General features: G+C 64.4%; 47 protein-coding genes and 4 pseudogenes (1 of these 51 only partly in view). 26 read left to right on the plus strand and 25 right to left on the minus strand.

Annotation, left to right across the window (positions count from 1 at the left end; translation table 11 throughout):
• Positions 1-304 precede the first annotated feature (304 nt).
• Positions 305-760, plus strand: a complete 456-nt coding sequence (locus BFL43_RS21085; RefSeq protein ID WP_143695449.1) for a DUF5994 family protein — start codon at positions 305-307, stop codon at positions 758-760.
• Positions 761-934: 174 nt separating this feature from the next.
• Here BFL43_RS21085 and BFL43_RS21090 read toward each other — a convergent pair whose 3' ends face one another.
• Entirely contained in the window at positions 935-2,743 is a 1,809-nt protein-coding gene (locus BFL43_RS21090) for an AMP-binding protein (protein ID WP_084894429.1), read from the minus strand.
• Between the two features lie 145 nt (positions 2,744-2,888).
• On the opposite strand from BFL43_RS21090, the gene BFL43_RS21095 reads away from it, so the two are divergent.
• Entirely contained in the window at positions 2,889-3,692 is an 804-nt protein-coding gene (locus BFL43_RS21095) for a LuxR C-terminal-related transcriptional regulator (protein WP_084894549.1), read from the plus strand.
• A gap of 32 nt (positions 3,693-3,724) precedes the next feature.
• Here BFL43_RS21095 and BFL43_RS21100 read toward each other — a convergent pair whose 3' ends face one another.
• The 3 genes from BFL43_RS21100 to BFL43_RS29580 are packed head-to-tail and all read right to left on the minus strand — an operon-like array spanning position 3,725 to position 6,452.
• Positions 3,725-4,648 carry an NAD-dependent epimerase/dehydratase family protein gene (locus tag BFL43_RS21100; RefSeq protein WP_084894431.1) on the minus strand — a complete coding sequence of 308 codons (924 nt, stop codon included), beginning with the start codon at positions 4,646-4,648 and terminating at the stop codon, positions 3,725-3,727.
• Complete coding sequence (locus BFL43_RS21105; protein ID WP_240498396.1) at positions 4,645-6,279, minus strand: ABC transporter ATP-binding protein; 1,635 nt, start codon at positions 6,277-6,279, stop codon at positions 4,645-4,647. The genes BFL43_RS21100 and BFL43_RS21105 overlap by 4 nt, the downstream gene beginning before the upstream one ends.
• Positions 6,222-6,452, minus strand: coding sequence for a hypothetical protein (locus BFL43_RS29580; RefSeq protein ID WP_240498397.1), 231 nt, complete (start codon positions 6,450-6,452; stop codon positions 6,222-6,224). The genes BFL43_RS21105 and BFL43_RS29580 overlap by 58 nt, the downstream gene beginning before the upstream one ends.
• 99 nt (positions 6,453-6,551) lie before the next feature.
• Here BFL43_RS29580 and BFL43_RS21110 point away from each other — a divergent pair, with 99 nt between their 5' ends.
• Positions 6,552-7,118: a TetR/AcrR family transcriptional regulator gene (locus tag BFL43_RS21110; RefSeq protein WP_084894551.1), complete on the plus strand. Its 567-nt coding sequence runs from the start codon at positions 6,552-6,554 to the stop codon at positions 7,116-7,118.
• Positions 7,119-7,169: 51 nt separating this feature from the next.
• Here the strand turns inward: BFL43_RS21110 and BFL43_RS21115 are convergent.
• Positions 7,170-9,403: pseudogene (locus BFL43_RS21115) on the minus strand (bifunctional SulP family inorganic anion transporter/carbonic anhydrase).
• 393 nt (positions 9,404-9,796) lie between these two features.
• Here BFL43_RS21115 and BFL43_RS21120 point away from each other — a divergent pair.
• Complete coding sequence (locus BFL43_RS21120; RefSeq protein WP_084894433.1) at positions 9,797-10,999, plus strand: aminotransferase class I/II-fold pyridoxal phosphate-dependent enzyme; 1,203 nt, start codon at positions 9,797-9,799, stop codon at positions 10,997-10,999.
• Here the strand turns inward: BFL43_RS21120 and BFL43_RS21125 are convergent, their stop codons facing one another.
• The 6 genes from BFL43_RS21125 to BFL43_RS21150 all read right to left on the minus strand — a co-directional run bounded on the left by BFL43_RS21125 (position 11,000) and on the right by BFL43_RS21150 (position 17,102).
• Positions 11,000-12,226 (minus strand): MFS transporter, encoded by a 1,227-nt coding sequence (locus BFL43_RS21125; RefSeq protein WP_084894435.1) that lies wholly within the window; start codon positions 12,224-12,226, stop codon positions 11,000-11,002. It lies immediately after the preceding gene.
• Between the two features lie 145 nt (positions 12,227-12,371).
• Positions 12,372-13,616 carry an amidohydrolase family protein gene (locus BFL43_RS21130; RefSeq protein WP_084894437.1) on the minus strand — a complete coding sequence of 415 codons (1,245 nt, stop codon included), beginning with the start codon at positions 13,614-13,616 and terminating at the stop codon, positions 12,372-12,374.
• A gap of 50 nt (positions 13,617-13,666) precedes the next feature.
• On the minus strand, positions 13,667-14,311 hold the full coding sequence (locus BFL43_RS21135) for a GntR family transcriptional regulator (protein ID WP_084894440.1): 645 nt from the start codon (positions 14,309-14,311) through the stop codon (positions 13,667-13,669).
• 21 nt (positions 14,312-14,332) lie between these two features.
• Positions 14,333-15,388: a 2-oxoglutarate and iron-dependent oxygenase domain-containing protein gene (locus tag BFL43_RS21140; protein WP_084894442.1), complete on the minus strand. Its 1,056-nt coding sequence runs from the start codon at positions 15,386-15,388 to the stop codon at positions 14,333-14,335.
• Positions 15,389-15,414: 26 nt separating this feature from the next.
• A complete protein-coding gene (locus tag BFL43_RS21145) occupies positions 15,415-16,299 on the minus strand; it encodes an ABC transporter permease (RefSeq protein ID WP_084894444.1) in 885 nt (294 codons plus the stop codon).
• Positions 16,296-17,102, minus strand: coding sequence for an ABC transporter ATP-binding protein (locus BFL43_RS21150; protein ID WP_084894552.1), 807 nt, complete (start codon positions 17,100-17,102; stop codon positions 16,296-16,298). Before BFL43_RS21150 ends, BFL43_RS21145 begins: the two co-directional genes overlap by 4 nt.
• Before the next feature lie 215 nt (positions 17,103-17,317).
• Between BFL43_RS21150 and BFL43_RS21155 the strand changes: the two genes are divergently transcribed.
• Positions 17,318-18,517 (plus strand): nitrate ABC transporter substrate-binding protein, encoded by a 1,200-nt coding sequence (locus BFL43_RS21155; RefSeq protein WP_084894553.1) that lies wholly within the window; start codon positions 17,318-17,320, stop codon positions 18,515-18,517.
• Between the two features lie 33 nt (positions 18,518-18,550).
• Positions 18,551-19,519, plus strand: a complete 969-nt coding sequence (locus BFL43_RS21160) for a 2OG-Fe(II) oxygenase family protein (protein WP_084894446.1) — start codon at positions 18,551-18,553, stop codon at positions 19,517-19,519.
• Positions 19,520-19,604: 85 nt separating this feature from the next.
• On the opposite strand, the gene BFL43_RS21165 is transcribed toward BFL43_RS21160, so the two are convergent.
• The 5 genes from BFL43_RS21165 to BFL43_RS29060 are packed head-to-tail and all read right to left on the minus strand — an operon-like array spanning position 19,605 to position 24,425.
• Positions 19,605-19,931, minus strand: a complete 327-nt coding sequence (locus tag BFL43_RS21165) for a multidrug efflux SMR transporter (RefSeq protein WP_084894447.1) — start codon at positions 19,929-19,931, stop codon at positions 19,605-19,607.
• The gene (locus tag BFL43_RS21170; protein ID WP_084894449.1) at positions 19,931-20,347 is read right to left on the minus strand and encodes an SMR family transporter; all 417 of its coding nucleotides are present in this window, start codon (positions 20,345-20,347) and stop codon (positions 19,931-19,933) included. The genes BFL43_RS21165 and BFL43_RS21170 overlap by 1 nt, the downstream gene beginning before the upstream one ends.
• On the minus strand, positions 20,344-21,552 hold the full coding sequence (locus BFL43_RS21175; protein WP_084894451.1) for a lipase family protein: 1,209 nt from the start codon (positions 21,550-21,552) through the stop codon (positions 20,344-20,346). The genes BFL43_RS21170 and BFL43_RS21175 overlap by 4 nt, the downstream gene beginning before the upstream one ends.
• Positions 21,553-21,564: 12 nt before the next feature.
• Positions 21,565-23,055: a bifunctional 3-(3-hydroxy-phenyl)propionate/3-hydroxycinnamic acid hydroxylase gene (locus BFL43_RS21180; protein ID WP_168176691.1), complete on the minus strand. Its 1,491-nt coding sequence runs from the start codon at positions 23,053-23,055 to the stop codon at positions 21,565-21,567.
• Positions 23,040-24,425 (minus strand): nucleotide disphospho-sugar-binding domain-containing protein, encoded by a 1,386-nt coding sequence (locus BFL43_RS29060; RefSeq protein ID WP_168176692.1) that lies wholly within the window; start codon positions 24,423-24,425, stop codon positions 23,040-23,042. The genes BFL43_RS21180 and BFL43_RS29060 overlap by 16 nt, the downstream gene beginning before the upstream one ends.
• Before the next feature lie 251 nt (positions 24,426-24,676).
• On the opposite strand from BFL43_RS29060, the gene BFL43_RS21185 reads away from it, so the two are divergent.
• The gene (locus BFL43_RS21185) at positions 24,677-25,729 is read left to right on the plus strand and encodes a type III polyketide synthase (protein WP_084894454.1); all 1,053 of its coding nucleotides are present in this window, start codon (positions 24,677-24,679) and stop codon (positions 25,727-25,729) included.
• Positions 25,730-25,856: 127 nt separating this feature from the next.
• Here BFL43_RS21185 and BFL43_RS21190 read toward each other — a convergent pair whose 3' ends face one another.
• On the minus strand, positions 25,857-26,399 hold the full coding sequence (locus BFL43_RS21190; protein ID WP_084894456.1) for a CGNR zinc finger domain-containing protein: 543 nt from the start codon (positions 26,397-26,399) through the stop codon (positions 25,857-25,859).
• A gap of 88 nt (positions 26,400-26,487) precedes the next feature.
• On the opposite strand from BFL43_RS21190, the gene BFL43_RS21195 reads away from it, so the two are divergent.
• Positions 26,488-27,573 carry an EamA family transporter gene (locus BFL43_RS21195; protein ID WP_084894457.1) on the plus strand — a complete coding sequence of 362 codons (1,086 nt, stop codon included), beginning with the start codon at positions 26,488-26,490 and terminating at the stop codon, positions 27,571-27,573.
• On the opposite strand, the gene BFL43_RS21200 is transcribed toward BFL43_RS21195, so the two are convergent.
• Positions 27,466-29,739: a pyruvate dehydrogenase gene (locus BFL43_RS21200; protein WP_240498401.1), complete on the minus strand. Its 2,274-nt coding sequence runs from the start codon at positions 29,737-29,739 to the stop codon at positions 27,466-27,468. The genes BFL43_RS21195 and BFL43_RS21200 overlap by 108 nt on opposite strands.
• A 247-nt stretch (positions 29,740-29,986) precedes the next feature.
• Between BFL43_RS21200 and BFL43_RS21205 the strand changes: the two genes are divergently transcribed.
• The 6 genes from BFL43_RS21205 (at position 29,987) to BFL43_RS21230 (ending at position 35,447) form a co-directional block, all read left to right on the plus strand.
• A complete protein-coding gene (locus tag BFL43_RS21205) occupies positions 29,987-30,682 on the plus strand; it encodes a type 1 glutamine amidotransferase domain-containing protein (protein ID WP_084894460.1) in 696 nt (231 codons plus the stop codon).
• A gap of 433 nt (positions 30,683-31,115) precedes the next feature.
• Positions 31,116-31,496 carry a helix-turn-helix domain-containing protein gene (locus BFL43_RS21210; RefSeq protein WP_084894463.1) on the plus strand — a complete coding sequence of 127 codons (381 nt, stop codon included), beginning with the start codon at positions 31,116-31,118 and terminating at the stop codon, positions 31,494-31,496.
• Complete coding sequence (locus BFL43_RS21215; protein ID WP_084894465.1) at positions 31,487-32,458, plus strand: helix-turn-helix domain-containing protein; 972 nt, start codon at positions 31,487-31,489, stop codon at positions 32,456-32,458. Before BFL43_RS21210 ends, BFL43_RS21215 begins: the two co-directional genes overlap by 10 nt.
• A 25-nt stretch (positions 32,459-32,483) precedes the next feature.
• The gene (locus BFL43_RS21220) at positions 32,484-33,374 is read left to right on the plus strand and encodes a helix-turn-helix transcriptional regulator (RefSeq protein WP_084894466.1); all 891 of its coding nucleotides are present in this window, start codon (positions 32,484-32,486) and stop codon (positions 33,372-33,374) included.
• 27 nt (positions 33,375-33,401) lie between these two features.
• Positions 33,402-34,421, plus strand: coding sequence for an LLM class flavin-dependent oxidoreductase (locus BFL43_RS21225; RefSeq protein WP_084894468.1), 1,020 nt, complete (start codon positions 33,402-33,404; stop codon positions 34,419-34,421).
• A gap of 663 nt (positions 34,422-35,084) precedes the next feature.
• Complete coding sequence (locus BFL43_RS21230; protein ID WP_240498398.1) at positions 35,085-35,447, plus strand: Lsr2 family protein; 363 nt, start codon at positions 35,085-35,087, stop codon at positions 35,445-35,447.
• 132 nt (positions 35,448-35,579) lie between these two features.
• Here the strand turns inward: BFL43_RS21230 and BFL43_RS21235 are convergent, their stop codons facing one another.
• Positions 35,580-39,965 (minus strand): non-ribosomal peptide synthetase, encoded by a 4,386-nt coding sequence (locus tag BFL43_RS21235; protein ID WP_084894472.1) that lies wholly within the window; start codon positions 39,963-39,965, stop codon positions 35,580-35,582.
• A 171-nt stretch (positions 39,966-40,136) separates the two neighbouring features.
• Here BFL43_RS21235 and BFL43_RS21240 point away from each other — a divergent pair, with 171 nt between their 5' ends.
• Positions 40,137-40,601 (plus strand): hypothetical protein, encoded by a 465-nt coding sequence (locus tag BFL43_RS21240; protein ID WP_084894473.1) that lies wholly within the window; start codon positions 40,137-40,139, stop codon positions 40,599-40,601.
• Complete coding sequence (locus BFL43_RS21245; RefSeq protein ID WP_084894475.1) at positions 40,516-41,562, plus strand: ATP-binding protein; 1,047 nt, start codon at positions 40,516-40,518, stop codon at positions 41,560-41,562. The genes BFL43_RS21240 and BFL43_RS21245 overlap by 86 nt, the downstream gene beginning before the upstream one ends.
• Here the strand turns inward: BFL43_RS21245 and BFL43_RS21250 are convergent.
• Positions 41,559-42,236, minus strand: coding sequence for a response regulator transcription factor (locus BFL43_RS21250; RefSeq protein WP_084894477.1), 678 nt, complete (start codon positions 42,234-42,236; stop codon positions 41,559-41,561). The genes BFL43_RS21245 and BFL43_RS21250 overlap by 4 nt on opposite strands.
• A gap of 94 nt (positions 42,237-42,330) precedes the next feature.
• Here BFL43_RS21250 and BFL43_RS21255 point away from each other — a divergent pair, with 94 nt between their 5' ends.
• The 3 genes from BFL43_RS21255 (at position 42,331) to BFL43_RS21265 (ending at position 45,713) form a co-directional block, all read left to right on the plus strand.
• The gene (locus BFL43_RS21255; protein WP_143695451.1) at positions 42,331-42,762 is read left to right on the plus strand and encodes a DUF6153 family protein; all 432 of its coding nucleotides are present in this window, start codon (positions 42,331-42,333) and stop codon (positions 42,760-42,762) included.
• A gap of 104 nt (positions 42,763-42,866) precedes the next feature.
• Complete coding sequence (locus BFL43_RS21260; RefSeq protein WP_084894481.1) at positions 42,867-43,514, plus strand: DUF305 domain-containing protein; 648 nt, start codon at positions 42,867-42,869, stop codon at positions 43,512-43,514.
• Positions 43,515-43,649: 135 nt separating this feature from the next.
• On the plus strand, positions 43,650-45,713 hold the full coding sequence (locus BFL43_RS21265) for a heavy metal translocating P-type ATPase (RefSeq protein ID WP_240498402.1): 2,064 nt from the start codon (positions 43,650-43,652) through the stop codon (positions 45,711-45,713).
• On the opposite strand, the pseudogene BFL43_RS21270 reads toward BFL43_RS21265, so the two are convergent.
• Positions 45,714-47,187, minus strand: a pseudogene (locus BFL43_RS21270) (APC family permease).
• A gap of 445 nt (positions 47,188-47,632) precedes the next feature.
• On the opposite strand from BFL43_RS21270, the gene BFL43_RS21275 reads away from it, so the two are divergent.
• The 5 genes and pseudogenes from BFL43_RS21275 to BFL43_RS21295 all read left to right on the plus strand — a co-directional run bounded on the left by BFL43_RS21275 (position 47,633) and on the right by BFL43_RS21295 (position 52,073).
• Entirely contained in the window at positions 47,633-48,349 is a 717-nt protein-coding gene (locus BFL43_RS21275; RefSeq protein ID WP_143695452.1) for a hypothetical protein, read from the plus strand.
• Positions 48,259-48,969: a hypothetical protein gene (locus BFL43_RS21280; protein ID WP_084894486.1), complete on the plus strand. Its 711-nt coding sequence runs from the start codon at positions 48,259-48,261 to the stop codon at positions 48,967-48,969. The genes BFL43_RS21275 and BFL43_RS21280 overlap by 91 nt, the downstream gene beginning before the upstream one ends.
• Positions 48,969-50,702 (plus strand): annotated as a pseudogene (locus BFL43_RS21285) (DUF3556 domain-containing protein). Before BFL43_RS21280 ends, BFL43_RS21285 begins: the two are co-directional and overlap by 1 nt.
• 127 nt (positions 50,703-50,829) lie before the next feature.
• The gene (locus tag BFL43_RS21290) at positions 50,830-51,021 is read left to right on the plus strand and encodes a ferredoxin (protein ID WP_084894488.1); all 192 of its coding nucleotides are present in this window, start codon (positions 50,830-50,832) and stop codon (positions 51,019-51,021) included.
• Between the two features lie 119 nt (positions 51,022-51,140).
• Entirely contained in the window at positions 51,141-52,073 is a 933-nt protein-coding gene (locus tag BFL43_RS21295; protein ID WP_084894490.1) for a pyridoxamine 5'-phosphate oxidase family protein, read from the plus strand.
• Between the two features lie 15 nt (positions 52,074-52,088).
• Here BFL43_RS21295 and BFL43_RS29785 read toward each other — a convergent pair whose 3' ends face one another.
• Positions 52,089-53,129 (minus strand): DUF1214 domain-containing protein, encoded by a 1,041-nt coding sequence (locus BFL43_RS29785; protein WP_276206116.1) that lies wholly within the window; start codon positions 53,127-53,129, stop codon positions 52,089-52,091.
• A gap of 53 nt (positions 53,130-53,182) precedes the next feature.
• Positions 53,183-53,512 (minus strand): annotated as a pseudogene (locus tag BFL43_RS29920) (hypothetical protein); the annotation flags it as partial.
• 234 nt (positions 53,513-53,746) lie between these two features.
• On the opposite strand from BFL43_RS29920, the gene BFL43_RS21305 reads away from it, so the two are divergent.
• Positions 53,747-54,859: a polyprenyl synthetase family protein gene (locus BFL43_RS21305; RefSeq protein ID WP_084894492.1), complete on the plus strand. Its 1,113-nt coding sequence runs from the start codon at positions 53,747-53,749 to the stop codon at positions 54,857-54,859.
• Between the two features lie 55 nt (positions 54,860-54,914).
• Here BFL43_RS21305 and crtI read toward each other — a convergent pair whose 3' ends face one another.
• Positions 54,915-56,498: a phytoene desaturase family protein gene (crtI, locus tag BFL43_RS21310; RefSeq protein ID WP_084894494.1), complete on the minus strand. Its 1,584-nt coding sequence runs from the start codon at positions 56,496-56,498 to the stop codon at positions 54,915-54,917.
• On the minus strand, positions 56,495-57,445 hold the full coding sequence (locus tag BFL43_RS21315; protein ID WP_084894555.1) for a phytoene/squalene synthase family protein: 951 nt from the start codon (positions 57,443-57,445) through the stop codon (positions 56,495-56,497). Before BFL43_RS21315 ends, crtI begins: the two co-directional genes overlap by 4 nt.
• 103 nt (positions 57,446-57,548) lie before the next feature.
• On the opposite strand from BFL43_RS21315, the gene BFL43_RS21320 reads away from it, so the two are divergent.
• On the plus strand, positions 57,549-57,671 hold the start of the coding sequence (locus BFL43_RS21320; RefSeq protein ID WP_084894496.1) for a pseudouridine synthase. It continues 867 nt past the right edge of the window; the window shows 123 of its 990 coding nt (coding positions 1-123); it begins with the start codon at positions 57,549-57,551; the stop codon falls past the right edge of the window.

Genomic DNA, 57,671 nt, shown 5'->3' on the forward strand with positions numbered 1-57,671 from the left:
CTGGTTTCACCCGGCGACACAGATATCTCCCACCCGGCCGTCAGAGCGAGACACCACTCCCTGACCGCCCGGCACATACTTCGAGCGTCACGCGGCGTTCACTGCAGGAAGAAGACAACAACATGCAAGATCGAGATCTTTTCTCTCACCCCGAACGTAGTCACTCCGAAGACCCCCAGAAAGCCGCCGATTCCGGCCGGATACCGCAACCTGTGTTCTCCGACCTGGTGACCGATCCGGCCGCGAAACGGCAAGAAGCTCCGTCGGTATCGGTTTCGGACCGGGTCTGACAATGAGCAAACCGATGTCGGCGCCTATACGCTTCACCCTCGCAACTGAACGGGGCGCCAACATCGACGGAGCCTGGTGGCCGGAGACGGCTCGGGTGGGCAACGAACTGCCTCTGCTGGTCAGCGCCCTCAACCCGCTGCTGGGGGTCGTTCGGGACGTCTCCGTCAACTGGACGCGCTCCGACTCTTTTCCCGATCTCGACGCCGTGGACTACGACGGCATCAGGAACTCCCTGATCCCGGTGGCGCAGCGAATCATTTCGTTGACCGGATTGAAGAGAACTGCCACTCTGCTCGTCATCCCCTACCGCACGTCGTCGGCTCTGGCCGTGGCAATTCTGAGAGAAACCGCCGGAATTGCCTCCGCCGGAAACTCGTCGGCCAAGGCTCGCGTCTCAGCTCGTCGAATCGTGCGTGAGGCGACGAAACAACTATGCGGCACGGTGATCACTGCCAAAACGCCGTCCTGACGTTTTTCGCCCTACCGATGGCATCACAATTTGCTCTCAGTGAGCACGCCGCCGCCTGACACAAGTACGCGCCACGTACGCGCATTCGCGCCAGGTGCAACTGGCGCGAACGTCGGCACGTGGCGCGAATTCGGCCGGGGGACAACGTCGTGCACCTCATAGACCCTGCCGGGTTCACCGTTTTCTGAGCAAGAAGCGCTGCACCTTTCCGCTCGGCGTCTTGGGCAATGCGTCGATGAAATGAACCCTGCGTGGATAGGCGTGGGCAGCGAACTTCTTCTTGACGAGTTGCTGCAACTCCGCCTCGAGTTCAGGTGATCCGCTGCCCGAATTGCGCAGCACGACATGAGCTTCGAGCACCTCCCCGCGCAGTTCGTCGACATTTCCCACGACGGCCGCCTCGACCACATCCTCATGCATGACGAGGACGCTCTCGACGTCGAACGGGCCGATCCGGTATCCCGCCATGATGATCACGTCATCGTCTCGCGAGGAGAAATAGAAGAACTCGTCCGCATCGGCGGCACCGGAATCGCCGGTGAGGTACCAGCGGCCATCCTCGGTGTACCGCTCTGCTGTTTTCTCGGGGGCGTCAACGTATCCCGAGAACCAGAGCAGCTCACTGGCCGAGGTGTCGATGGCCACCCGGCCGACGGCACCCACCGGGGCAAGATCGTTCGAATCCTCCTGCAGTACCGCGGCCGACCACCCCGGTAAAGCTCGCCCCATCGATCCGGCGGGCACGTCGGCACGCAATTCGTCGTGCCAGGCGTTGACGATGAACATGCCGTGCTCGGTCTGACCGTAATGGTCGCGAACCGCCACGCCAAGGGTGTCGACGGACCAGCTGACGACATCTGGCGTCAGCGGTTCACCGGCAGAAGAGGCCCGCCGAAGGCGGATCTCCGGGACAGGACCGTCGCCCGCGCGCAGAGCGCGATACACCGTCGGCGCAGCAGCGAAATTGGTGACACCGAACTCGTCGAGAACCCGCCGGGTCAGGGCGGGTGAGAATCCCGCGTGCAGGAACAACGATCGTGTTCCGGCGGCCATCGGCCCGAGCAAAGCGTAGTAGAGGCCGTAAGCCCAGCCGGGATCGGCGGCGTTCCAGAAGACGTCACCGGGACGGACGTCGAGGCCGAATTCCTGATAGGCGTGGAACGATGCGAGGGCGCGTACCGGCACCGGAACTCCCTTGGGGGTTCCGGTCGTCCCACTGGTGAACAGCTCGACGAGCAGCCCGTCTCCGCCGACGGTGGCCGCGACACCGGCGGGATCGTCGGCCTCGTGGGCGTCGATCAGCGCCGACAGCTCGAGATGGTCTCCGGTCGACGGCCCGGTCGAACTGGTCGAGCTCCGCTCCGCTCCGTCTCCGGTCGAACTGGTCGAGCTCCGCTCCGCTCCGTCTCCGGTCGAACTGGTCGAGCTCCGCTCCGCTCCGTCTCCGGTCGAACTGGTCGAGCTCCGCTCCGCTCCGTCTCCGGTCGAACTGGTCGAGCTCCGCTCCGCTCCGTCTCCGGCCGAGATGACGCGCCACGGTGCGTCCGCAGGCATGTCCTCGCCGGCCGCGAGCTTGGGCAGCTGATCGAGGTCAGAGATCACGACCTTGGCGCCACTGGCCTGCAAGCGAAACGCGATGGCCGGTGGTGCGAACGCCGTGAACAACGGGACGTACACCGCGCCTCGTCGCCAGATCCCCAGTGCGGCGACGACGAGGTCCGCCGACTTGCTCATCAGGGTCGCCACCCGGTCCCCCGGTTCGACGCCGAGTCCCGCGAGCGCCGCGGCGAATCGAGTGGACTGCTCGCGCAGGTGCCCATAGGTCAGATCGAGCGACACCAGGTCACCGGCAGCGTCGGTCTCGATGACGGTGAATGCCACCGCGTCGGCCGGATGACGATCACACAGCAGGTCGGCTGCCGACGCATCCGGGCGGTCGTACTGCGCGAGCAATTCGCCGACACGGTCGGTGGTGGTGGGCATGCGGTCCTCAGTTCTCTCGGCGGTCGGTCTCCTAGGTAGGATCCATGTCACAGTTGACCAACCGCTACCCCCGAAAAGGGGTGAGAACGTGACAGGCCGGAATACGTTGCTCCGACCGCGCGACACCGACGCGCTTCGCGACGAGATGCGCCGCCTGTCGAAGGCGCTGGAGGTTCCGGTCCTGTTCGGTGGCGAGGTCCACGCCGGATCGCTGCTCCTGACAGAATTTGCCGGCACGCGGACCAACGGCCTGCGAGGACTGGCCGTCACTTCGCAGTCCGGCCTGGGCGGACGCGTCATCGACCGACTCCGGCCCGCGTCGGTCTCGGACTACCGCAGCGCCGATGCGATCACCCATCACTACGACCGGCCGGTCCTCGGAGAAGGTCTGCGGTCGGTGCTCGCGGTGCCTGTCGTCGTCGACTCCATACCCCGCGCGGTGCTGTACGCCGCGCGTCGGGACCGGGTACCGATGGGCGGGATGACAGCCGACGCGGTGGTCGCGGCGTGCCGGCGATTGGCCACCGAGATCGCCATCAGAGACGAAGTAGACCGCCGCACCGAGATGCTCTCCATCGCTCGGGCCGGTACCCGCGACGCACCCGACCCGGCGACGCTCGAAGAACTTCGGAGCATCCACGCGGGCCTTCGCCAACTCGCAGGCTCACTCGACTCCGTCGCGAACCGGCAGGCACAGGCACTATCTGATCGTCTCGCTCGAGTGATCGGCGGAGACATCGAGATCGAGGATTCGATCTCTCTGTCTCGCAGGGAGATCGATGTCCTCACCCTGGTCGCCGTTGGTTGCTCCAATGTCGAAGCGTCCGCCAGGCTTTCCCTCGGCGCCGAGACGGTGAAGAGCTACCTCCGCAGTGCCATGCGCAAACTGGGTGCACATTCCCGGGCTGAAGCAGTCGCCAATGCCCGCCGCAGGAACCTGCTCCCCTAGGTTGGCGACACAAGCGCACCGTGTGTTCGGTGTCAGCGGCCGCTGCGAATGTGGATGTCCCAGTGGGTCAGTCCGTGTGTCTCGAGGACATCGGTGGTGAACAGCACCGGATCGATCCGATTCTCGGCCGCTTCGACGGCCGCCACCGTCATGGTCGCCGTTGCCTCGGACTGGTTGTGTCCCGAGGTGTGCAGCCATCGCCCGGTGGTCCGGTTGCGTGCCAGCACCGACCACTCGTCGCTGCCCGGCAGATGTACGCGCCTCAGCAACGGACCACCCACCGCCGGACAGAGATTGGCAATTCGCAGTGACATCGTCGCGGCGCCGGAACCCAGCGCCAAGTAGTTCTCCACGAGCCTGCCGTCATCGCCCGCAACGACATGGTCCGGAAAGTCTGCCCTCAGAAAACGCTTCCGGCTGCCGACCGGGCCCTCGAGGGTTCTCGGCCTGGTCAGATTGCGGACCGACTGACCGGAGCCGTCGACAAAGGTCGACCCGAGCAAGCCGACAGTCCACTCGACCGCGGCCCGGCCATGCTTCTCACCCTCACCGAGGGTCAGCGCCACATCCACGTGATCACCCGCTTCGGCAGCAAGCTCGGAGGCCATCAAGGTGCTGAGTCCCGGTGCCAGGCCGACAAACGCCAGAACACCGCCTGCCGCGGGTGCCGCGGCAATTTTCTCCAGATAACCGGACGTGGCACTGATGTCGACGAACCTGGCGTTTCCGGCCTGCTGAGCCAACGCCACATTCTCGAGACCCGACGCATTGATCACCATGTCGACGTCCGCGACCGCCGCTGCGTAAGCCGACGTGTCGGCCGCACCGAGGTCGACCACCCGATCGCCTCCGGCGCCATTGCGACCGACCCGAACGACGTCGTGACCGCGCTCGTCGAGCTTGGTCACGATCCGTGTCCCCACCGCCCCCTTGGCACCGAGAACCGCGATTCTCACCGCGCGACCTCGTCCAATTGCGCAGCGGGGACGTCAAATCCACCGGCATGCACCATGCGGCGATACAGTTCGTCGTTTTTCATCAGATGCTCGTGATCTCCCGTTGCGCGTACCCGACCGGACTCCATCACCACGATCGTATCGGCGTGCCGGACGGTCGAGAGCCGGTGGGCGATGGTGAGGACGGCACCGGATGTGGCCCGATGTTTGATCGATGCCACGATCGCCGCTTCGGTCAGCGTGTCCACCTGCGATGTCGCCTCGTCGAGTAGCAGGATGGGCGATGGACGGATCATGGCACGTGCCATGGCGATACGTTGCCGTTGCCCCCCGGACAGATCGGTGTCACGAATCGGGGTATCGAGCCCCTTCGCCTGCGCCGCGACCACCTCGTCGAGTTGCAGCAGTGAGAGCACCTCTGCGAGTTCGGCATCGGTGGCGTCCGGATGGATGAAACGGAGGTTATCGCCCACCGTGCCGGGCACCAGTGGGGACTCCTGCTCGACGTAGGCGATCCTGGCCCGGACCTCATCGACACCGAGATCCGGGTAAGGAACGTCGTTCAGGCGAATGACTCCGGCCTCGGGCTCGACGAAGCGCAGAACCGCAGAGAACAGCGAGGTCTTTCCCGCTCCGGACGGTCCTACGATGGCCGTGTGCCCGACGGCCGGGACCCGCAGCGTCACGCGGTCGAGGGCAGCGTCGGAATCCGCGCCGTAGCGGACGGTCACCTCATCGAAATCGATCGAAGAGATCTTGTTTGTCGTCGACAATAGTTGTGAGTCAATGACTTTGACTGTTACGGGTTCGGCCTCCAGCGTCTCGAGTTCGCGGATACGCATGGCCGCGGCGATACCGGACTGCACTGCGGTGATGTTGGTGGTCAACTCCCCCACCGGTCCCATCAGGGTGAACGCATAGAGCAGGAATGCGATGAGCGCCGACACCTCGAGAGTTCCCGAATCCACCCGCCAGGCACCGAGCGCCAAGATCGCGATGATGGCGCCCTGCACCCCCGTCCAGGCCACCGTCCATGCGCCGGCCGAGATGCGCACGCCGGCAACGGCATGCAGACGCGCCTGCATCGCGTTCTTTCCGATGAGGGCTCCGATCCGGTTCTCGGCTCCCGCAGCCTTCACCGTGCGTACCGACCTCAGACTCCCTTCCAGCACACCGCCGAGGTGACCCAGCGACTCCTGGGTCAGGGCCTCTGCCTTGGCGATTCGTGGCATCAGAACGGTGAAGATCGCACCGACGATGATGATCGCGGCAAGTGTGACGCCCAGCAGCATCAGGTCGAGGACACCCATCAGAACCACAGTCCCGATCGTCACGCAGGTCGCGTTCACCACCCCCACAGCGGCAGTGGATGCGGCTTCCCTCAGCAGCACGGTGTCGGAGGTGACGCGCGTGACCAGTTCGCCCACCGGACGCGACTGCACAGAGGGCACGGTCGAGCCGAGCAGACGTTTGACGAGGGAGCCGCGGGCGTCGAAGACGATGTGTTCCGCCGTCGTACCGAGCACCACCCACTGGGCCCAGCCGAGAATCGCACCGACCACCAGCAGTGCGATCAGAACCCATACCGGCCTTGCATCGACGCGCCGGTGCCCAGCGAGTCCAGAATCCACTTGGTGACCATCGGCGTCGCGAGGACGGTGGCCGACCCACACAGCGCCAAGGCCAGACCCAGCAGAATCGAGCGCCGGTGCGGCCGCGCGAAACCGACCAGCACTTTCGCATTTCGCAGTCCACCGGCCTCGGTCATGGGTGTCGGACCGCGCCGATCTATGGAAGTTTCCACCCCCGTAGTGGAACACACATGTTCCACTACGGACAAGTAAAATTCCTTTTCAAACGCCGATGTACCGTTCCGGATCATATGTGCACTAAACTCACGACCATGACTGCGACGCACCCCGCCGCCGAAACCGGCGCCCGCGAACGGACCCGCCGGGCCATCCTCGACGCCGCAGTCGTCGTTCTCGCGAAATCTCCGGCGGCGCCGTTGTCGGAGATCGCCGATCGCGCCCGGGTGGGTCGCACCACGCTGCACCGGTACTTCCCGGAACGCAGTGATCTGCTCTCCGCCGTGGGGCGCTATGGCGAACAGTCGATGGCCGAGGCGGGGGCCAGGGCCGATCTCGCCGCCGGAGATGGTCTCGACGCCGTGCTGCGACTGTGTCAGGAGTATTTCGAACTCAGTGACATGCTGACGGTGCTGTTCTTCGCCGCCGGGGTCAACGACCAGGAGATCTGTTTCTCAGACAGCACCGTCGTCGACGCGGTCGAACGCGGACGTCGCGACGGCTCCATCGACCGCGAACTCGACGCGGCCTGGATCATCAACATGATGTGGGCGTTGCTCTACGCGTCGGTCGACCACGTCAACACCGGCGCCGCCGGCCGATTGAAGGTTCAGTCGATGACCCTGCTGAGTCTGCGTAAAGCCATTGCAGCCCAGCAGTAGTCATCGACCGACCAGACATCGGACAATCAGGTGATCAGGGCAGTCGGGTGATCAGGAACGGAGCACGCCGTCCGGCTCACCCACCTCGACTCCGCTCGTGGTGACGGTCACCATGCGAGCGGTGGTGATGTCGAAGAACAGGCCGGCCACCCGCATGCGCCCGTCGGCGACAGCCCTGCCGACCACGGGGTGGCGCTGCAGGGTCTGCAGCTGCAGGGCGACGTTGACGATGCCGAGCTGATCGACCTCGTCGAACCCTGCCTGCGCGGCGCTGAGCCCTGCGGGATGGCCCGACCGGAACGCCGCCAGTGACGGCGCTGCATTCTGCAGCCAACTGGCCACCGGGCCACCGTCGTCCGAGGCATCGCCGGCGATGAGGGCCTTCATGGCTCCGCACGACGAATGTCCACACACCACAGCGGAACTCTAATCGAGTTCGTCGATCGCGAACTCGATGGCCGCCTCCACCGAGGTGTCGGTCGCCGGAGCGGCCGGAACGAGATTGCCCACGTTGCGAACCGTGAACAGGTCACCGGGACCACTGGAGGTGATCACGTTGGGGACCACCCTGGAGTCGGCGCACGTGATGAACAGTGTGTCCGGGTCTTGTCCGTCTGCCAGATCCGTCAGGTAGCCGAGCAGTTCGTCGGCGCCGTTGCGGTGGTACTCGTCGACGCCATCGGTGATGGGCTGCAGCGCCCTGGGAGCGTCGGTGGCCACCCCGGACTGCCAGGACTTCCATGGCACCAGACCCAGTCCTCGGCCGAAGGGCGTACGACGCTGCGGCGGCGCAACGGGCGCGTCCTCGATGGTCGCTCCGCCGGTCTGTTGGATGAGCACCGTCCCGCCGTTCGCTTCGTGCGCCCGCTTCCAGTCTTCGATCGTGTCCGCCGCGGCGTGGTCGAGGTAGTCGGTATCGAGTTCGATGCTGACGTGCGCGTCTGACGGGACCGAGGCCAACGTCTTCGTCAGGCGCGGCAATGCGAGGAAGCTCAGCGAACCCCTGATGCTCACCCGCCACTGCCGAGAACCTTTGGTGCCGAGGTGTTCTGCGGTCATCTCGGCGCGGACGACCCGCCAGATCAGCACCAGGACCGCGACGGCCAACCCGATTCCGACGCCCTCGAGCAGGTTGAGGAAGATCACCGACATCATCGTGATCAGGTAAACCCACAGATCGCCGGTTCGCCGCGCCAGTCGCATGTGCGCGAGTTTGACCAGCTGGATACCGATGACCACGAGGAGTCCGGCCAGCGCGGCCTTCGGAATCTGCTGCACCAGCCCGGTCAGCAGCACCGAGAACACGAGCAGCCAGAAGCCGTGCATGACGGTCGAGGCGCGGGTGCGGGCGCCGGTGGCCACGTTGGTGGAACTGCGGACGATGACGCCCGTCACCGGCAGTCCGCCGAGCATGCCCGAAATGATGTTGGCGCTCCCCTGACCCAGCAGTTCGCGGTTGAAGTCAGTGCGTGGACCGGTGTGCATCTTGTCGACAGCCACGGCCGAGAGCAACGATTCGACGCTGGCGATCAACGCCACGGTGATCACACCGAGAACGACAGCACCCCAGTTGCCTGTCGGAAGTTCCGGCAGGGCAATCGAATCGAAGAAGTTACCACCGAGCTCGATACGTTCGGCATCGATGGGGGCGAGTATGGCCACCAGGGTCGCGGCGACGATCGCGACCAGTGGACCCGGCACTTTCCGGACGTTCGCCGGCAGCAGTGGCCAGGCGAGCATGATGACGACGACGAGGCCGCCCACGAGCACGTCAGCGCTTCGAAAGTCGACGATCTGTCCGGGCAGTGCCGTCAGGTTTCCCAGGCATCGCTACGTGAGGACCCGCCGAGCAGGACATGGACCTGCTGGAGGGCGATGGTGATGCCGATGCCGGCGAGCATCGCGTGGACAACGACGGGCGCAATGGCCAGCGCAGACTGCGCCACCCGGCTCAGACCGAACAGTATCTGCAGAACACCTGCCGCCACCGTTATCGCACACGTGACCTTCCAACCGAAATTGGCGACCAGTTCGGCGACGACGACGGTCAAACCTGCTGCCGGTCCGCTGACCTGCAGCGGGGACCCGCCGATCATTCCGGCCACGATACCGCCGACCACACCCGCGATGAGCCCCGCCATGACCGGCGCCCCTGAAGCGATGGCAATTCCGAGTGAAAGTGGAAGCGCTACAAGAAAAACCACCAGCGAAGCCGGTAAGTCATACCGAAAGTTCTCCTTGAAGTACTTCCCCCGAAGACCTAGCGATGAGTTTTCACTGAACATCTGCATGCTTTTCGAACCTAGGGACGGCACGTTAACAACAGCTTAGATTTCGGTAGCGAAGCACGTTTTGTGACATTTGCAACGATTGCGCGGTATGTCCGGTTTGCTTACTCTTCAAACCGCTTGTGTGTCTACTGGGCATATGCGCGTTTCTCCACCGGAGTATCTAATCGGCGACCGGGCTGAAGTCGAAGGAAGTCACACATCCTCCGACTCCGACAACAGCCCCAGTAACCCCACAACCCCACAACCCCACAACCCCACTAAAACCGGAGGACATCACAGCTCCTCCGACAATCGCGACATCCTCCGACTACAACCGGAGGACCTGACAGAAGCCGAAGGAAGTCACACATCCTCCGACTTCGGCAACAGACTCGGTAATCTGATGCGATGTCCCGCCCAGATAACGAGATCCCGTCAACGTTGGCTATCGGCAGTCGCGCCGTGCACGCCGGCAACAGCGTCGACAAAGGATCCGGAGCGATTCGTACGCCCATCGTCATGGCCAATTCCTATGCGTTGCCTGATGATCCGTCGAACGTCAGCTGGTCGGGCACCGACATACCGCTCTACACCCGCAACTCGGGCGCGAATCAGATTGCATTGCAGGACAAACTCGCCGCCCTCGAGGAGGCCGAAGATGCGGTGGCGCTCGCGTCCGGAGTCGCTGCGCTCCACGCGGTGTTCTTCACGTACCTGAACACCGGCGACCACATCGTCGTGGCCGACGTGACCTACGAGGCAACGTGGCGGTTGTTCACCGAATTGCTACCGCAGAAGTATGGCATCGAGGCCACGTTCGTCGATGCGTCCGATCCGGGCGCGGTACGGGTGGCGATGCGCCCCACCACCAAACTCGTGCACGTCGAGGCCATCGCCAACCCGACGACCAAGGTGACCGACATCGCCGCCGTCGCCGAGATCGCGCATGCCGGCGGCGCCCTGTTGTCTGTGGACTCCACATTCACTCCGCCGCCGCTCTATCGGCCGATCGCCGACGGCGCAGATCTGGCGGTCCACTCGTTGACGAAGTATTACAACGGTCACGGCGACGCGATGGGCGGTGCGGTGGTGGGCAGGCGAGAATTGATCGCGCCCATCAAGTCGAACGCGATGGTCGATGTGGGAGGGGTGATCTCGCCGTTCAACGCGTGGCTGATCAGTCGCGGCGCCATCACGCTGCCGCTGCGGCTGGCCCGCCACCTCGATTCGGCCCGGCAGGTGGCCGAGTTCCTCGAGGCCGACGAGCGGGTCGCCTACGTGGCCTACCCGGGGCTGCCGTCACATCCGCAGCACGACGTCGCGGTCCGGCAGTTCGGTGACCGCGGTTTCGGGGCGATGATGGCTTTTGCGGTGCGCGGCGACCCCGAGACCCAGAACCGCTTCGTGGCAAACCTGCGCATGATCACCTCTGCGGTCTCCTTGGGCCACGACGAGTCGCTGATCGTGCACGTGGGCACCGACGGCCCCCGCGTTGCGGCCTATCCGGAGACTTTCCGGACGTGGGGTCACCTACGGTTCTCGATCGGCCTCGAGGACCCGTCCGACATCATCGCCGATCTCCGCTGTGCACTCGATGAGTCGATCAGCTGATCAGATCGCGTCTTTCGATCGGGTCAGCAGTCCCACGAGGGCGCCGACCGCCAGCGCCGCGACGACACCGGAGAACACGACACCGGCCGTGGTCAGCGTCCACGCCTCGGCGGCGAACCCGACCGCGATGATCGGCACGGAGATCGCCAGGTAGGCGACGACGAAGTACGCCGACGTCGCGTCGGCCTTGCGATGGGGCTCGACCCGGGCGGCGATGGCAGCGATGCCCTTGCTGAACAGCAGTCCCTGACTCGCGCCGGCGATCACCGCTCCCACAACCAGTCCGGCGAGCGACGCCGTCTCCAGGCTCACGATGAGCACCGTCATCCCCGCGATCAACCCGACATAACCGCAGAGCAGGGACGCGCGAACCGGTGCCTTGGAGGTCAGTATCTGTGACAGCGCCGACGTCGCGAAGAGAACGAACACCACGAGTCCCGTGATCGTCGGGGACGAGACCTCCAGAACGCTCGCCATGAAGTTGGGGGCCACCGCCGTGAACAGACCTGCGACGGCGAAGCCCGCGACCGCGCCCACCGCTGCCTGGGTGAATATCCCTCTGACAGAGGGCGGGACGCTCACCCGCTGCAACGTCGGACGGGCACCCTTTTTGACCTTGACGGTCTCGGGAACCAGCGTCAATCCGATGCCCGCGATGATCAGGAGCACCGCGTGGACCACGAAGATCGTCCTGGTCGGGTACGGCGCGAACTCGGTGACCATACCCGCAACCAAGGGTCCGAGACCCAGACCTCCGATGTTGGCCGCGGTGGCAACTGCTGTTGCCATCCCGCGTCTGCCGCGAGGTGCCGCCTCGATGACGGCGACCGTCGCGGTACTCGTGAAGATGCCCGCCGAGAATCCCGAGACGAGTCGGCCCACGAACAGGATCTCGACACTGCCACCGATCAGGAAGAGCACAGCACTCACGAACGAGAGGGCCACGCCCGCATAAAGCATCGGGCGGCGGCCGATGGTGTCCGAGAACTGTCCGACACCTACCAGCGCCGCGATCACGCCGACTGCATACGTGGCGAAGATGAGAGTGGTCATGAGACTGCCGAAACCGAACTCACGCTCGTACTCCGGATACAACGGAGTCGGCAACGTGGTGCCCATCATCACCACCGCGAACGAGTACACGACCGCCGGGAACGCCAGCACTCTCAAACGCCCCGGTCGCGCGATCTCAGTGTCGTCGGTGAGCTGGGTTCGATCGTCGGTCATGACCTACCTCGTTCTTCGGTGTACTCGGGTACTCACCTCACAAGCTTCCCAGGCGCCCCGTTGTTCCAACGCGATCGAGGATGAAATTGCCGGCTTGCCGGTACAGAGATTGCAGCTGGCCGGTAGAGCTGCGCCCGCCGGTCGATTACAGAGCCGGCGCCGCCGTCCGGGTTCGGGTCTCGCTGACCGACACGATGGCGCCGTTGTGGATGACGATGCGATCGGCGGGTGCGTTCGCGATCACGTCGAGCACGCTCGTGCCGCGGACCGCGAGAAACTCTGCCCGTGCACCCACCCTGGCACCCGCCTGCGGCAGGCCCATGACCGTCCTCGCGTCATCGGTCACCATCGCCAGCGCCACCTCGGGACGGACGTGGGCGGCGGTGATGGTCAGGGCCGCCGTTTCCAGGGCGTCGCTGCGACCGATCGGATTGAAAGGATCGCGCACGTTGTCGGCGCCTGCGGCCACGCAGACTCCACCCGCTCGCAGCGGTTCGATCGCGGTGATACCGCGGGGCATCGACACCGGGTGATCGCGGCCCTGCAGGTAGAGGTTGGTGATCGGGTTCGCCACCACCCCTAATCCGCTCGCGACGATGCGCGGAATCAGTTCCTTCAGCTCGCCCGGCTCCATCGTCCCCAGCCGGGTGCAATGGCCGGCGGTACGGATCCGGTCGGCGGGCCACTCGCGCACCCGGTCGGCGAAGGCGGCGATCGTGTAATGATCGCCTTCGAGGAACTCGTCGGTGTGCAGGTCCACACCGACGCCCCTCGCCTCCGCGATGTCCAGCAGCCTGTTCAGGTCACCGATCGGATCCGGCGCACTGTGCGGCGACCCTCCGACGAGGTCCGCGCCGGCATCGAGGGCGGCATACACGAGATCGTCGCTCGAGTACACCTTGCACAGCGCGGCGATCTCGATGTCGATCAGACCTCGCAACTCGTTGCGGACCCGCACGACGGCGCGGATGCCCCGCAGCGGATCGTCGCCGGCCAGGATGTCGACGTGCGACCGAACCGCAGTGGTCCCGTTGCGCACCAAGCTGATTGCGGCCTCCCGAGCGCGCAAGCGGAACGATTTTTCGTCGAAGGACGCACTCCCCTGCTTCCAGTTGGCGATGGCGTCATGGAGATCACCCAGCGGCGGTTGCAACGCATCCCACGACAGCGCCTTGTCGAGGTGTGCGTGTGGCTCGGCAGGCGCAGTCATCAAGACATAGCCGCGTAGGTCGACGCTTCCCTCGGCGTCAGGTGCGTGCTCATCGGTCGCCCGCACTGCGGAGACGACGACGTGCTCGCCGCGGCGGACCAGGTCGACGTCGACGACGGACCCGTCCGGCAGCGTCGCGCCGCGAAGTCGCGAAACCGAATGAGGAAGAACATATTTCATAGATCTACTCCTGAATTGGGTCGGCCGCGTAGGCCGGACTCGAGCGGTCCTCAGACCCGCTGGGTACGCACGAAGATGCCCGCGACGTGGGCGCACGCGGCTGTGCGGGCACCCTCGGCGTCGCCTGCCTCGATCGCCGCGACGATCCGCTCGTGTTCGGACACCGCCAGGCGCCGGTTGAGATCGGCGGTCCACACGTCGGACCGGAACAGATGGGACTGGCCGTCCAATCTCGACAGCGCCTCGCCCAACGGACGATTGTTGGCGGTTTCTCGGATCAACGTGTGGAACTGCAGGTCCAGCAACGAGTCGCGCCGCTGATCGGCCCGCTCGTCGAGCAGCTCGGACTGTATCTGCACCATCTTGCGCAACTGGGCGACGGTGTCGTGCGACGCCGTACGCGTCGCGGTGTAGGCCGCCAGTCCGTCGAGAACCTCCCGGACCTCGAAGACCGCCCGCAAGGTTTCGGCATCGAGCGACGCGACACGGGCTCCCGCGTTTCGGGTGTGCGACGCCAGCCCCTCGTAGATTAGCTGTTGCACCGCTTCCCGAACGGGCGTGCGACTGACGTTGAGCCGCGCAGCCAGCGCCGGGACACTGAGCGGGCTGCCCGACTCCAGTTCGCCCGAGAAGATCAACTCCTGAAGTGCGTCGTGCACGGAGTCGGTGAGCAGTGCACGCTCGGATGAAGCCACGTCCTCGCTCCTGTCCCGTACCTAATTGCCGGCGGCAGCGACGCGCGCTGTTTCGCGTAGGTCGACCGTCGGCGCCGCACCGGTCCGCAGACCGGCCACCTTCATGGCGATGTTCTCCGCCACCGTAATCGGAGCGTAGCCGGTCTCACCGCCGGTGAGGGTTCCTGGAAGCGGCTCGATCACGGCATCGTGATTGCCGTCGAAGAAGAAGGCGGCCGATCGTCGTCTGCGTATCTGCCCGTTGACCACCGGCGGGTCGACGCGGTGGATCGTCGACATCCAGCGGTCGTTGGTCCACCGGGCCATGGCGTCGCCGAGGTTGATGAGCAGGGCACCGTCAGCAGGCGCCACGTCATGCCACCGGCCATCGGTGTCGAGCACCTGCAGGCCCGGCACCTGATCGGCCCAGAGGATCGTCAGAATCCCGAAATCCGAATGTGCGCCCATTCCCTGGAGGTCACCGGTGAACTCGGTGTCCCCCTCGGGCAGCGCATAGTTGTTCATCTTGAGCACCTCGATCGAATGGTCGACCATGGTGTCGAAGTAGTGCGCCTCGAGACCGAGCGCGTCGGTGAACACAGTCATCAACGTCCGCGACAGCTGCTGGGCGCCTGAGAAATAGCGCCGCACCCGCGGCTCGAAACCCGGAGCCGCCTCCGGCCAGTTGTTGGCGGCATAGCTCGCGTCGGGGAGGTCGAGACCTGCGAATTCTGCGGCCGCCGTCCCCACGGTGTACGCCTCGTAGAAGTCGTTCATCTGGTTCGCGGTGGGGATCCCGAGACTCATGCTCAAAGACTCGGACTTCGGCGGGGAGTATCCGCGGTTGGTGGCCCCCTCGCGCCGGTACTGCTTCTTCACCGCCAGCGGCAGCGCGAAGAACTCGTCGAGCGCGTCGGCCAGATCATCGGTCAGTGTGGAGTCGATTCCGTGACCGACGATCTGGACGAAACCCACCTCTCGGCAGGCGGTGTCGAGTTCGGCGGCGACGGCGGCACACTCCGGGCTCGTGTCGGCGCTCCGACCGGTGAGATACGGGCTGATGTCAATGGTGGGTACGTGAAAGTGATTCGCGGACATGGCGGATGTCTCTCTTCTTCTGGGTCTCAGGATTTGCTGGAGGATTCGTGCCAACTGCCGACCGCGGCCTTCGACACCAGGCCCATCAGCGCGAACACGGCGACGCCGAACAGCGACGCGAGCACGATCGCGGCGATCAGGTCGTCGGATTGGAGACGTCCGCGGTACACGTCGAGCAGCGTTCCGATGCCGGGCTTGCCCTTGGCGAAGAACATGTCGCCGATGATCGCACCGACCACCACCAGTCCGGATGCGGTACGGATCCCGGTCAGAATGGTCGGAAGGGCAGCACGCAATTCGAGTTTGACCAAGCGATCCCAGCGTGAGGCATGCGAGAGGGCGAACAGTTCGTGCAGACTTCGGTCCACCGACCGGATACCGAAGTGCGTGTTGGTGATGATGGGAAAGGCTGCGATGAGAACGCACACCAGTGTGCGCGAGGACATCCCGTATCCGAACCACAACCCGATCAGCGGCACGATCGCCAGGATCGGGATCACCTGGATCACCACGGCGTAGGGGTAGATGATGCGCTCGATCCATTTGGCCTGGCTCATGAGCACGCCCGTCCCGACGCCGACCACCACCGCGACCAGGAATCCCACCATGGCCACCTGAGCTGTGACGGCAAGCGCCGCGAGCATGGGCTGCAGGTGAGACCAGTCCAGCAGCGAGTTGCTCAGCACCTCCGACGGTGGCGGCAGCAGGAACCTCCGCTCGGGCGTGAGCACCCAGTAGCTGACCGCGGACCACGCCGCAAGAGCGCCGATCAGCGACAGCAGCGGGTAGAGTAACGCGGCGCCAAATCCCGGGAGGCGACGGTTGTTTCGGCTACGGGTCTGAGTTCTGGCCGTCGCCTTGCTGCGTGGGCGGATTCGGTCAGGCAGGCCGAGGGTGGCAGTGAGGGTCATCGGATACTCCCGTGCAGGGTTGCCGAGATGTCGGACACGTAGTCGGTGAACGATGGGTCGAAGCGCAGTTCCGGAACGCGAGGGTAGGGCAGGTCGATATCGATCACAGCCGCGATCCTTCCCGGCCGATGGGTCATGACGACGACCTTGTTCGCGAGATAGACCGCTTCGGAAACCGAATGGGTGATGAACATCGCAGTGAATTTCCTTGTCGTGTAGAGCCTTTGCAACTCCACCTGCATTTCGAGGCGGGTCATCTCGTCCAGGGCACCAAACGGCTCGTCGAGCAGCATGATGTCCGGGGACAACGTGAGGGCACGCGCCAGCGACACCCGCATCTTCATGCCACCGGACAATGCGTTCGGCAACTGATCGGCGAACTGATCGAGGCCGACGGCTGAAATCGACTCCGCGGCACGACGTTTGTAGTCCGCGCGGTTGCCTCGCCGGTCACGCCTCAGTTCTCCTCCTTTCAGTTCTGCCGACAGTTCCACGTTGGCGCGGACGTTGCGCCACGGGAGCAGAGTCGGTTCCTGAAAGATGAAGCCCACCGAATCCGCGGCCACCGCCACCGCGCCCTCGGTGGGACTTTCCAGGCCGGCGGCCATGCGCAGCAGGGTCGATTTGCCACAGCCCGAAGGTCCCACCACGGCGACGAAATCGCCGCGTCGGACTTCGAGGTCCGCCTTCTCGATGGCAACGGTTCCGGTGTCGAACTGCTTCACCACATCTGCGAACACCATCTGCAGATCCTTGGTGAGCCGTCGAGCGTCGGTTCCCCGCGTCGTGTCGGCTAGTTTCATCGTCATCTCCAAGAGCTTGGCTATACATGCAACAGGCTGGCCTTCGAACGCTTTCTATCATTTATTACATGCATGACGATTTCGTTGCACCACGTTACAAGTTGATGACATCAGCGCGACCTATGCAGGCAAAACATTTGCTTTGCCACGTATTCGCAGGTACTGAACGGTAGGTCGCCCGCTGCTTAACACCATTGCAACAGAAAAATGATTACATGCAATTGTTCGAACTCACCCCAAGGAGAACCGTGAAAGCACAACGCACCCGGCGCATCGGTGTCACCGTCATCGCCCTCACCACACTCGGTCTGTCGGCCTGCGCCTACGGCTCGGACGAGCCCAGCGAGTCCGTGTCCCTCGAGCCGGCAGCCGCGGCGCAGAGCCTCGCCGATGTCTGTCCCGCCAACGTCGGCGTCCAGCTGCAGTGGCAGCCTCAGTCGGACATGGGCGGTCTGTTCGGACTGCTCGGACCCGGATACGTCGTCGACACCGACGACAAATCGGTCACCGGCCCGCTGGTCGCCGGAGGCAAGGACACCGGAGTCGACATCACTCTCAAATCAGGCGGCCCTGCAATCGGTTTCCAGTCCGTGACCTCGCAGATGTATGTCGACGACTCGGTGATGCTGGGTGTGGTGCATGGAGATCAGCTGGTGTCGGCGGCGGCCGACCAACAGGTGGTCGGCGTGACACCCCTGCTCAAATACAGCCCGGCGATTCTGATGTGGGATCCCGCGACTCATCCTGACTGGAAGACGGTCGGAGACGTCGGGACCACCGACGCCACGGTCGTGGTGTCCAAGGATCAGATCTTCCCGCAGTGGATGGTCGCGAAGGGACTGCTCAAGCAGTCACAGATCGACACGAGCTACGACGGCGCGCCGTCCCGGTTTGTCGGCGACCCGGCCATCGCGCAGCAGGGTTTCGCCAACTCCGAGCCGTACACCTACACCGAAGAGACCCCGGCCTGGGACAAGCCCGTCTCGTACGGCCTGGTCAAAGACGCGGGATACGACATCTATGCCTCGAACGTCTCGGTACGCGCGGACAAGGTTGCCGAGTTCTCCCCATGCCTCGATAAACTGGTTCCGATCATCCAGCAATCCGGCGTCGACTACATCACCTCACCCGAAGCCACCAACAAGGTGATCGTCGATGTGGTGTCGCAAGACCAGACGTACTCCCCATACAGCGAGGGCGAGGCCACCTTCAGCGCGAACCTGCTGAAAGACAAGGGTTTGCTCGCCAACGAGGACAACGGGTCGTTCGGTGTCTACGACGAGGCGCGTACGCAGAGCAACATCGACGACCTGCGTCCGGTCCTCGCCGCCGGCGGCAACCGGGTTCCTGAGAACGTGACCGCCGAGCAACTGTTCACCAACCAGTTCACCGACCCCGCCATCTCGATCCCCTGAGCGACCATCTCTTCACCGGAAGGCACTGCCCGCATGACAAACGACATGACCGAACTTCAGCGTGAACGCCGTATGGGCGCACTGGGCACCGAGAGCGACCGCGAGGTGCGGCGCATCTCATTGGCAGACCTGGGCAGCCGGCGCGCAGAGATCGCCGACGAACTCTGGTCCGCAGCAACCGACATCGGCTTCTTCCAAGTCGTCGACCACGGGATCGATCTCGCCGACGTGCGCCACGCGTTCGCGATGGCCGAAGCGTTCTTCGCACTTCCTGAAGACGTCAAATCCCTTCGCCCCAAGCGTTACAACTCGGGATGGGAGAGCTTGACGCAAGTGCGACCGTCGGTCGGGACTCCTGATCAGAAGGAGTCGTACCAGGTGACGTTGTCGAACATGGACGGGCTGTGGCCCACCGACGCCGAACTCGCCGGCTTCCGGCAGACGATCCTCGATTTCGAGCGCCGCTGCTGGACCCTTGCGATGGAGCTGCTCTCACTGTTTGCCGACAAACTCGGATTTGATCGGGAGTTCTTCACCCGCGCACATGATCCGGCGTCGCAGAGTTACCAGAGCACGCTACGACTGCTGCACTATTACGCGTTGCCTGCCGACGCCGACCTCACCGGGGTGTGGCGGGCAGGCGCTCACACCGACTTCGATTGCCTGACGCTGCTTTTCCAGCGCAACGGGCAGGGCGGACTGCAGGTTTGTCCCGGCAAGGAGATGGATGATCAGGTGTGGACGTCGGTGGAGCCCTCGGACGATGCCATCACCTGCAACATCGGCGACATGCTGATGCGGTGGAGCGACGACGCCCTGCCGTCGAACTTTCACCGGGTGCGTAGCCCGGGGCCCGACGATCATCGCGGTTCTCGCTACAGCATCGCTTTCTTCGCGCAGGCCAACCGGGAGGTGTCGATCGAGGGCCCGAACGGTAAGTACCCGGCCATCAGCGCCGAGGACTACCTGCAGCAACGCATCAGCGCGAACTTCGCCCGCTAGTCCGCTGCCGACCACGTCCCGACTTGGTGGGTTTTGGCGACCGCGAACTGGGCCTTCGCTCGCCAGAACCCACCAGGATCGGGACTCAGTGGTGCGCCGCGCCGAGTTCGATGATCAAGACCCCGCCGGCGATGGTCACGATGCCCAGGCCCATCAGCCAGGTCAATGGATCGTCGAACAAGATTTTCGCGACGACGGCGGTGATCGCGACACCACACGCCGCCCAGATCCCGTAGGCGATGCCCACCGGCATCCCCTCGGCCAATGTCAACGCCAGCATCCCGAAAGCCAGCAGATAGCCGATCGCGGTCGGGATGAGCCACAACGCTTTCCGAAATCCGTCCGACGCCCGCAACGACATCGTCCCGACCACTTCGCTGACGATCGCGATGGCGAGGTAGACCCACTGCATCAGGGCCGCTCCGGTTCTGGGTCTCTCGACGCAGTCGGCTCTGGGTCCCTCGACACAGTCGACGTCTCGGCCTTGTGAGAGCCCAGTTCCACTAACAAGACACCGACGATCACGACGCCGATTCCCAGAGCGATCATCCAGGTGAACGGGTCACCGAAGATCAGGGCTGCGAGCACTGCGGTGAGCGCGACTCCGCACGCCGCCCAGATCCCATAGGCCACGCCGATCGGCATGCCCTCGCGCAAGACCAAGGCCAGACAAACGAACGCGCCGCTGTAGCCGAGGATCACCAGAGCCACCCACGCCGGGTGATCGACGGTCGCGCGCAAGGCGAGGGTTGCGGTGACCTCCATGACGATTGCCCCGCAGAGCAACAACCACGGTTTCCTCGAGCCTGCCTGTGCCGGAGCGGTCATGGTCGACAATCATTCCGCACGGGCGCCCCCGCGAGGCGGTCGACGAGATACGGGAGTATTCCCGCGGTCTGCACGGTCCCGTGCCCGGCAGTGGGTTGCAGATCGACGGTCACAGGCCCACCCAGAACGCACTGGTCTCGAATGGCCGACGACGTCCACGCGGGGTCGTTGAACTTGTCCTGCCCGCCGTAGAGGACCAATAACGGAGCGCTGAGCGGGGCCCGTGGCAGCGCCATCTGCTGGACCAACTCGCGTAATCGCGCGGTGGCAGCAGGCGACGCGGGAACGAAGTCCGGCGCCGAGATCGACTTCGCCGCCTGCTCGCGGTCAGACACCTCCGCGCACGCGCTGAGTGCATCCCAGTGCTGGGCGAGCCCGCCGCGCCGGTAGTCGTCCCGATTCATGTCGGGATTGCGCCGGGCCAGGGACTCCTCCATCCACTGCAGGCTCCCCTGTTGCTCCCGCGTGAGTGCCCCGGCCGCGGCCAGCTCGACCACCGGGACCTTGCTCGTGGGAGGCACCTGCGCGACCGCACCTTTCAGCCGCAGTTCGGGCGCGTAGGACGCGGCCATCTCGTCCGCGGCCCAGCTCGCCCCGGCGCCCTGCGATATCCCGTACGTCACCCACGACGTCGACACCTGCGGGTACATCTGCCGGATCGCACGGACCGAGTCGATCATGGTGCGCGCAGCAGAATAAGGATCGAGGTACGGGTGCGGGCCGCTGTCCGAACCCAACCCTGCGAAGTCGGCGACGGTCACTGCCATACCCGCGCGCAGGTACGTGGTCACCAGTCGGGCAAGACCGTAGAGATTACCCGTCAGCGATGGCGCGCAGTTGGTGTTGATCCCGGTGGACCCATGCCCGAGCGCCACGACGGGCCACCCGCCGCCCGGAGGTGTCCCCTCCGGTTGGAACACCGTCCCCGACACGACGTTCGGCTTCCCGCTCGTGTCGGTGGAGCGGTAGAGCATCCGGACGCCACGCAGGTCGGGGGCGAGATCGGTGGTCGAAACCCAGTCGCTCGAATCGACAACGTCGCCGGGTTCGGGATATTCGACAGGCGACGTCGTCGGCAACGGACCATCAGGTGGCGTGGCCGGCTGGGCCGAACCGCACGCAGCGAGAACCAGCGACACGATCGCGGCAATCGCCACGAATACGTGCCTTGTGAACGTCACGGCCAAGAACTTACCAGCGGTCATCACCCGTCCTGGTCAGGCGATCGGGACCGCCGCACACACCACCCGATCAGGTCGGATCAACACGGCGCGGGCTCCGTTGGTGTGCAGCCACCGGCGCATCGCAGGTGCAGTCGACCCGAAGTCGCCGACGTCCAACTGCCGCGCACGCACCGCCCGCGCCCGCCGCGCCAGTCCGGTATCAGGGCGGCCATCGCTGAGTAGAACGTAACCGCAGCCGAGGATCTCGTCGGACCGCCAAGGCCCGCCCTGTTCATCCGCCGAGGTGAACTGGGGAACCGACCGCCCGACGATACGGCTCTGGCGCCGCGCCCGTTCTCGCAGCCGGAGGCCACTGCGACCAACCCGCGGATAGATGAAGGCGGGGCCGGCCGATGCTGCTCCCGGTACGGAATCGACGACGCGCATAGCGGTGTGAACCGCCGCCTGCACGGCGGTGCCCCGAACGCTCATCAGAGTCCCCACCAGCGTCGCCGCGAGCACCGACCGCACCACATGCGGCTTGCGTTCGGATTCGTACGTGTGAAGCAGTCGCTCGTCGGCACGGCCGTCGATCACGGCAGCCAGCTTCCACGCCAAGTTCATCGCATCACGCTGGCCCGCGCCGAGGCCCTGTCCGATGAACGGCGGGGTGAGATGCGCAGCGTCCCCGAGGACGAAAAGCGGACCCGAGCGCCAGTGCCTGGCGACACGGGCGGCGTGCCGGTAGCTCGCGGTCCGCAGGATCTGGATGTCGGTGTCGGCATCGCCCAGCTGAGCACGTACCGCGCGCAGTGCCCACTCCTCGTCCGCGTCGTCGCCCGCACCGGTGTCGCTGTCCGACAGCCGGAACTCCCAGCGGTATCTGTCTTCTCCGATACGCATGAACGTCGATGCCTGCGCACCCGCGCACACCTGGTGCACCCCGGGCCACATCTGCAGGTCGGCGGCAGAACGCACATCGACCACCAACCAACGTTGTCGGAAACCGAGGTCGTATGCCTGCTGCCCGATGGCCGACGCGACGACGCTCGAAGCGCCGTCGCACCCGAGGACGAACTGTGCGGTGAGAACTTCAGGACCGCGCGCACCGCGCACCTGAAGAGTCGCCATACCGTCGCCCACCTCGACCGATTCGACGTCGACGCCCTCGCGCACGGTGACGGCCCGCTGGCGCGACACTGCGCCCCGCAGAGCCCGCTCGAGATCGGGTTGGTCGAACATCGTGCTCTCGCGCCAGCCGTGGTGTCCGTTCGGCGAACTTCGCGCGAACCTCATGAGTACCCGCATTCGTGCATCGACCAGACGCATTCCTTCTGCAGGCCGGCCGTGCGGACCGAAGTCGTCAGCGGCGCCCGCAACTTGAAGAATCCGATGCACCTCGTCGTCGATGTGCACAGCGCGAGGCAACGGATACACGCCACGACGTCGTTCGAGGATCGTGCTGGGGATGCCGTATCGCGCCAGCAGAGCGGCGGCCGTCAGGCCGGTCGGGCCGGCACCGACGATCACTACCTGGGAGGACACGGCGCAGGCGATCCGGAGGTGCGCTTCGGCGGCCTGTTCAGCGCCGCACTGATGCCACGCGCCCCGTCGAGCACGGCCAGTTCCTTCGCCAGCGCCCCCGCGCGGTCCCGGTAGCCGGGATCGTCCAACACTGTCTGCACCGCCCGCCTGATGGCGGCCGGCCGGGTCGAGCGCAACCGAATTCCCGTGCCTGACCGCACGATCCGCGCGGCAACCTCGTTCTTGTCCTCCGTCGACCCCGCAACCACGATGGGAACACCATGCCGCAGAGCGAAGTGCACTCCGCCCCAACCACCGTTGGTGACCAGGACATCGGCACGGGGCAACAGCATGTCGAACGGGACGAACTCGGTCACGACGCAATTGTCGCCTGGTGCGCGAACTGCCTCCGCCGATGGCCCGCCCGTCGTCGCGATCACCAACGTACGGGTGTGCGCCAGCGCAGACAGTGTCGGTTCGACCAGTCTGCCCATGTCACCGTTGTCGAGCGTGCCCTGCGTGACGACCACCACCGGGTCCGGTCCATCGAGCCGGTGCCACCAGGGCGGGGCGGCGTGAGAGCCCCCTGCCGTGTCGAGCACCGGTCCGACGTAGTCGAGCCGATCGTCGAGATCGCGCCGCGGATACTCGAACGACGGGGCGGTGAGAACGAAGATGTCGTCGGCGAGCAGTGGCCAGTCCAGGACGAACGAGCCCGCGTCGCGGCCGACGGTTTCCCGCACCGCGGCATCGGCAATCCGCTGAACCCGGCGCAACACCACCGCGCGTGCACCTGCGGTCAGCAGCCTGTTCCAGCGCATCCCCCACGGCGTGATCGATGGAGGAAGACCTGGCCCGAACGGCGCGGTATCGCGGCTCGACGCCATCAGCGGCGACGTACACACAGAACCTATCCGCGCAGAATTCACCTGCGCTGAACCTTTCTGGGCTGAACCTTCCTGGGCTGAACCTTTTTGGGCTGAACCTTTTTGGGCCGAGCCGACATCACGGACGGTCAGGGTCGGCAACAATCCCAGGAAGAGGTTCTCGGCGAGCACCACGTCGACAGCACGTTCGGCGAGCACCTTCGTCACAGCCTGATGCTGAGCAACGATATTTCTCGCGAAGAAGTTCTCGAGGTCGTAGCGAGATCGAAGGATGCCCGGCAACCGGGATCGACCGGGGAACTGCGCGTCGAGATCGCGGTCGTCGAAATCCGAAGACACCGGTAGCGCAATGTGTTCCAGTCCGGCCTGCTGCACTTTTTCCCGAAAGCGGCTGCCGGTCAGCATCATCACAGTCGAACCATCACTGACGAGTTGTTTGCCGATGGTGATCATCGGTTGGACATGTCCGGTCAGCGGAGCGCTGCACAACAACACTTTTCGCATCAGTCTTCGTCATTCTCCTCGGGAGTTGGTCCGATTGTCACATGACAACGACCGTTCTCGGATTGCCGGCCACCTCCTCCCGACGCCACGGTCAGGCGAATGACCGACATCACGGCCAAACATCCTGGTTTCGACAACCCGTGGGGTTGCCGAATGCCATAAACGGACCTACGTTTGCCTCAACCTAGTTTGCATCGAGGCGAGACTACGGTTACCCCAGGCTTTTTGAGACGAGATTCGGAAATCATCCCATGGTCACCGCTTACGTAAACCAGATAAGCACTGCAGTTCCAGAGCTGGACGTTCACGAGACCTTCGTCGAGTTCGCCCCTGCGCTGATCGACGCCCGCGGGAAAATGCTGCTGTTCAAGAGGATGGCCGAACGCGCCCACATCTCTCACCGCTGGTCTGCGGTCGAGGACCCGGTGGCCTTCTACGGGGACAATCCCAGCGACGTCGACACCGAAACGCGCATGATCGAGTACGAGGACAAGGCCCCGAAACTAGCCCAGCGCGCCGTGGACGGCCTGGGCCTGGGTGCAGCGGCCGACGACATCACCCACTTGGTGATCGTGACCTGCACAGGCTTCTATTCTCCCGGCATCGACTACGACATCATCAAGAACTGCGGCATCAGCCCCAACGTCGACCGGACGCAGATCGGCTTCATGGGTTGTTTCGCCGGTATCACCGGCCTGAAGACCGCGAACAACATCGTTCGGGCCGACCCGAGCGCGAAGGTCCTCCTCGTCAGTGTCGAACTGTGCTCCGTTCATCTACAGAAGCCCAAGAGTCTCGAATCCATGTTGTCGTTCTTGATCTTCGGAGACGGCTGCGCAGCCGCAGTGATCTCCGCGGAGACCACCGGCATCGAACTCGACACCTTCAAGCAAGTGATGGTGCCGGACACCCGCGACCTCATCACCTGGCGAATCGGCAACGCGGGGTACGACATGGTGCTGTCCGGCAAGGTCCCCGGCCAGCTCGGTAAGGCGCTGAACCCCGAGAATCTGAAGCTGATCCTGGCCGGACGTACCCCGGACGACATCGACCTCTGGGCGATCCACCCTGGCGGCAGAACCATTCTCGACGCGGTCGAGAATGCCCTCGAACTCGACTCCGAGGCGCTCGCGGTGTCACGGCACGTCCTCGAGAACTACGGAAACATGTCGTCGGCGACCGTACTTTTCGTGCTCGCCGAGATGATGAAGCGCGCCGCGCAAGGCGGCCCCACAGGCATGGGCAGCGCCATGGCATTCGGTCCCGGGCTCACCGCGGAAACGATGCTGTTCCGACTGGAGTGACGGCTGACGCTCAGACAGATGCTCCACTTCCAGAAGGATGCTCCGGTTCCAGGGCTCTGGAACTGGAGCGGATTGCTGAAAGTGGAGCAGATTACGCTGCAGGATCAGGCACGGTCGGCGGGGTCGGTCAGGCTCCGGCCTGGCGACGACGGTACGCCGCCACGTGGGCCCGGTTGCCGCAACCACCATCACTGCAGAACCGTCTCGACCGGTTACGCGAGAAGTCGACGAACACTGATTCGCAGTCATCACCGGCACAGGTCTTGAGCCGTTCGAGTTGGCCGGTCCGGATGAGGTCGATGAGGGCCATGGCGTTCTCGGCGGCCATCCGGTCGGCAAGTGGAGCCTCGGCGTCGGTCACATGGATGTGCCAGTCCCAGTGGTCATGCCGACTCAAGTACGGACGCGCATCGGCTTCTCGGAGGATGTCATTGACCTCCTGCGCCACGTCGTCGACGTCCATCGACCACAGGGTGTCGAGCCGCTCCCGCAACTTCCGCACGGAGGCGAGCTCGGCATCGTCTCCGTCGCGGCGACCCGAATAGCCCTGCTCATCAAGGTATTCGCTCAGTTGCGACGCGGTGGTCATGGTGTCGACCTCGTCGCGGCCGGTGTTGATCAGCGCGGCTGTCGCGATCAACGCCAGATCGGTGTCATGAGCAAAAAGCATTTGACTCCTTACGTCCGATCGGATTGACTGTAAGGAGTGTAATCGATATTGGTACTGACTTGCAGTCGATCATCCCGAGGAGACCCCGGTGAGCAACGCATCCCCCTCGGGTACTACCCGCAAATCCGCGTACGGCTTGCTGGTCGCGGTCACCTCGGCGGTCTGTTTCGGCACGTCGGGCCCGCTCGCCAAAGGTCTCATCGACAGCGGGTGGTCGTCGGCGGCAGTCACCGCGGCCCGGCTCGGCCTGGGCTCTCTACTGCTCGTCATCCCCCTCATTCTCTTGCGACGCAGGCTCTTTCGCGAACTCGCCAAGTCGCCACTCCTGGTCATCGCTTACGGCGTACTCGGAGTCGCGGTGGTGCAACTGAGCTTCTTCAACGCCGTCCGCTACCTCGACGTTCCCGTCGCACTGCTGATCGAGTACTCGGGGCTCATTCTCGTTGTGGCATACGACTGGCTGATCCGCGGCCGTACGCCCACGATCCTGACCATATTCGGTTGCGTCACCGCACTCATCGGTCTGGTGGTGGTGATTCTCGGAGGCAGCGGGATCGGCGACATCGATCCGGTCGGTCTGGTCTGGGCTATTGTCGCCGGCGTGGGCTTGGCAAGCTATTTCATCCTCGCCACCGAAGACTTCTCGCGAGCCGGCGGGAGTGTTGATCCCCTCGCACTCGCCGCCGGTGGATTGATGCTCGGCACCACCGTGATCGCAGTCGCGGGGGCGGTCGGCCTGCTACCGATGTCGATGAGCACCGACTCCCCCGTGCTCGCCGACACCGCGGTGCCGTGGTGGCTCGTTGCGCTGGCCATCGCGGGGATCTCGACGAGCCTCGCGTACGTCACCGGCGTCACGGCGGTTCGATTCCTCGGCGCGACCCCGGCGTCCTTTGTCGCATTGATCGAAGTGGTCGCGTCCGCGGTGGCGTCGTGGTGGCTACTGGGCCAGACGATGGCCGCGGCGCAACTCGTCGGCGCCGCGGTGTTGCTCGCAGGGCTTGTCGCGGTCAACCTCGGCGGCAGACCTCGCGCCGGATCAGACGACCCGTCATCGCATGACCCCTCACTCGACTACATCGAGGGCAGCCGCGACGATGCCGTCAGCATCGATCCCGTGATAGGAGTAGACGTCGTCGAGCGACCCGGTCTGACCAAAACGACTGACCCCTAGCGCAGCTCCCGGCACACCGTTGACGGTGGGGAGAAACGCGAGGGTGTGCGGATGCCCGTCCAGCACGGTCACCATCGGTGCCGCACGGTGCGTCGCGAAGACCTGGTCGAGAATCCAGGTCGGCGCGTCACTGTGACCGCGGCGGGCCTGCAGCGCCTCGAACAGCAGACCTGGGCTCGTCACGCAGATCACCTCTGCGGACACTCCCTGTTTCTCCAGACGGTCGGCTGCCGCAAGGGTTTCGGTGATCACCGCACCCATCCCGACCAGCGTGACCGCGGGCTGTCGCACGGGCCGCAGGGTGTACGCACCCGCCACCACCTGCCGTCGCCGACGCTCACGAGCGGCCGGATCGGCCGGCACCGCGGCGAGCGACTGACTCACGGGTCGGGTCGACAGCCGCAGATACGACGACAAGCCACCCGGCCGTCCCAACCGCGCGATGCACGATAGGAGAACCCACTCCAGCTCGAGCGCGAACGCCGGCTCGTAGCTGACACAATCGGGCTGCTCCAAACCTATCGAGGGCGTCGTGATCGATTGATGTGCACCGCCTTCGGCGGCGAGCGTCACTCCCGAGGGGGTGCCGACGAGAATCGACTGGCCGCCGGCGTAGATGCCGTACGACCACGGTTCCAACGCACGTCCCACGAACGGGTCGTACAACACTCCGATGGGGAAGAGCGGCTGCCCCCATCGGCTCCACGTCGCGCCGAGTTCGCCGATCAACCCGACCAGGTTGGTCTCGGCGATCCCGAGCTCCATGTGCTGACCGGTCGGGTTCTCGGTCCAGTGCATCATCGTCTGCGCGTCGTCGGCGAACCAGTCCCGCCGCTCACTGGTCGACCAGACACCCACCTTGTTCAGCCAGCCGGCGAGATTGGTGGTGGAACTCACGTCCGGGCTGACTGTCACCACACGCTTGGCGACATCCGGTGACTCGCGAGTGAGATCGAGCAGTGCCCGACCCAGCGCGGCCTGGGTTGTCGACGTTCCCGATGGGGTGCGGCCGAAGTCGGTGGGTACCGCCGGAGGCGCCGACTCCGGGACCGGTTCGCGGCGCAACGCCTCCGCAGTTCGCAGGCAGAGCCGACCGGCACTGCCCGTCGCTTCGAAGCGCTGCCACGGCCTGTCCGGGTCCATCCCCAGTTGCCCCGCGAAATCCGCGAATTGCTCGACGGTCAGCAGTGACGAGTGGTTTTGGGGGTGACCCTCGGTGGGCAGGGCGTGACCTTTGATCGTGTACGCGATGACAATCGTCGGCCTGGTGTCGTCGATCTGCGCGAACGCCGCGCCCAGCGCATCGAGATCATGCCCACCAAGGTTCCGGATCGCACTGAGCAATGTGGAATCGTCGAGATCGGCGATGACAGCCGCGACCGCTTCCGCGCCCGGACCATCCCCGGGCAACCGAGAACGCACCTCATCGGCGGCACAGCGCAGCAGTCGCTGATACTCGGGATTCGACATCTGCACGATGCGGGCTCTCAGTGCATCGCCACCGGGCCGCGCGAACAGCGATTCCAGTAGTGCGCCGAATTGCACAGTGATCACTTGCCAGCCGGCCGCGGAGAACATCTTCTCCAGTCGACCGGCGGCGATGTTCGGGACCACCCGGTCCAGCGACTGCCGATTCATGTCGACGATCCAGACGATCTCGCCCATCTCCGCCACCGACGGATCACCGATCGCCTCCCAGACGGCGCCTTCGTCCAGTTCGGCATCACCCACGAGCGAATACTGCCGGCCCGTGCCCGCACCACCGAATGTCGTCTCGATGTACCTACGCGCCATTGCGCCCCAGATGGGTGCGGTGGCACCGATCCCGACAGAGCCGGTCGAATAGTCCACCGGATCCGGATCTTTGACGCGACTCGGATAGCTCTGCAGTCCCCCGAACTCTCGCAGGGTGGTCAAATACTTCTCGTCGAGTTCGCCCAGCAGGTAATTGATCGCGTGCAGGACCGGAGAGGCGTGCGGTTTGACCGATACCCGGTCGCCCGGCCGCAGGTGTTCGAACCACAGTGCTGTCATGATCGAGGTGATCGACGCACACGACGCCTGATGCCCGCCGACCTTCATCCCACTCTGATTCGGGCGAATCCTGTTGGCGTGATGGATGATCGATGTCGCAGTCCAGAGCACCCGCTGTTCGACCTCTCGCATCGCCGATGCGTGATCGGAATCTCGTGACGACGTTGCGTCCACTGGGGCCTCGGCACTGTCTGTCATAGGGTGATCCTGCCCTGCGCAGTCGAGCACGACAAGCACTCCGGGAATCGGCCCGCGCGCGCAACGCGGTGTGTTGAATCCGGCCCGGGTTTGCCGATGGTGCCATCGGGTACCCGCCAACGTCTTTCCATGTGCGGCGGACCGTAGAGTTCGCGCACGCGTGAAACCGAAGGAGTTAAAGATGGCGAAAATCTTGTTCGTGGTGACCGGGGCACGACATTGGACACTGGCCGACGGCTCGCAGCATCCGACAGGCTTCTGGGCCGAAGAGTTCGTCGCGCCCTATGAGGCGTTCACACAAGCAGGTCACGAGGTGGTGGTTGCCACGCCAGGAGGCGTGGTCCCGGTGGTGGATGAGGGCAGTTTGAGCCCTGATGTCAACGGCGGCCAGGAGAACGCCGACGCAATTGCGGAGAAGGTTCGGTCGAATTCCGCCTTGAAGCAAGCAATTCCACTGGACTCGGTGAGCCTCGACGACTACATCGCCGTCTTCTACCCTGGCGGCCACGGCCCCATGGAGGATCTCGCGGTCGACGCGACCTCGGGCGCGTTGCTGAACGACATCATCGATTCCGGTAAGCCTTTGGGTGTGGTGTGCCATGCACCCGCGGCGCTCCTGGCCGCAACGCGCACCGATGGATCCGCCACCTTCGCCGGATATCAGGTCACCGGATTCTCCAACGCCGAGGAAGCTCAGGCCGGTCTGGCCGACAAGGCGAAATGGCTGCTGCAAGACCGATTGGTGGAACTGGGCGTCGACTACCAGGAGGGTGAGCCGTGGGAGCCGAAGGTCGTCGTCGACCGCACTCTCTTCACCGGCCAGAATCCCGCGTCGTCGGCTCCGCTCGCCGAGAAGATCCTCTCCGCCCTGGCCTGAGACAGAGCGACCGTACGCAGATGGCCCCGACATCCGTCGGGGCCATCTTGCGCATACGGTGTCGACTTACCCGGTGGTCCACAGCGGCGGAAGGAACGGGACTCTCTTTCTCAAGATCCATGTGCACTTTTTGGCACGTGCGGAACGATATCGGACACGGAAATCGGACCACCCGGGGGTAAGGTTTGGCTAACCAATGTCTAATTTAGGCCGGTCGCGCCGGCCCAGACACCTCGCCGAAGCCTGCCGCGCAGTTCCGCAGGCTCCTGCACAAGTACGTCGCAGCATCACGGAGAGTGTCCGGACGCGAACATCAAATACTCTCGCCTACAACATTTCTGCGCACCATGTCTTCGTGGTGGGCAAACACCCGTTCGGCTGTCCCTTCCGTCGTTGACCACCGACCAACAGTCGTCTGTGGGATCATGAAGATGTGCGACCCGACACCCTGATGACGCTGGTGGCGACGTTCGCGCGCTCACATCTGACCGATCCGGAATTGGGCGCCCGCATGATCGCGGGCCACCTCGATGTCACGGTGGCGCAGATTCGGCAATTGTCGGTGGCCGCCCAGTTCGATCTCGATCAGTGGATTCTGGCCGAGCGTCTGAACCTGGCGCGCGTTGCCCTCGTCGCCCCGTCCGCGGCTGCGTGGGCCCCGGACCAGGCCCGCCGGTGGGGTTTCGATGACGCCACCCACTTCGCGGACCAGTTCAAATCCGCATATGGGCTGTCGCCCGGCGAGTTTCAGCAGATCACCGCCGCCGAGCAACCGGGGGCAGGCACCAGCACCAGGACACCACAATGGCACTAGTCTTCAGCACCGCGGACCTCGGACCTGCCCAGCGGGTCGAGGCCACCTGCACCGCCATGCACGAACAATCCGTGCCGTGCACCGTCGAACTGGAGAACCCGTCGGACGTACGGGCCCGTATGGACGTCTGGCTCTACGGCAACGCGAACATCTTTCGTGCCGAGATGAATGGATTTCGACTCGTCCGGACGGCCAAACAGATCGCCACCGCTCCGGCCGAGATGTTCGCCATCGCCGTCCACGAGAAATGCGCGGGTAGACGGGAACAATTCGGAGTCCAACGGACAGTGTCGGCCGATGAGCTGATGGTGATGGATCTCAACTCGCCCTACGACTACGCCCTGGAGGGTGTCGGCGCAGCACGCTGCCTCCATGTCCCGGTCGACGCACTAGGCCTGCCCCGGGAGGTGATCGAATCTGCCGCCGACCGGCTACCCGCGAGCCCTCTGTATTCCATGGCCGTCCATCACATCGCCGAACTCACAGACAACGCCGACGCCCTGTCGGCCGACGTCGGTGCGGACGCCGTCGGCGAGGCCAGCATCGAACTCACCCGTGCACTGATCGCCTCCGCATACGGTATCGACTACGCCCGCAGTGCCATGGCTGAAATGTTGCTGCCCCGCATCCGTTCCTACGTCAAACAGCACTTGGGCGACCCCGGACTGTCCATCGAGTCCATTGCCTTTGCCCACGACATCTCCCAGCGACACCTCTTCAAGCTCTGTGCGGCAGCCGGGTTCAGTCTCGAGCAGTGGATAATCAGTGAGCGGCTGACCCTTGCCCGTGAGGACCTTTCCCGGGCGGCCCTGCGCGGGGTGTCCGTGACGACCATCGCCCGGCGTTGGGGATTCACCAACACGTCGCACTTCATCCGCCGATTCCGGATGATGTACGGGCTGTCCCCCGGCGCGTGGCGAGAACTCAGCAGTGAACGCGCGTTCGAGGCCGACGAGCAATGATCGAAAGAGCAGAGGTGGTTCCGACATGACTGTCGCCGACCACGTCGCCGTCGCTGTGACCCGTCCCGATTCGACCAGCACATCCGTCGATCATTGGCGAATGGGACGCGACACCGAGCTCATGCGGTTCCGTTACGGGGGTGTCGCGGCCGCGACCCGACGACGCCTTGCGGCCGACCCCTCCACTCGGCTGATCACGGTGGCCGCCCTGACTCCCGGCGACTGGAGCCTGACGCGCGACCACCGGCCCGTCCACATCTCCCCCGACCGCCCCACGCTGGTGGTCATAGACCAATTCAGTCCCTTCGACTTCCGCGGTCACGGCGACGGATCCGCGATCGCGGTGCACACTCGCCATGCCCGCCTCACCTTGTCGATCGAAACCATCGACAGCGCCCTCGACCATGTGCACCCTGAACTACCGCTGTACCCGCTCGCACTCGCTCACGTGCAACAACTCGGCGTCATCGCGGCCAGCGCACCCGAGATCCTTCCCGAGCTCAACTCCACCACCATCGCGCTCGTCCGCTCGCTACTCCTGAGCGCTGCCGGAGCCGCAGGACTCGCCGCATCCACGAAGAGCATCGTGACGTCGATCGAACGACACATCGAGGAGCACCTCGACGACCTGACCCTGAAGGCCGACACGATCGCCGCGGCACACAACATCTCCGCCCGTCAGCTCTACAACCTCTGGCCGGAGTCGAATGGCTCCCTGGCCGGTTACATCACCGCACAGCGGCTCGACCGGGCCCGCAAGACGCTGCGGACCCACCCCCATCTCACTGTCGCCGCCGTCGCGAGGCGCCACGGTTTCTCGGATCCCACCCACTTCACCCGCCGGTTCCGTAGTGCATTCGGCATCACACCCTCCGATTGGCGCCGTCGCGCTGCCTTCGCAGCTTCGCGGAATTAAACGGACCGTGGTTTCATTTATAGTGTCATGAAGAACATCGGATTCCTCTCCTTCGGACACTGGTCGGACTCGCCCGGCTCGCAGACCCGGTCGGCGGGCGACACCCTGCTGCAGTCGATAGACCTCGCAGTCGCAGCCGAGGAACTCGGCGCCGACGGCGCGTACTTCCGTGTGCACCATTTCGCCCGGCAGCTCGCCTCACCCTTCCCGCTCCTCGCGGCAGTGGGCGCGAAGACCCACCGCATCGAGATCGGCACCGGCGTGATCGACATGCGCTACGAGAACCCGATGTACATGGCGGAAGACGCCGGGTCCGCCGACCTCATCTCAGAAGGTCGACTGCAACTGGGCATCAGCAGGGGATCGCCCGAACAGGTGATCAACGGATATCAGTATTTCGGCTATGTGCCGAATGCCGAGACGACGGACGCCGACATGGCCCGTGAACACACTGGCGTCTTCTTGAAGGTCATCGAGAACGCCAAGTTCGCCCAGCCCAACCCGTCACCGATGTTCCCGAATCCGCCGGGCGCACTGGGCATCGAGCCGCAGGCTCCAGGCCTACGCGATCGGATCTGGTGGGGCGCGGGTAGTCGCGCCACCGCCGAGTGGACCGCTCAGCAGGGCATGAACCTGATGAGCTCGACATTGTTGACAGAAGACACCGGGGTCCCGTTCCATCAGCTGCAGGCCGAGCAGATCTCGCTGTTCCGCGACGCCTGGACAGCAGCGGGGCACGATCGAGAACCACGAGTATCTGTGAGCCGCAGCATCTTCGCACTCACCGACGACCGCGACCGCGCCTACTTCGGACGTGGCGGTGACGACGCCGATCAGGTGGGCGTCATCGACGGCGGCATCGCCAGATTCGGCCGGAGCTACGCCGACGAGCCTGATCGGCTCATCGAGCAACTCCGGGAAGACGAGGCCATCGCCGCCGCGGACACGCTGCTGCTGACCGTTCCCAATCAGCTCGGTGTCGAATACAACGCACACGTGATCGAATCGATTCTCACGCACGTCGCGCCCGCGCTCGGCTGGCGCTGACCCCATAGCGCTCCACGCCACGCGGCCTGCCGATCCAGCGGGTGCCGAGGAGTTCGTTCGGCGACGTTACGGTGAGCCGCCGCATACCCGGCGAGCAATTGTCTCCACCTTCGTGGACTCGCCCAAAAACTAACCCCTGCAGAAAGGCCTTCACGGGAGATCTTCGCCGTCAGCGGGGTCTTGGACAGGTCCTCGTGCGCGCTTATCTCGAAAGAGACAAGGTGAGTAAATGACTTGTTCCGTGGCCTTTCTTCCAGGCATCTCGCCTGCGCCTCCCCTCTGCACTCACACTGAGCTCAACGATCATGTCCGGTGCGGCGGCGACACGGCGTGAGCAACGACTCATCTCGGTCATCGCGGTCGCTTCCGAGTCCGCAGATGTCGCAATTTGACGATCGGGAACAATCTTGATCGCGGCATCAGCAAACATCGAGTGCTCAATGCCATCTCGTAACTTGAGTCCGCACAACATTTTTGAGATTCAGCATCGTTGCAGAAGATTTCACACTGTTGCGGATTGCTCTCATGAACACTTATCCAGACAAGCGGTTTAATCTGCCGATACCCGGTCAGTCGACCGAACGTAGTACAGATCAACGCTCCGACCCGCTATTGTTGACAAAGAACCAGACACCCGCTAATCCCAAAGGACGTGCAGCCGACGTGGCAACAGTTACTCGATTCGAATTCGTCGACGACATCGACGGCAAACCCCTCGACGTAGACGATGTCAATGTAGTGCAGTGGGCCTGGCTGGGTGTGGAGTACGAATTCGAGACCAGCACTGCCAATCTCGATCGTATCGAGAACGGCCGCCTGCCCGTCTCGACCTTGCTCGCGAAGTCGCGCCGCACCGGTGGACGTAAGAAGTCCCCATCACATAGTTCCGCATCCAAGCCGGCCGCCACTGCCGGATCCGCCGATACCAAAGCGATCCGCGAGTGGGCCCAGCAAAACGGGTACGAGGTGTCCGACCGCGGTCGGATCCCCGCCGGTATCGTCGAAGCCTTCACCAGCGCGCACTGACTCAACCGCCTGAAACAAAGGCGCCGCTGGGACCAGCCGGCCGGTTCGATTCTCTGACCAGAGAGTGGAGCCGGTCGGCTTTTGTATGCGCAGATTGCGCTTTCACAGGCACCATCAGGTGGCGCAGCGAGTTCAGCTGAGTGCGCCCGGGTAGCGACGCACATCGGCGAACCAGCTGTGCACCATCGAGATCAGGGTGGACTCCTCCCACATCGACACCGGGTAGAGGACGTCGACGTAGCCGTCCTCACCTTCGGTGACGGCTACGTGCATGTCGCATTTCGCAATGGCCGGGGGCCGAGGGGTGACAACGAGTCCACCGCGGATCGCCCGGTCAACCAATGTGGTTGTCGGTGTGCCGTTCTCGACGGTCAGCATCACCTGGAAGAGCGGATGCGCGGAGTTCGGCGGCCCCATCTCGCGGGCCACGTCGACAAACGGGACATCGGCATTCGACATCGCACGCATCTCGGCAGATGCCACCGCCGCAAGGTGTGCGCTGACATCGCCGTGGTCTGCCTGGCACACGACGGGAACGGTGTTGACGAACATGCCGACGACATCGTCGAAGCGATGGTCGATGCGCCCGGATGTCAGTGCACCTATGGTCACCACGTCGGCGCCCGCACGCCGACAGAGCAGTCGGGCCAGCGACGCCCGGAGCACCGTCGTGGTCGACACCGCGTGAACGGCTGCAACCGAACGAATGGACGGCCACAGGTCGTCGAACCAGATTCGGACGCGGGTGCCATCAGGGTCCCAGGTGGCAGGCCTCGGCCGGTCACTCGGCATCGAGAAGGGGCCCGATATCGACACCAACTCCGACCTCCAGAACTCCACTTGTCTGTGGTGCAGCGAGTCCGGGTCGGCGACGTCACCGAGGCGGCGGTTGGCCCAACTCGTGTAGTCGAGATAGTTGACGGCGCCGGCGTCACGATGCGGCGGTTCGGAATGCGCAATGGACTCGGAGTACGCAGCCGCCAGATCCCGCGCGATGATGCCAAGGGACCAGCCGTCGACGAAGAGATGATGGGCGCACACCGCGATCGTGGTCGTTCCCGCCAATACACACATACCGAGTCGTATCGGATGGTCGATTGCAGGATCTATTGCGACATCGAGGAATCCGGCCACTGCGGAATCCGGGTCGGTCAGGGGAACGACGATGTCCGCACTGTCGGCCGGGTCGATGACCACCCCACCGTCGACGTAGCGACTCCGCAACATCACGTGACGGCAGATGACCGTGGACGCGGCCCGATTCAGCACGCGGAGGTCGAGTTCCGCCGCAATCTGGACGGTGAACGGGATCAGGGCGCCGGCGACCGGACCGTCGAGGTCGACGTTGCGCTGCGCCGGTGCGAGTACGTGCGGGCCGGGGTGTTCGTCGCTCCGCAGAGTCGACAACTCTGCGGAGGGTGCACCGAGCCGAAGTGCCAGTGCTGCCGGAGTCCGGTACTCGAACACATCACGCACCGTCAACGAGGCACCGGTATCGGAGTTCAGTTGAGCGACAAGTCCGGTCGCGGACAGCGAATCCCCACCGAGCTCGAAGAAGTCGTCGTCGGCGCCGACGGGCACTGCACCGGTGGCGGTTACGAAGGCGGCGACGACACTTCGTTCTCCGTCGTCGCCGGCAGCCCGGAAAGGAGTCGAGGCAAGGTACGAAGGGGCCGGAAGCGCCGTCCGATCGACCTTGCCCGCCGGCGTCAACGGGATCTCGTCGACGAACGTGATCGATGTAGGAACCATGTATGGCGGCAGTTCGGCTTCCAGGCTCTCGCGCAGGGCGTTACCGGTAGGCGGCTGGGACATCGCCGCGACGTAGGAGGCGAGCACGGTTGACCGACGATGCAGAACGGCAACCGTGATCGCAGCCTTCACCCCTGCCTGGGCACGCAGGACGGCATCGACCTCGGCCGGTTCGACGCGATTGCCTCTGATCTTGACCTGGTGGTCGGTCCGCCCGAGAAAGTCCAACGACCCGTCCGCCCGCCATGCGGCCCGATCACCCGTCCGGTACATACGTGCGCCCGTACCGGTGGGGTCGGCCACGAAGTTCGCGGCGGTGAGCCCGGGCCGGTCGAGGTAGCCACGCGCCACGGCGGGCCCGCTCACGTAGAGGTCACCACCCACTGCCGGTAGCACCGGACGCAGATCTCGATCCAGGATCTGGACCCGCACCCCGGACATCGGGTGGCCGATCGGCAACGGCAGAGGCGAGATCGCCTCAGGCACCACCGGATCGGTCATGGTCACGCTGCACGTGGTCTCGGTGGGTCCGTATGCGCAGCGCACAGTCGCGTGTTGTGCATACCGCGCGATCATCTCTGGAGGGCAGACATCGCCGCCGACGACGATGTGCGTCACGGTGGGGATGTCGGCCGGATCGAGAGTCGCGAGGACCCCCGGGGTGATCAGCACATGGGAGACCGAGTGATCGGTGAGATACTTCGCCAGATCGGGGCCGCCGACGATCGTGTCCGGGACGATGACCAATGCGGCACCAGATATCGCTGCGCACAGCACTTCGACCACAGCGGTGTCGAACGCCGGTGAAGCGATATGTGCCACAACAGAGTTCGGCGAGAGAGCGTACCTCTGACAGATCTCGGCCGCCAGCGCACTGAGCCCGGCGTCGGTGACGACAACACCTTTGGGTGTGCCGGTGGAGCCGGAGGTGAAGATGACATACGCCGCGCGGTGCGCAGACGGTGTGCCCTCGCGAGCCGGCCCACCGACGCGCACGTCGTGTTCTCCGCCTGGTCCGAGCTGGAGTGTTTCCGACTCCAGAAGGAGGTCCGGACGGGTTGCGGAGCTGCAGAGCACGATCGTCGCGGCGCTCTCCATCAGCACGAATTCCTGGCGAGCACGCGGATAACGAGGATCGATGGGCACGTAGCAGGCCCCGACCGCGGCCACCGCGTGAAAGGCGATGACTTCGGCGATGCTTCGAGAGAGCATCACGGCGACCCGGTCCTCAGGTCCGATGGTGCGCGCCCGCAGGGTGTTCGCCAAGAGCTCGACCGCGTTCGCGAGGTCGGCGTGGCTCATGACCGTATCCGAATCGACCACTGCAGGACGGGCGGACTGACGATGCGTCGCAAGTAGTTCGGACAAGGCCCGGTGCGGAGGCGGCGCCGATCCCTCGCGACGCTGATCCACCACGACCCCGATTCTCCCGATCGGTGTGTCTGCCGGTGACGCGCACATCTGCCCCAGGAGCTCGATCAGGTTGTCGCGGTGCTGTACCACCGACGAAGGATCGTGGCAGAGCGGGTTGGCCTCGAAGTCGATTGTCGGGGAACCACCGTCCCCACTGGGGTAGATGTTCACGTTCAGGTCAGAGACCGGACCGGTGGACAGGACGTGGTAGGTGGCAGTGAGCTCCCCACCGAGATCTACCAGGTCTTGATCAGGAAAGATGTTGAGAACCGGGCCCGCATATGCCATTCCGGTGATGACAGAGCCGCGGTCGCGGAGCATCTGTTCATATCGATACGTCTGATGCCGGAGCGCACCGGTCACGGCGCTGGACACCGCTGCCACCAGATCCGACAGCGTCATCGAGTCTCGCACCTCGAGCACCAGCGGAACCAGATTCGACATCGTTCCCGCGCTGCGCCGTTGGGTGCCGGTGACCCGCGCTGCGACCGGCATCATCATCGCCACCACCGACCTCCCCGATGCCCGGGCAAGGTAGAGGGTCAAGGCAGCCACGATGATGCCGGTCCTGTTGTGGAGCGGCCGCTCGGAGGCCTTGGACAGTGCGGTCGCCAGCTCCGGCGAGAGGGGTCCGGTGGCGCGGATGGGGTCGACCGAGGGTGGTGCCGATCGGCGGGACAACGTCACCGGCGCCGGCAACGATCCGAGCACTCCGGCCCAATACTCTCGATCGCGTTCGAAACGCGGTGACGCACGATAGGTCGACTCGTACTCGGCAAGAGCCAGGTGGTAATCGATTGGGGTGCAATCATTGTGGGAGTCATCACCCGAATTCGATTCTTGCGCAACGCGTGCCTGATAACTGCGGGCAATACGGGTGAGCAGGACGTACGCACCGTATCCGTCGAGCACGATGTGGTGAGCACGCGAGAACAAGAACCAGCGGTGATCGGACACCCGCAACAATGTGTTCCGGATCAGGTTGTCCGAATCGAGTGGCAGTGGAGCGCGGCACCACTCGTCCATGGCCGCGTGCGCTGTCGCCACCGGGTCGCCGGTGGTCCGCAGGTCGATCTCCTCGAAAGGAGCCTGCCCGACATCGGCCTCCAGAACCAGAATCGGCCGCGCTTGGCGGACAGCGATCCGGCTGATCGTCGAGCCCAACGCTCGACCTGCCGATTCGGTCGCCGCACGCACCGCTTCAGTGTCGAGAGGGCCTGAGATGTCGATGTATTGGGCGATGGCGATCGGGGTGTCGCCGAGTGCTTGCTGGGCGTACCACAAAGCAACCTGGGCAGCGCTGAGCGGCGCCGATCGATTGTCTCCGCCTACCGAGCCACCCGCCCCGACCATGTGCCCCCTCACCAACGCCCCGTGCGTCAACGTACGCCGTGTGAGCCCGGAAATGACGAGCTTTCACCGTTGCCCATGGTGCCAACACGTCGCTGAGTGGACGCTGAGTCCGCAGCGCGGCGATCTGCCCGACCCTGCTGTTCGAGCAGACGCCGGCACTAGTGTGGTGCGATGAACGCTCAACCCGGGCAGCCCGGAAAGCACGTGGGCGGGTGGGCCTGGCTGCGAAAACAGACTGCCGGTGTGCGCCGACGCCTGGTTCTCGTGGCGACGGCGCTCGTGGCGCTCGCACTGGCGATCGGCGCTGCGGCGATGCTGTTGATCCTGCGTCAGGCGCTGCTGGGGGCCGCAGACCGGGCCACCGTGGCCAAAGCGGAAGAGGTCGTCGCGGCGTTGCAGAACAGTTCGATCGACAACGTGGACCGATCACTGATGGCGACATCCGACGTGGTCGACCTCATCCAGATCGTCGACTCGAACGGACGGGTGATACTGACCAGCAAGGCCTCCGGTGTAGGGTCCGCGCTTCAGACATCCATTCCCGAACCGGGTGCGCAGCGGACCTTCGGAGACATCAGGCTCGACGGCGGCACACACCGAATACCGCGGGGTCGCGATCGGCACCTCGACCGCTGACGGCAACGCCGCTGTCGAGGTGGCGACCTCGGAGGGACGAGCCCGGGAGGTGGTGCTGTTCGTGTTCGTCCTTCTGTGTGCGTTCTTTCCGTTCGTCCTGGCTCTCGTGGTGTGGCTGGTGCACGTCCTCGTCGGCCGAACGCTCAAACCGGTCGAGGAGATCAGGAGTGAGGTGTCGCAGATCTCGACAACAGACCTCAGTGCTCGAATCACGGTGAGCGAGTCCGGCGACGAGATCGCCGCATTGGCGGACACCATGAATTCGATGCTCGATCGCCTCGAGGACAGCTACTCTCGGCAACTGCAATTCGTCGGTGATGCCTCGCACGAGCTCCGAAGCCCACTGGTGACGCTGGTCGGCATCGTCGATCTCGCGATCAAGACCGGCCAACCCATCGACGTCGCGACCGCCGACCAGATCCTCAAACCCGAAGTCACCCGCCTACGCGATCTGATCACCGACCTGTTGCTACTGGCAAGTGCTGATGAGCGTGGCCTGCGCCTGACCACCGTGGACGTCGACCTCGACGACCTCGTCGACGAAGAAGTCCGCAGAAGCGAACTGAGTCATGACATCTCGATCGAGGCGACCATCGTTCCGACACGCATGGTCGGCGACCCACAACGGCTGTCATCGATGATCCGCAACATCCTCGACAACGCGATCCGGTACTCATCGGAGCGCGTCTCGGTTCGGATGTCTGTTGACGACGCCCGCCGAACCGTGCGGGTGGAGGTTTCCGACGACGGCCCCGGCATCGCCGACGATGCCAAAGACCACGTCTTCGACCGGTTTGTTCGTCTCGATCCCGAGCGCGACAGACGTGGCGGCGGCACCGGCTTGGGCCTCGCGATCGTCTCGGTAATCGTTCGTGCCCATCACGGGAACGTGCGCGCGCTCGATTCCGAGTTCGGCGGTACCACCATCAGGATCGAGCTCCCCCTGGACGTGGCCGACTAGCCGCCGTCGTCGCGTAGTCGGTAACCCACGCCTCGTAGCGTCTCGATTGTCTTGCGGCCGAACGGGACGTCGATGCGCTTGCGTAGATAGCCGATGTAAACCTCCACCACATTGTCGTCCCCGTGGTAGTTGACATCCCACACCGAACCCATGATCTCCGCCTTCGACACCGGGGTCCCTTTGTGGCGCAACAAATACTCCAGCACCGCGAACTCTCTGGGCGTCACGTCGATTGTTTCTGAGCCGCGCATCACCACGTGTGCGGCCGGATCCAAAGAGAGATCTCCGGAGGTCAGAACAGCCGGTCGTTCCGGCGATCCCCGTCGCAGCAGTGCTCGCAACCGCGCGTTGAGCACCACGAACGAAAAGGGTTTGATCAGATAGTCGTCGGCTCCCAGATCGAACGCATCGGCCTGATCGTAATCGCCGTCTTTCGCCGTCAGCATCAGGACCGGTGTCCACACACCGGACGCGCGAAGAGCGCGAATGACTTCATAGCCGTTCATCTTTGGCAACATGATGTCGAGTACGACGATGTCGTAGCCGCCCGTCTGCGCCCGGTGCAGGCCATCCTCGCCGTTGTCCGCGGTATCCACTGCCCACCCGTCGACCTGCAGACGCCGCCGGATCGTCTCGGCACCGTTGATGTCGTCCTCCACGACCAGCACCTTCATGCGCCCACCGTACCCATTTCCGATCGACTCAGCGTCGCTTCACTGCCGCATACCTACTGGGGGTATGCTCGAACCTCGAGGAGGTGGCACCAGCGTGAGCAGAACATCGGCAAGACTGACCAGAACGAGCGCAGCGCTCTTCGTCGTGCTCGGAGTCCTGCTGCTGCATTCGCTACCGATGACCCATTCGCCCGGCGGCCACGGCACCGGCCCGGGGCTTGACTCCCCCGCAGTTGCCGAACATCGACACGGCGGAACACCGACCGCGATGAGTCACCCGGCTGTTCCCGTGACAGCCCTGGCGACGATGTCTTCTGCAACCGATCACACCCCCGGCATGGCCATGGGCATGTGCATGGCCGTGGTGACGATCGTGGCGACACTGCTGCTGATCCGACATCTCGCACCGGACAGCGATCAGAACGACGCCGCCCGGTCGCGACCCACACGGATGCGGCGACATCAGTCCCGCGCACCCCCGTGGGCCGGGCCTTCCCTCGAGAAGTTGTCGATTCTGCGGATCTGACAGGCGATCACCCGACCAGGTGATTCGCCACACCAGTCATGCCCCGCGGATCAAGTGTCCGCGGAGCACTCGCAGTTCCACAACACTTTTCGAGGAGATAGATCATGCGTACTTCACGATCGACCCGGTCCACACTGGCGGCGTCCACTCTCGCAGTCGCCGCCGTCCTCGCCGTCGCAGGGTGCAGTGACGACGAGGGACACGACATGGATTCGATGTCCATGTCCGGTCACTCGATGACAAGCTCGGCCACGGCGTCCACATCCACACAGACTTCGGCGCAGTTCAATTCCGCCGATGTCACGTTCGCGACCGATATGTACCCGCATCACGCCCAGGCCGTGGACATGGCCGAGCTGGTCCCTGATCGCAGTACCAACCCGAAGATCATCAGCCTGGCCCGCGCGATCAAAACCGCCCAGGGTCCGGAGATGGAGCAGTTGGCGCAGTGGCTGCAGGCCTGGGGCCAACCCGCTCCCTCGTCGTCGACGACCGACGACATGGGCGGTATGGACCACAGCGGTATGAGCGGAATGATGTCCGACCAGGACATGGCGGATCTGAAGTCGAAATCCGGCTCCGAGTTCGACCAGGCTTGGCTGACCATGATGATCGACCATCACGAGGGTGCCGTCGAGATGGCCGGGGCCGAGGTTGCCGAAGGGGCCAACGCCGAGGCAAAGACAATGGCACAGAACATCATCACCAGCCAGCAGGCCGAAATCGGGACCATGAGGACACTGCAGAAGTAACACCGACACCGCGCGACGGCCAGGAATCGCAGACCCGCGGTTCCTGGCCGCTTCGTGTGCGCCCACACCTGCTCGACAGATACCCCTATGGGGTATACATTGACAATCATGAGTACGCACAGCCAGCACCACACGATGCACGACGAGACCGTGAGCGGCACGTCCCCGCACGACCACATGGGACACGGCGATTCTGCGGGGCACGCTGATCATGTGGGCCAGTTCCGGCGACTGTTCTGGATCATGCTGGTGCTGGCCATTCCGGTTACCGTCGCCTCGAACATGTTCGCGATGATCGTCGGATACGAACTCCCCGACGTCCCGGGTCTCGTGTGGGTCTCCCCGGTGCTCGGCACCGTCATGTACGCCTGGGGCGGACGACCCTTCCTGGTCGGCGCGGTCGGTGAAATACGTTCCCGCGCACCAGGCATGATGCTACTCATCGCTCTGGCCATCACCGTGGCGTTCGTTGCGTCTTGGGGCGCGAGCCTGGATCTGCTCGATCACGGACTCGACTTCTGGTGGGAACTGGCCCTGTTGATCGTCATCATGCTGCTGGGGCACTGGATCGAGATGCGTTCGCTCGCCCAGACCACGTCGGCACTGGACTCACTGGCCGCGCTCCTCCCCGACGAAGCGGAACGCGTCGACGGTGAGCGGATCACCGTCGTCGCGCCGGCGGAACTGCTTGTGGGCGACATCGTGATCGTCCGTCCCGGCGCCAACGTGCCCGCAGATGGGGTCATCGTCGACGGTGCCGCCGAGATGGACGAGTCGATGGTCACCGGCGAATCGCGGACCGTCCGCCGGAGGGTCGGCGATCCGGTTGTCGCCGGAACCGTGGCCACCGATTCCGGCCTCCGGGTTCGGGTCACCGCCATCGGTGACGACACGACGTTGGCAGGCATTCGACGTCTGGTCACCGATGCCCAGAACTCGTCGTCACGGGCACAGCGACTCGCCGACACGGCCGCTGCCTGGCTGTTCTGGTTCGCCTTGACGGCTGCGGTGATCACCGCGATCGTCTGGACCGCGCTCGGATCACCCGACGACGCGGTGGTCCGCACGATCACGGTGCTCGTGATCGCTTGCCCTCACGCCCTGGGTCTGGCCATTCCGCTCGTCGTCGCGATCGCCACCGAGCGCGCCGCCCGGGGCGGTGTCCTGATCAAGGACCGGCTGGCGCTGGAGTCGATGCGCACCGTCGACGCGGTGCTCTTCGACAAGACCGGCACCCTGACCAAGGGTGAACCGGCCGTCACCGCCGTCGAACCTGCCTCGGGTTACAGCAGCGACACCGTGCTCGCGATGGCCGCGGCCGCTGAGGGCGACAGCGAACATCCCCTGGCCAGGGCCATCGTGAACGCCGCCACCCAGCGGGGACTCGCGGTGCCGGCGGCCACGGAGTTCGCATCGTCACCTGCAGTCGGTGTCAGTGCCACCGTCGGGCGCCATCGGGTGCAGGTCGGAGGCCCCCGGCTCCTCGACGAGACACATCAGGCCGAGCTCACCGTCGCCGACACCTGGCGGCAGGACGGCGCGATCATCCTGCACGTCCTGCAGGACGGCGAGGTGATAGGTGCCCTCGGACTGGCTGATGAGGTCCGGGCGGAGTCGCGGGAAGCCATCGATGCATTGCACGCGTTGAACATTCAGGTCGTGATGATCACCGGCGACGCCGAGGCCGTCGCACACACCGTCGCCACCGACCTCGGGATCGACCGGGTGTTCGCAGGGGTACGACCCGAGGACAAAGCAGCGAAAGTTCAGGAGCTGCAACGGGAAGGACGAAAAGTCGCCATGGTCGGTGACGGTGTCAACGACGCGCCGGCACTCGCCCAGGCCGACGTCGGGATAGCAATCGGCGCCGGAACCGATGTCGCCGTTGCCGCCGCCGGTGTCATCTTGGCCGGTGACGATCCCCGGTCCGTACTCTCGGTCATTGAACTGTCCAAGGCGAGCTACCGCAAGATGAAGCAAAACCTCTGGTGGGCAGCGGGTTACAACCTGATCTCGGTACCGCTGGCCGCAGGAGTACTGGCGCCCATCGGGTTTGTGCTGCCCATGTCTGTCGGCGCGATCCTGATGTCGGCATCCACCGTTGTCGTCGCGCTCAATGCGCAGCTACTGCGGCGCCTCGACCTGCGACCAGAGGCAGCCATCACCAGGCGGTCGGGCCGGAAAGCCGGTGAGAATTGATCAGTCGACCGGCTCAGGGTCGAGATGTACCGCGTCTCCGCCCGACGGTTCCGTTTCAAAGACCTCCCGGTTGAAGATCATCATTTTCACGAAATAGAGCCCGCCTGCCAGAACCAGCCCGAGCACTATCGCGACCGGGACACGAGCTTCCTCGGGTGTCACGAGAACGAAGATCGCTACTGCCACCCAGATCAACGCCACGACAGCGACCGGCACTTCAGCGCGCCCGAGGCTGAATCCACCTTCCTTGACCTCTAGTCGTTTCCTCACCCACCAGGTACAAGATCACGATCCCGCCGTAGATGATGGCCGGCAGAACGGTACCCCCGACCAGTAACTCGATCAGGGCATCACCGGGAAGCGCGAGCATGAGCACGACGCCGATCAGTAGGACGAGGATCGTCGCGGAAACCGGGGTCTGCGTGCGAGGATTCACTTTCCGCAGCAACTTGTGAGCCGGAAAGCGCCCATCTCGAGCCATGGCAAACGCCTGCCGCGAGCACGCAGCCATCACCACCATCCCGCCCCCGAAGATCGCAAACACGATGACCGCCAGCAGGATCCGCTCCGCCACCGGTCCGAGTTGATCTCGGATGATGGCCGCGACCGGCGAACTGTCGGCGCTCACCTTCTCCACATCTTCGATCGCGACGGTCAGTGCGATCAGGAACACCAGTCCGGCAATTGCGGCGGCGAGGACCGAACCGACGATCGCGCGCGGGACACTGCGGAACGGGTCTTTGGCCTCCTCGGCGAGATTGGCCGCCGAGTCGAATCCAACCAGCGTGGTCATCCCCATCAACATGCCGGCCATCAAACCGCCACCGATCGCGAAGTAGTTGGCCTCACCCTCTGTGACCCCACGCGAGGTCAGATTGCCGACATCGCCGCTGCTGGTGAAGACCACCACCGCCGCCAACGCGAGCACCAAGATGACAACGATCCCGATCTCTGCCGCCACCACACCCGATGTGATCAAGCCGAGCAGTCGCGTCGAGGCGATCACCATCACCACCTGGATGATCATGACCACCACCGTGATGATCCGGGCGGTGTCCTCGTTCGCATCCATCCCGACCAGCGGCATGAACGCCTGACTCGCCAGCGCGCTGTCCATCGCCACGACTGCGGTGGCCAGGTACCAGAAGGTGAGCCATCCGAACAGCCACCCGACCTTGGGATTGGCCAGCCGGGAGGCCCACTGGTACGAGGACCCGCTCAACGCGATCCGGGCGGCGAACTGGGCCACCACCAGCGCGACCAACGTCTGCCCGATCGCGGCGATCACCCACAGCCAGATTCCGACCGGGCCGGCAGTGGTCAACACCTGCCCGTACGTGGCGAAAACGCCCACCGCCACCGAGATGAACGCGAACGAGATCGCGAAAACCTGGAAACCTCCGAGGGTTCGCTTCAGCTCGGTGGCGGGGCCGCCGGCTTGCGGCGCATTGTTCGAAGTCGGGTCGTCAGCCAGGGACTGTGCCACCTTGGGACCTCACCTTGTGTTGTGGAGGGCATCCCGCGCCAGGCGGTCGGAACGTAGACCAAAGGCTAACCCGACTTACGCTCCCAGATCAGACGAAGCGTCGTTTTGGCGATGCTCGATGTGGTCTTTGGTCCGCACGACAGCACGTCATCGGAAGTCGCGCCGATTCGGCCACGTCCCGCGTCACAAATGGAATAGCATCCAGACACATGTCTGGAAATGCTCGCGGTGGGCCGTATTCCACACTCGCGCCGACGACACCGGTGATCGTCGGGGTCGGTCAGTGGACGCGACGCCCCGAAGGGACCAGCCCAGCGCCGGAGCCTGCGGCGATGATGGCCGAGTCGCTACGACGGGCCGCAGACGACACCGGCGGCGATCAGGCGCGGGTTCTTCGTGAGGCCACCGGGTTGTGGACCGTGGAAACTGCGAGTTGGCGCTATCGGAACGCACCGATGACAGTTGCGGAGTTCCTGGGGATCGCGCCGCCACGCCATCTCTCGTCACCTCCGCAACCGGAGGTGAGCAACCGCAGGCTCTCGTCAATCGAGCAGCCCTGTCCATCGCGGCGGGCGACCACGACATCGTCCTCATCACCGGTGGTGAGACCTTCCGCTCGATGCGGTCTGCGGGTTCGACAGGCGTCGGACTGCCGTGGACCGAGCAATCCGACTCGGTTCCTGCCGCCGAGACTGAGCCGGACCCTCATGCTGACGCCTCCCACCCCTGCGAACTCGCCGTCGGCGCCGTGCTGCCGACCGACTACTACCCACTGTTCGAGAATGCGTTACGCGGCGCGAGCGGAAGGACGATCGCCGAGCACCAGTCCACACTCGGCGCGCTGTGGCACAACTTTTCGTCAGTGGCACAGTCAAATCCCCACGCCTGGAACCCGATCGACGCGAGCGCCCACCAGATCGCGACCGTGGGTGTCGACAACCGCATGATCAGCTTTCCGTACACAAAGCTGCTCAATTCGAACATCTGGGTCGATATGGCCGCGGCCATCGTTCTCTGTTCCGTTGACAAGGCGCGAAGTCTGGGCATACCGGCCGACAGGTGGGTCTTTCCCATCGCTCGGCGCAGAGCCACGACCATTGGTTCGTCACCGAGCGCGACGAACTCCATCGGTCGGACGCGATCGAACTGAACGGCCGATCTGCACTGAACGCGGCGGGGATCGACATCGACGACGTTGTCTACCTCGATCTGTACTCCTGCTTTCCGTCCGCCGTGCAGGTCGCAGTCAATGCACTCGGACTCCCGCTCCTCGACCCCGACCGGCCGCTCACCGTCACCGGTGGCCTCACATTCGGCGGAGGGCCCGGGAACAACTACGGCACGCACGCACTCGCGACGATGACCGAGACGCTGCGCAAGGACCCGGGTGCTGTGGGCATGGTGACCTCGAACGGCATGTTTCTCACGAAGCACGCCGTCGCCCTGTACTCGACGACGCCACCCCGCGACGAGTTCAGGGTGACCTCTCCCCAACTTGCCGTCAATGCACGTCCGCGCCGCGTTCCGACCGAACACTATAGCGGCACAGTTCAATTGGAGACCTTCACCGTTCGACACGATCAACAGGGCCTTCCGGAGCGGGCGATCATCGTCGGGCGCACCGGCGACGGGGCACGGACGTGGAGTCGCTCATCGGACCAAGGCCTGATGGCCGCACTCGAAACCGAGGACCTGCTCGGCCATTCCATGCGAATGGCCGATGGCCACGTGGAGGAGATCAGCGCGGTGTCACGAGAGGGGTTGTTCTGATGGGTTTCCTCAAACCCGATCTGCCGGTCGTCGACCTGGCCGAATGGAGTAAAGGAACTCGGGCGGAAAAGATCCGTCCGATGGCGAAACACTGGGCCGAGATAGGTTTTGGTACACCGGTGGTGCTCCATCTGTTCTACGTGGTCAAGATCGTTCTGTACGTCCTGGTGGGCTGGCTCCTCGTACTCACCACCGACGGGATCGACGGTTTCACCAACGTCGGCGCCTGGTGGACCGAGCCGATCGTCTTCCAGAAGATAGTGCTGTACACAATGCTCTTCGAGGTCGTCGGACTCGGATGCGGCTTCGGACCTCTCAACAATCGCTTCTTCCCACCACTCGGATCCATCCTGTACTGGTTGCGTCCCAGCACCATTCGGCAGCCGCCGTGGCCCACGCGAGTTCCGTTGACGGCCGGTGACACCCGCACCCCCGTGGACGTGGTGCTCTACGCGGCGCTCCTGGTGATGATCACGATCGCGCTGTTCTCGAACGGCACCGGCCCGATACCAGCGCTCGACAGCGCAGTCGGCACGCTGCCCATGTGGCTGATCGCGGTCATCGTCGTCATCTTGGTGCTGGTCGGCCTACGCGACAAGACCATCTTCCTGGCCGCTCGCGGCGAGGTCTACGCGACACTGACAGTGACATTCCTGTTCAGTGGCGTCGACATGATCGTCGCGGCCAAGCTCGTCTTCCTGGTGATCTGGATCGGGGCGGCAACGTCAAAACTCAACAAGCACTTTCCTTTTGTGATGGCGACGATGATGTCGAACAGTCCGGTCATCAGAACGCGCCGCCTCAAACGGAAGTTCTTCGAACACTTTCCCGACGATCTGAGGCCCGGCAGACTCGCGCGTATTTTCGCCCACGTGTCCACCGCGATCGAGATGCTCGTTCCTCTGCTTCTGTTCTTCTCGGGCGGCGGATGGCTGACGGCGGTGGCAGGCGACCATCATGATCTGCTTTCACCTGGGGATCCTCACGGCCATACCGATGGGAGTTCCGCTGGAATGGAACGTCTTCATGATCTTTGGGGTGATCACCCTGTTCATCGGCCATGCCGAGACAGGCCTGTCCGATGTCGACAACCCTGTGCCGGTGGCAATCCTGTTCGTCGTCGTCGCCGGTATCGTCGTCCTGGGAAACCTGTTCCCGATCAAGGTCTCGTTCCTCTTCGGCATGCGGTACTACGCGGGCAACTGGGACACCACGCTCTGGTGCGTCAAACCTTCTGCGTCCCAGAAGATCGAAGACGGATCATCTCCATCGCCGCGATGCCTGCCGCACAGTTGGAGCGCGTGTACGGCAAGGAAGGCGCGCAGATACCGCTGTATCTGGGGTACGCGTTCCGTGCGATGAACACTCACGGCCGCGCCCTGTTCACTCTCGCTCATCGCGCCATGGCCGGCCATCCCGAGGAGAGTTACGTGCTCACCGACGGTGAACGAATCTGCAGCATGGCCATGGGCTGGAACTTCGGCGATGGACACCTGAGCAACGAACAACTCATCGAAGCTCTGCAAGAGCGTTGCCACTTCGAACCCGGGGAGGTCCGGATCGTGTTGCTGGACGCCCAGCCCATCCACAAATCGACTCAGGCCTACCGGTTGGTCGATGCAGCGACCGGCGAGTTCGAACGCGGCTCGGTGCAGGTGGCCGACATGGTGACGCGCCAGCCGTGGGACGACACGGTGCCGATCCGAGTCGACAGCGGGCAATCTGTGCGTTGATCCCGGGACTGCCCTGGCAGTTTTGCTTGATCTCTCGACACCCACGTACCGGGGGCCGCTAAGCTGTGCGAGTGCACAGCAATTCTGGTGAACCCCAGAATCCAGCAACGGCCGGACGAACACACCCATGAAGATCAAGGCCGACTTTGACCTCTGCGAGTCCAACGGCGTCTGCGTGGGCATGGCTCCAGATGTGTTCGATCTCGACGATGACGACTACCTGGTCGTCCTGCAATCCGACGTTCCGGACGATCGGCGCGAGGAAATGCGGCTCGTGGTCACCAGCTGCCCGAAGTCGGCGCTGACGATCGAGGACTGAGCGCCACCCAGGTCCGCCAGAGCGTCATACACGCCGTCACGGTGGGCCCAGATGGTGTTCGGGTGTACTAATGCTCAGGGAAGCACCTTCCACTTGGTATTCGGATCTGAGAGGCCACCATGAGCACCCTCGCCCATCGACCCGAAGCCGGCGGATTTCACGAGGGCGAACTGGCGGTGCAACGTCGCGCCGGGGTCAGCGCGCAGGCGGCCCGACTCGAGGGCATGCTCGATCCCGGGGAACTCAGTGGCGGTCTCGCCCAGTTCCTCAGCGTACGAACATTCGCCGCCATCACCGCCCGCGACGCCGCAGGCACTCTCTGGACTTCACCGTTGGCCGGCGCGCCCGGTTTCCTCGCGGCCCTGACGCCGACGACTCTGACCATCGCCGGCTCCCCCGCCCCCGGCGACCCGTTGCATCAGCTCGCACCCGAGCAACCCGTCGGCCTCTTGGTCATCGACTTCGCGACCCGGCGGCGGATCCGCATCAACGGAACCCTGACCCGCGCAACGGAAAGTGGTCTTTCCATCACCGTCGAACAGGCCTACGGCAACTGCCCCAAGTACATTGCGCATCGGGATCTGAGAATCACGAGCGGTCCCCTCAGCAACGCGGACGCTCGCCACGGTCGGAGCCCGGGCTCCGCCGACCGTGACCTGATCCGCACCGCGGACACGTTGCTTCTGGGCAGCACCCACCCGACGCGCGGCATCGACACCTCGCACCGCGGCGGACCGTCAGGCTTCGTGCGTCTCGACGACCTCGACCAGCTGTGGTGGCCCGACTACCCCGGCAACAACATGTTCAACACGCTGGGAACCTTCGAGGTCGATCCTGCGGCCGCACTGCTGTTCGTCGACTTCGCCACCGGCCGGGCCTTGCACATCAGCGGCAACGCCCGCACCGAATGGTCGGCGCAGGCGGGTATACCCGGCGACGATGGGCATACCGGCCGACGAACCGTGGTCAGCATCGACCACGTGGTGAGCCGGGCCACCGAGCTGCGCGCCGGGCCGGCCGAATCTTACCCACGCAACCCACCGATCAGCTGAGTCCGGCGATCGTCGCTACTGCACTTCTTCGACTTCACCAGGTTGCCACGACTTGTCGAACCATGACTCGAGGGGTCCGTAGATCCGCAGTATGGGAAACCAGCTTTTCCCGGGAACGGTCTGCACCCAGTTGTTCTCGCGCCCTTCCGGCGCCGCTGGGCCGAACCAGAGCACGATCGACCCGTCGGTTTCGGGTGTGACGGTGCCGCTCAGACTCATCACGCTCGGGTGCGGGTTGTCGGTACACAGCAGGGACCGCGTCTGGGTGTCGTAGATGTCCAGCGACCAAAAGTTTTTTGCAGGTGGGTTGGGCGGCAGCACGAGACGATAGGTGTTGGCGCCGTTCAATATCTGGCCACGGGCGTCCTGAGCTGTGTACGTGTACGCCGATCCTGCTCCGACCTGTGCATGCGCCATTGCAGGAGTGATGACCGTTGCTACGTAGTGGAACAGGGTTCGCGCATCGAGGAGCCTGGCATCATCCTTGATGAACTCGTAACTGCCACCGACGAATCCGTCCTTCCACGAGCCTTCCGCGAAGGTGAAGTTGTCCCGATTGCGAGGGAAGTAGACAAGCGCACGACTCATACCGGCGGCGGTGCGGGCGGCGGAATCGAGAATGGCGCGCAGCCGTTCGTCCGGTGCGAAGGTCTGCCCGTGGACGATGCCGATCGCTGCGAGTTGTCCTGCACGCTCTGGATCCAACGAGCCGGGCGGCTCCTCTTGGACGAGCTCGTCGATTTCCTCGAAGAAGCTGAAGTCATTGGAATGCACGGTGTTGAAGACTTGTTCGGCGATGTTCACGTAGACGAGATCCGGTGGGCTCAGCGCATCAGAGAGACGATAGACGCGTGCTTGTCTGATCGCCTCGACACCAGCGAGGGCCCTGAGGACGACCCAGATGGTGAACGTGTCACTGCGATGGGTGTAGTAGCCATCAGGTTCGTCGCCGTCGTATCCCGGCGGTAGGAACAGGTACTTTCCACCCTCCCCTTTGTCCTGACCGGCCAACCCCATGTCCGCGATGTAGCGGAACCAGAGTTGTCGACGACGCACAGCGACTTGGTGGGTGGTTCGATGACAACCGGGCCGTCGCGAAGGTCGATGAACATGACGCCGTACGCCGTCGATGTGTTCGGGGTCAGAAAAAACGATCCCGAGTTCGCTCTCGGGTCGGTGATCCCGAGGACACTGAGGCCATCGATTCCGACGCTGCGAAAACCGCGACGCATCGCGACGAGTGATGCGCCGGGAACGGTGTTGAGGAACACGTCGACGCCGCGGAAATAGTCCAAGCCGTCATACAGGGTGCGGGTGGTCTCGGGCGTTGGCACCCCGTCGAAGAATTCGTAGGTTCCCAGCGGTGTCTCGACACGATCGGGCACACCGATCGTCGTGAGCGCCGACCGCAGGTCGGGCGTGTCCACAGATTCATCCATCGTTGTCCTGCCTCGTTGGCGGCACGGGAACCGCAAGGTCGAGCATGTGTCACCCGTGAGCCGGCCGCGTCATCTCGAACGAATGAGATCGGTCCGGCACGGAGAGGGTCCGAGGGAACGTCGTCGAGGATGTCGAGAATGTCGCGTCGGACACCCATCCGATCCCGTGGGCGGCTCCGAATGGTTTGAGCACCCTTTGGTAACTGGACTTACGCCGGACACGGAGAACGTCAGATGATGTCGATAGACCAGCACGCGGCGCCGATCACAAACGACCTGGTCGAGGAGCGAAACCGTACGATCTTGGCCTCCGTGGGCGACGTCTTGACCACGCACGTCACCGGCCACTCGGTGGCGATGGGCGAGATGAGCGCCGAGGTCACGTCGCTGACAGCAGCGATCGTGGACATGCTCGGGCGTGGGAAGCGGATCCGCGCTCAGTTCTGTATGTGGGGGTCGTACGGCGCGACCGGAGGCGAGCTGGTCGAGGGTGTCCCCGAGATCGCCGCGGCCATCGAGCTCTTCCATCTCGCCGCCTTGGTCCATGACGACCTGATGGACAGCAGCGACACCCGTCGCGGGCTCCCCACGGTGCACCGTCAGTTCGCCGACGGGCACACCCGCGAGCAGCGACTCGGGGACGCCGACAACCACGGATCCGCGGCCGCCATCCTGGTGGGTGACATGCTGCTGTCGTGGTCCGACGACCTGGCCGCGATGTCCACCGACTCGCTGGACTCCCGGACACGTCGCACTGTCCGTGCCATGTGGTCGCGGATGCGCGACGAGGCCTACGCCGGTCAGTACTTGGACATGCTGAGCCAAACCGAGGTCAGCACCTCGCGCCGGCGCACCGACCTCATCCTCGAACTCAAGAGCGCGAAGTACACGATCAGCCATCCTCTTCGTCTCGGCGCCGCCATCGCCGGAGGCGACGACGAACTACTGCACCTCTATGACCAGATCGGACTGACCGCCGGCGCAGCCTTCCAGCTTCGCGATGACCTTCTCGGTGTCTTCGGCGATCCGCAGGTCACCGGCAAGCCCGCCGTCGATGACATCCGGGAGGGCAAACGCACCCTCCTGATGGCCGTGGCCGAATCCCGGGCCGGCGACTCACAGAAGCAAGTACTCCGGCACGCTCTCGGTAATCCGGCAGTCGGGGACGCCGATCTCGAAGCAGTGCGGTCGGTGCTCACAGACACGGGGGCCGACGAAGCTGTCGAGGACAGAATCCGCGAGCTGACGGACAACGCCATGGAGATCCTGGAATACCTGCCTGTCGACGAGCTCACCCGGACCGCACTGACCGGTTTGATAGAAAGGTGTGTGTGGCGCCGCTCCTGACGGGTCGCCGTCGAGACCGGGTCGAACCGCGGACGCCGTTCCGCCGGTTCAGGATTCAGCTCGACGGGCCGACCGAGCGATCACCCTTCAGCCGCTTGCGAATCAGTTCTGCACTGATCAAACACATCGGCAAACCGATACCGGGACGGGTGCTCGATCCGGCGTAGAACAAACCCTCGACCTTGCGTGACCGGTTGGTCGCCCGCAGGAACGCACTCTGGCGCAACGTGTGTGCCGGGCCGAGCGCGCCACCTGACCACGAGTTGACGTTGTCGACGAAGTCGGCCGGACCCACCGAGCGCCGCACCACGACCCGTTCGGCAAGATCTGGGATGTGCGCCCATTCCGCCACGGTCTCGATCGCTTGGTCGACCACCTTCTCGACGTCGGGAGCGCCCATGCCGTCCACTCCCCCGCGCCCGAGACCAGGATCCGGGGGTGAGGGCACCAAGATGAAGAGGTTCTCGTGATCGGCGGGGGCAACCGAATCGTCCGTGGCGGACGGCCTGCACACGTACAGCGATGCCGGATCGGGCATGTGCGTCGGTGACTCGAAGATCGCGTCGAAGTTCGTTGTCCAATCGTCGGTGAAGAACAGCGAATGATGAGCCAGTTCGGGGACACTGCCCTGCACACCGAGATAGGCCAGCACCGCGCCCGGTCCCGATGTTGCCTTGTCCCACCACTTCTCCGGGAAGGTCTGCAGATTCGTGGGCAGCAGCCGGGTCTCCACGTGGTGCAGATCGGCTGCTCCGATGACGATGTCGGCGGAGACGTCCCGTTCTCCGCCACTGTGATCGCGCACTCTGACGCCGGTCACCTCACTGCGCCTGCGCCCCTTTCCAGAGCGACCCTGCCGGGCACGCGTGAGAATCGCGGTCGCGGATGTTCCGGTGTGCACCCTCACCCCGTTCTCAGTGGCAAGACGGGCCAACGCATCGACGAATGTCGTGAAACCGCCTTGCGGATAACGGACTCCGTCGGCCAGGTCGAGCCAGCTCATCAGGTGATAGATCGAAGGCGTGCGCTCGGGAGACGAGCCGAGGAACACAGCTGGATACCCGAGAACCTGCTGCAATCTCCGGTCGGAGAACCGTTGCGAGACAAAAGCCTCGAGCGACTTCGTGAGCAGTACCGCCAGCTTCGGGGCGTTGCGCAGGACGTCCACACCGAGAAATGCACGCGGAGAATCGAAACTGGTGTAGAGGAATCGCTTGACGGCGATGTCGTACGCCTCGCGCGCTGAGTCGAGGTACGAGGTCAGGCCGGCGCCGGCGCCGGGTTCGATGCTCTCGAATAGGGCCCGGTTCCGTTCTTCGTCACCCTCGATGTCGATCTTCTCGTCTACGCCCTCGAAGAACACGCGATACCCAGGGTCCAGGCGCACCAGACTCACCTGTTCAGCTGTGGTCGTGCCGAGCAGCTCGAAGAAATGGTCGAAGACATCGGGCATCAGCCACCAGGAAGGTCCGGTGTCGAATCGAAAGCCCTCGTGCTCCCATGAGCCGGCCCGGCCGCCCAGGTCGTCGTTCTTCTCCACTAGGTCGACGTCGTGCCCATCGCGGGCGAGCAGTGCGGCCGTCGCCAAACCTGCGACACCACCACCGATGACGACGACCTTTTTCGATGATGCCGTCACGACCGTCCGTACTCCTTCGTCAGATCACTCGAATGGATGAGCGCATGCGCACTTGCGAGTTGTGGTCGGCCGCGGCGAAGTGCGGCCGCGGCAGCGATGCGCGCCTTCTCAGGGGTGGGCACTCGCACCCTGTCTCGCCGGGCGTCGGCCGCCGAGGTCGCCCGCAGCCGCGCTGTCAGTTCAGCGAACAGATCGTGCGCCGTGCACACCGCCACGCGGCAACCGCGCGGCAGCTGGGCTATGGCCTCGGCGCTTGCGGTCAGGTCCATGTCGATGTCGTCGAGCCAGCTGCTCCAGATCTCTTCGTCGAGGTCATCTGGCCGAAGACCGACGAGGTACTGACGTCCCAGTCCGTCGCTGTCGTCACCGAAGTCTCGTAGGAAGTTGATCTTCTGGAAGGCCGCACCGAGTCGTCGGGCCCCGGGCGCCAGTTCTTCGTAGCGCGCCGACGGATTCCGCTCACCGGCGACGAAAGCACGCAGACACATCAGGCCGACCACCTCTGCAGAGCCGTAGATGTACGTGGCGAGACTGGTGAAGTCGTGCTTCGTGCGCTGGAGGTCGGTCCGCATCGAGTCGAAGAACGGCGCGATCAAGGATTCGTCGATGCCGACGCGACGCGCGCTGCGGGCGAATGCATGGACCACCAGGTTGGCGCTAGAACCCGTCTCGATCGCCGAGTAGGTCTCCTGCTCGAACTTGTCGAGTTCGACCAGCCGATCCGCACCGTCCTGGCCGGGCCGAGGCGCGTCGACCACCTCGTCGGCAACCCGAACCAGCGCATAGATGTTGCACACGTCTTGGCGGACCTGTCCGCGCAACATGCGCGTCGCCAGGCCAAACGATGTCGAGTAGTGCCGGATCACCAACGCGGCGCTCGCATCGGCGGCCGCATCGTAACGCCGATACGGCTGTAGCGCGTCTACGCGCCCTCGTGTTCGCATCATCCCGACCAGTCCTCGCCTTCTGTCAGCAGCTGAGTACTCCTTGACCTGCATTCGGAACCGAGGACGGTTCGGATGGCTCCGCGGCCGGTGACAGAATGACCAGATGCCGATGCCCTCGCCGCTACCCGTCAGGAACGGGGTCGGCGCAACAAGGCTGCGCATCCCGACCGCCGGACCGTGGACGACTGTCGCCGAGTTCATGGTCGCAACTTTCAGCCACCTGGAC

It is taken from the genome of Williamsia sp. 1135 (assembly GCF_002095395.1).
Lineage (GTDB): Bacteria > Actinomycetota > Actinomycetes > Mycobacteriales > Mycobacteriaceae > Williamsia.

Bases quoted from the DNA above. Each gene is read 5' to 3' on its own strand.
- BFL43_RS21160 (WP_084894446.1), top strand. From the start codon at position 18,551: ATGACAAACGACATGACCGAACTTCAGCGTGAACGCCGTATGGGCGCA.
- BFL43_RS21175 (WP_084894451.1), bottom strand. From the start codon at position 21,552: ATGACCGCTGGTAAGTTCTTGGCCGTGACGTTCACAAGGCACGTATTC.
- BFL43_RS21305 (WP_084894492.1), top strand. From the start codon at position 53,747: ATGATGTCGATAGACCAGCACGCGGCGCCGATCACAAACGACCTGGTC.
- BFL43_RS21295 (WP_084894490.1), top strand. From the start codon at position 51,141: ATGAGCACCCTCGCCCATCGACCCGAAGCCGGCGGATTTCACGAGGGC.
- BFL43_RS21130 (WP_084894437.1), bottom strand. From the start codon at position 13,616: ATGAAATATGTTCTTCCTCATTCGGTTTCGCGACTTCGCGGCGCGACG.
- BFL43_RS21225 (WP_084894468.1), top strand. From the start codon at position 33,402: ATGAAGAACATCGGATTCCTCTCCTTCGGACACTGGTCGGACTCGCCC.
- BFL43_RS21200 (WP_240498401.1), bottom strand. From the start codon at position 29,739: ATGCGAGAGGTCGAACAGCGGGTGCTCTGGACTGCGACATCGATCATC.
- BFL43_RS21110 (WP_084894551.1), top strand. From the start codon at position 6,552: ATGACTGCGACGCACCCCGCCGCCGAAACCGGCGCCCGCGAACGGACC.
- BFL43_RS21240 (WP_084894473.1), top strand. From the start codon at position 40,137: ATGAACGCTCAACCCGGGCAGCCCGGAAAGCACGTGGGCGGGTGGGCC.
- BFL43_RS21235 (WP_084894472.1), bottom strand. From the start codon at position 39,965: ATGGTCGGGGCGGGTGGCTCGGTAGGCGGAGACAATCGATCGGCGCCG.
- BFL43_RS21220 (WP_084894466.1), top strand. From the start codon at position 32,484: ATGACTGTCGCCGACCACGTCGCCGTCGCTGTGACCCGTCCCGATTCG.
- BFL43_RS21265 (WP_240498402.1), top strand. From the start codon at position 43,650: ATGCACGACGAGACCGTGAGCGGCACGTCCCCGCACGACCACATGGGA.
- BFL43_RS21095 (WP_084894549.1), top strand. From the start codon at position 2,889: ATGCGCCGCCTGTCGAAGGCGCTGGAGGTTCCGGTCCTGTTCGGTGGC.
- BFL43_RS29060 (WP_168176692.1), bottom strand. From the start codon at position 24,425: ATGCGAAAAGTGTTGTTGTGCAGCGCTCCGCTGACCGGACATGTCCAA.
- BFL43_RS21205 (WP_084894460.1), top strand. From the start codon at position 29,987: ATGGCGAAAATCTTGTTCGTGGTGACCGGGGCACGACATTGGACACTG.
- BFL43_RS21290 (WP_084894488.1), top strand. From the start codon at position 50,830: ATGAAGATCAAGGCCGACTTTGACCTCTGCGAGTCCAACGGCGTCTGC.
- BFL43_RS21215 (WP_084894465.1), top strand. From the start codon at position 31,487: ATGGCACTAGTCTTCAGCACCGCGGACCTCGGACCTGCCCAGCGGGTC.
- BFL43_RS21260 (WP_084894481.1), top strand. From the start codon at position 42,867: ATGCGTACTTCACGATCGACCCGGTCCACACTGGCGGCGTCCACTCTC.
- BFL43_RS21150 (WP_084894552.1), bottom strand. From the start codon at position 17,102: ATGAAACTAGCCGACACGACGCGGGGAACCGACGCTCGACGGCTCACC.
- BFL43_RS21170 (WP_084894449.1), bottom strand. From the start codon at position 20,347: ATGACCGCTCCGGCACAGGCAGGCTCGAGGAAACCGTGGTTGTTGCTC.
- BFL43_RS21315 (WP_084894555.1), bottom strand. From the start codon at position 57,445: ATGATGCGAACACGAGGGCGCGTAGACGCGCTACAGCCGTATCGGCGT.
- BFL43_RS21165 (WP_084894447.1), bottom strand. From the start codon at position 19,931: ATGCAGTGGGTCTACCTCGCCATCGCGATCGTCAGCGAAGTGGTCGGG.
- BFL43_RS21085 (WP_143695449.1), top strand. From the start codon at position 305: ATGTCGGCGCCTATACGCTTCACCCTCGCAACTGAACGGGGCGCCAAC.
- BFL43_RS21125 (WP_084894435.1), bottom strand. From the start codon at position 12,226: ATGACCGACGATCGAACCCAGCTCACCGACGACACTGAGATCGCGCGA.
- BFL43_RS21185 (WP_084894454.1), top strand. From the start codon at position 24,677: ATGGTCACCGCTTACGTAAACCAGATAAGCACTGCAGTTCCAGAGCTG.
- BFL43_RS21140 (WP_084894442.1), bottom strand. From the start codon at position 15,388: ATGTCCGCGAATCACTTTCACGTACCCACCATTGACATCAGCCCGTAT.
- BFL43_RS21120 (WP_084894433.1), top strand. From the start codon at position 9,797: ATGTCCCGCCCAGATAACGAGATCCCGTCAACGTTGGCTATCGGCAGT.
- BFL43_RS21090 (WP_084894429.1), bottom strand. From the start codon at position 2,743: ATGCCCACCACCACCGACCGTGTCGGCGAATTGCTCGCGCAGTACGAC.
- BFL43_RS21250 (WP_084894477.1), bottom strand. From the start codon at position 42,236: ATGAAGGTGCTGGTCGTGGAGGACGACATCAACGGTGCCGAGACGATC.
- BFL43_RS21145 (WP_084894444.1), bottom strand. From the start codon at position 16,299: ATGACCCTCACTGCCACCCTCGGCCTGCCTGACCGAATCCGCCCACGC.
- BFL43_RS21155 (WP_084894553.1), top strand. From the start codon at position 17,318: ATGCAATTGTTCGAACTCACCCCAAGGAGAACCGTGAAAGCACAACGC.
- BFL43_RS21190 (WP_084894456.1), bottom strand. From the start codon at position 26,399: ATGCTTTTTGCTCATGACACCGATCTGGCGTTGATCGCGACAGCCGCG.